51 protein-coding genes and 2 tRNA genes (2 of these 53 cut by a window edge) are annotated in these 56625 nt (G+C 69.8%); 35 read left to right on the plus strand and 18 right to left on the minus strand.

Translation table 11 applies throughout. The features are described from left to right. The 5 genes from ABD944_RS18275 to ABD944_RS18295 all read left to right on the plus strand — a co-directional run. On the plus strand, positions 1-474 hold the 3' end of the coding sequence (locus ABD944_RS18275; protein WP_345178001.1) for a PRC and DUF2382 domain-containing protein. The gene continues 561 nt to the left of window position 1, outside the view; only the last 474 of its 1035 coding nucleotides appear in the window; the start codon falls outside the window, past its left edge; it ends in the stop codon at positions 472-474. A gap of 489 nt (positions 475-963) precedes the next feature. Beyond that, on the plus strand, positions 964-2892 hold the full coding sequence (locus ABD944_RS18280; RefSeq protein ID WP_345178005.1) for a glycoside hydrolase family 3 protein: 1929 nt from the start codon (positions 964-966) through the stop codon (positions 2890-2892). 174 nt (positions 2893-3066) lie between these two features. After that, complete coding sequence (locus ABD944_RS18285; RefSeq protein WP_345178007.1) at positions 3067-3903, plus strand: patatin-like phospholipase family protein; 837 nt, start codon at positions 3067-3069, stop codon at positions 3901-3903. 1 nt (position 3904) lies between these two features. Next, positions 3905-4894 carry a 1-acyl-sn-glycerol-3-phosphate acyltransferase gene (locus ABD944_RS18290; RefSeq protein WP_345178009.1) on the plus strand — a complete coding sequence of 330 codons (990 nt, stop codon included), beginning with the start codon at positions 3905-3907 and terminating at the stop codon, positions 4892-4894. A gap of 12 nt (positions 4895-4906) precedes the next feature. Further along, positions 4907-5311: an RNA-binding S4 domain-containing protein gene (locus ABD944_RS18295; protein WP_345178010.1), complete on the plus strand. Its 405-nt coding sequence runs from the start codon at positions 4907-4909 to the stop codon at positions 5309-5311. On the opposite strand, the gene ABD944_RS18300 is transcribed toward ABD944_RS18295, so the two are convergent. Together ABD944_RS18300 and ABD944_RS18305 are read right to left on the minus strand one after the other, a co-directional pair. Further along, the gene (locus ABD944_RS18300; protein WP_345178012.1) at positions 5308-6690 is read right to left on the minus strand and encodes an MFS transporter; all 1383 of its coding nucleotides are present in this window, start codon (positions 6688-6690) and stop codon (positions 5308-5310) included. The two genes, ABD944_RS18295 and ABD944_RS18300, sit on opposite strands and share 4 nt — an antisense overlap. A gap of 122 nt (positions 6691-6812) precedes the next feature. Further along, on the minus strand, positions 6813-7241 hold the full coding sequence (locus tag ABD944_RS18305; RefSeq protein WP_345178014.1) for a DUF7144 family membrane protein: 429 nt from the start codon (positions 7239-7241) through the stop codon (positions 6813-6815). Between the two features lie 215 nt (positions 7242-7456). Here ABD944_RS18305 and ABD944_RS18310 point away from each other — a divergent pair, with 215 nt between their 5' ends. Beyond that, the gene (locus ABD944_RS18310) at positions 7457-8032 is read left to right on the plus strand and encodes an ArsR/SmtB family transcription factor (protein ID WP_345178015.1); all 576 of its coding nucleotides are present in this window, start codon (positions 7457-7459) and stop codon (positions 8030-8032) included. Then, a complete protein-coding gene (locus ABD944_RS18315; protein WP_345178017.1) occupies positions 8029-9291 on the plus strand; it encodes an MFS transporter in 1263 nt (420 codons plus the stop codon). The genes ABD944_RS18310 and ABD944_RS18315 overlap by 4 nt, the downstream gene beginning before the upstream one ends. An 8-nt stretch (positions 9292-9299) precedes the next feature. Here the strand turns inward: ABD944_RS18315 and ABD944_RS18320 are convergent, their stop codons facing one another. The 4 genes from ABD944_RS18320 to ABD944_RS18335 all read right to left on the minus strand — a co-directional run bounded on the left by ABD944_RS18320 (position 9300) and on the right by ABD944_RS18335 (position 13488). Then, positions 9300-9989, minus strand: coding sequence for a class I SAM-dependent methyltransferase (locus ABD944_RS18320; protein WP_345178018.1), 690 nt, complete (start codon positions 9987-9989; stop codon positions 9300-9302). A gap of 168 nt (positions 9990-10157) precedes the next feature. Continuing rightward, positions 10158-10865 carry a sugar transferase gene (locus ABD944_RS18325; RefSeq protein WP_345178178.1) on the minus strand — a complete coding sequence of 236 codons (708 nt, stop codon included), beginning with the start codon at positions 10863-10865 and terminating at the stop codon, positions 10158-10160. A gap of 243 nt (positions 10866-11108) precedes the next feature. Next, the gene (locus ABD944_RS18330) at positions 11109-12605 is read right to left on the minus strand and encodes an alpha/beta fold hydrolase (RefSeq protein WP_345178020.1); all 1497 of its coding nucleotides are present in this window, start codon (positions 12603-12605) and stop codon (positions 11109-11111) included. A gap of 139 nt (positions 12606-12744) precedes the next feature. After that, entirely contained in the window at positions 12745-13488 is a 744-nt protein-coding gene (locus ABD944_RS18335; protein ID WP_345178022.1) for a class I SAM-dependent methyltransferase, read from the minus strand. Between the two features lie 125 nt (positions 13489-13613). Between ABD944_RS18335 and ABD944_RS18340 the strand changes: the two genes are divergently transcribed. Continuing rightward, positions 13614-14549 carry a helix-turn-helix domain-containing protein gene (locus ABD944_RS18340; protein WP_345178024.1) on the plus strand — a complete coding sequence of 312 codons (936 nt, stop codon included), beginning with the start codon at positions 13614-13616 and terminating at the stop codon, positions 14547-14549. A gap of 111 nt (positions 14550-14660) precedes the next feature. Beyond that, entirely contained in the window at positions 14661-15014 is a 354-nt protein-coding gene (locus tag ABD944_RS18345; RefSeq protein WP_345178026.1) for a DUF4190 domain-containing protein, read from the plus strand. Between the two features lie 49 nt (positions 15015-15063). Here the strand turns inward: ABD944_RS18345 and ABD944_RS18350 are convergent, their stop codons facing one another. After that, entirely contained in the window at positions 15064-15309 is a 246-nt protein-coding gene (locus tag ABD944_RS18350) for a hypothetical protein (RefSeq protein ID WP_345178027.1), read from the minus strand. Between the two features lie 266 nt (positions 15310-15575). Between ABD944_RS18350 and ABD944_RS18355 the strand changes: the two genes are divergently transcribed. From ABD944_RS18355 to ABD944_RS18375, 5 genes are all read left to right on the plus strand, one after another. Next, positions 15576-16067, plus strand: a complete 492-nt coding sequence (locus ABD944_RS18355) for a hypothetical protein (protein WP_345178029.1) — start codon at positions 15576-15578, stop codon at positions 16065-16067. A 124-nt stretch (positions 16068-16191) separates the two neighbouring features. Then, entirely contained in the window at positions 16192-16836 is a 645-nt protein-coding gene (locus tag ABD944_RS18360) for a DUF6461 domain-containing protein (RefSeq protein WP_345178031.1), read from the plus strand. 83 nt (positions 16837-16919) lie between these two features. Next, on the plus strand, positions 16920-17513 hold the full coding sequence (locus tag ABD944_RS18365; RefSeq protein ID WP_345178032.1) for an SUKH-4 family immunity protein: 594 nt from the start codon (positions 16920-16922) through the stop codon (positions 17511-17513). Positions 17514-17625: 112 nt separating this feature from the next. Further along, complete coding sequence (locus ABD944_RS18370) at positions 17626-18675, plus strand: right-handed parallel beta-helix repeat-containing protein (protein WP_345178034.1); 1050 nt, start codon at positions 17626-17628, stop codon at positions 18673-18675. 38 nt (positions 18676-18713) lie between these two features. Continuing rightward, positions 18714-19166 (plus strand): NUDIX hydrolase, encoded by a 453-nt coding sequence (locus tag ABD944_RS18375; protein WP_345178036.1) that lies wholly within the window; start codon positions 18714-18716, stop codon positions 19164-19166. Between the two features lie 251 nt (positions 19167-19417). Here ABD944_RS18375 and ABD944_RS18380 read toward each other — a convergent pair whose 3' ends face one another. Continuing rightward, positions 19418-20497, minus strand: coding sequence for a TIGR03118 family protein (locus tag ABD944_RS18380; protein ID WP_345178038.1), 1080 nt, complete (start codon positions 20495-20497; stop codon positions 19418-19420). Positions 20498-21986: 1489 nt separating this feature from the next. Between ABD944_RS18380 and ABD944_RS18385 the strand changes: the two genes are divergently transcribed. After that, complete coding sequence (locus tag ABD944_RS18385; protein ID WP_345178040.1) at positions 21987-22976, plus strand: TRADD-N-associated membrane domain-containing protein; 990 nt, start codon at positions 21987-21989, stop codon at positions 22974-22976. A gap of 1443 nt (positions 22977-24419) precedes the next feature. Here ABD944_RS18385 and ABD944_RS42440 read toward each other — a convergent pair. From ABD944_RS42440 to ABD944_RS18400, 4 genes are all read right to left on the minus strand, one after another. Then, positions 24420-24950 carry an SLATT domain-containing protein gene (locus tag ABD944_RS42440; RefSeq protein WP_378190798.1) on the minus strand — a complete coding sequence of 177 codons (531 nt, stop codon included), beginning with the start codon at positions 24948-24950 and terminating at the stop codon, positions 24420-24422. Beyond that, positions 24925-25797 carry an SMODS domain-containing nucleotidyltransferase gene (locus ABD944_RS18390; RefSeq protein WP_345178042.1) on the minus strand — a complete coding sequence of 291 codons (873 nt, stop codon included), beginning with the start codon at positions 25795-25797 and terminating at the stop codon, positions 24925-24927. The genes ABD944_RS42440 and ABD944_RS18390 overlap by 26 nt, the downstream gene beginning before the upstream one ends. A gap of 212 nt (positions 25798-26009) precedes the next feature. Further along, positions 26010-27170: a type III PLP-dependent enzyme gene (locus ABD944_RS18395; protein WP_345178043.1), complete on the minus strand. Its 1161-nt coding sequence runs from the start codon at positions 27168-27170 to the stop codon at positions 26010-26012. Between the two features lie 18 nt (positions 27171-27188). Then, on the minus strand, positions 27189-27956 hold the full coding sequence (locus ABD944_RS18400; RefSeq protein ID WP_345178045.1) for a GntR family transcriptional regulator: 768 nt from the start codon (positions 27954-27956) through the stop codon (positions 27189-27191). A gap of 167 nt (positions 27957-28123) precedes the next feature. Between ABD944_RS18400 and ABD944_RS18405 the strand changes: the two genes are divergently transcribed. From ABD944_RS18405 to ABD944_RS18465, 13 genes are all read left to right on the plus strand, one after another. Continuing rightward, on the plus strand, positions 28124-28270 hold the full coding sequence (locus ABD944_RS18405; RefSeq protein ID WP_179279241.1) for a hypothetical protein: 147 nt from the start codon (positions 28124-28126) through the stop codon (positions 28268-28270). Between the two features lie 6 nt (positions 28271-28276). After that, complete coding sequence (locus ABD944_RS18410; RefSeq protein WP_345178049.1) at positions 28277-28714, plus strand: WhiB family transcriptional regulator; 438 nt, start codon at positions 28277-28279, stop codon at positions 28712-28714. Positions 28715-28716: 2 nt separating this feature from the next. Further along, positions 28717-29130 carry a RapZ C-terminal domain-containing protein gene (locus ABD944_RS18415; RefSeq protein WP_345178051.1) on the plus strand — a complete coding sequence of 138 codons (414 nt, stop codon included), beginning with the start codon at positions 28717-28719 and terminating at the stop codon, positions 29128-29130. Further along, positions 29127-29390 carry a hypothetical protein gene (locus ABD944_RS18420; RefSeq protein ID WP_345178052.1) on the plus strand — a complete coding sequence of 88 codons (264 nt, stop codon included), beginning with the start codon at positions 29127-29129 and terminating at the stop codon, positions 29388-29390. The genes ABD944_RS18415 and ABD944_RS18420 overlap by 4 nt, the downstream gene beginning before the upstream one ends. Beyond that, entirely contained in the window at positions 29387-29803 is a 417-nt protein-coding gene (locus ABD944_RS18425; RefSeq protein ID WP_345178054.1) for an RRQRL motif-containing zinc-binding protein, read from the plus strand. The genes ABD944_RS18420 and ABD944_RS18425 overlap by 4 nt, the downstream gene beginning before the upstream one ends. Continuing rightward, the gene (locus tag ABD944_RS18430) at positions 29800-31059 is read left to right on the plus strand and encodes a DUF2637 domain-containing protein (protein WP_345178057.1); all 1260 of its coding nucleotides are present in this window, start codon (positions 29800-29802) and stop codon (positions 31057-31059) included. Before ABD944_RS18425 ends, ABD944_RS18430 begins: the two co-directional genes overlap by 4 nt. After that, a complete protein-coding gene (locus ABD944_RS18435; RefSeq protein WP_345178058.1) occupies positions 31056-33347 on the plus strand; it encodes a cell division protein FtsK in 2292 nt (763 codons plus the stop codon). The genes ABD944_RS18430 and ABD944_RS18435 overlap by 4 nt, the downstream gene beginning before the upstream one ends. A 157-nt stretch (positions 33348-33504) precedes the next feature. Further along, positions 33505-33774 (plus strand): hypothetical protein, encoded by a 270-nt coding sequence (locus ABD944_RS18440; RefSeq protein ID WP_345178060.1) that lies wholly within the window; start codon positions 33505-33507, stop codon positions 33772-33774. A 128-nt stretch (positions 33775-33902) separates the two neighbouring features. Then, positions 33903-35033: a DNA cytosine methyltransferase gene (locus ABD944_RS18445; protein WP_345178063.1), complete on the plus strand. Its 1131-nt coding sequence runs from the start codon at positions 33903-33905 to the stop codon at positions 35031-35033. Further along, complete coding sequence (locus tag ABD944_RS18450; RefSeq protein ID WP_345178066.1) at positions 35030-35917, plus strand: bifunctional DNA primase/polymerase; 888 nt, start codon at positions 35030-35032, stop codon at positions 35915-35917. The genes ABD944_RS18445 and ABD944_RS18450 overlap by 4 nt, the downstream gene beginning before the upstream one ends. After that, positions 35914-37503, plus strand: a complete 1590-nt coding sequence (locus ABD944_RS18455; RefSeq protein ID WP_345178069.1) for a YfjI family protein — start codon at positions 35914-35916, stop codon at positions 37501-37503. Before ABD944_RS18450 ends, ABD944_RS18455 begins: the two co-directional genes overlap by 4 nt. Positions 37504-37566: 63 nt before the next feature. Further along, positions 37567-37737: a helix-turn-helix transcriptional regulator gene (locus tag ABD944_RS18460; RefSeq protein WP_345178072.1), complete on the plus strand. Its 171-nt coding sequence runs from the start codon at positions 37567-37569 to the stop codon at positions 37735-37737. After that, positions 37737-39158: a tyrosine-type recombinase/integrase gene (locus ABD944_RS18465; protein WP_345178075.1), complete on the plus strand. Its 1422-nt coding sequence runs from the start codon at positions 37737-37739 to the stop codon at positions 39156-39158. The genes ABD944_RS18460 and ABD944_RS18465 overlap by 1 nt, the downstream gene beginning before the upstream one ends. Positions 39159-39226: 68 nt before the next feature. Here the strand turns inward: ABD944_RS18465 and ABD944_RS18470 are convergent, their stop codons facing one another. The 3 genes from ABD944_RS18470 to ABD944_RS18480 all read right to left on the minus strand — a co-directional run bounded on the left by ABD944_RS18470 (position 39227) and on the right by ABD944_RS18480 (position 41251). Next, a complete protein-coding gene (locus ABD944_RS18470; RefSeq protein WP_345178077.1) occupies positions 39227-40144 on the minus strand; it encodes an HNH endonuclease in 918 nt (305 codons plus the stop codon). Positions 40145-41078: 934 nt separating this feature from the next. Next, positions 41079-41152: transfer RNA gene (locus ABD944_RS18475), tRNA-Phe, on the minus strand. Between the two features lie 21 nt (positions 41153-41173). Further along, positions 41174-41251: transfer RNA gene (locus ABD944_RS18480), tRNA-Asp, on the minus strand. Positions 41252-41523: 272 nt separating this feature from the next. Here ABD944_RS18480 and ABD944_RS18485 point away from each other — a divergent pair. The 3 genes from ABD944_RS18485 (at position 41524) to ABD944_RS18495 (ending at position 45789) form a co-directional block, all read left to right on the plus strand. Beyond that, the gene (locus tag ABD944_RS18485; RefSeq protein ID WP_345178079.1) at positions 41524-42945 is read left to right on the plus strand and encodes an amino acid permease; all 1422 of its coding nucleotides are present in this window, start codon (positions 41524-41526) and stop codon (positions 42943-42945) included. A gap of 84 nt (positions 42946-43029) precedes the next feature. Then, complete coding sequence (locus ABD944_RS18490) at positions 43030-44721, plus strand: adenylate/guanylate cyclase domain-containing protein (RefSeq protein ID WP_345178180.1); 1692 nt, start codon at positions 43030-43032, stop codon at positions 44719-44721. Between the two features lie 117 nt (positions 44722-44838). Then, positions 44839-45789, plus strand: a complete 951-nt coding sequence (locus ABD944_RS18495) for a glycerophosphodiester phosphodiesterase (RefSeq protein WP_345178080.1) — start codon at positions 44839-44841, stop codon at positions 45787-45789. Here ABD944_RS18495 and ABD944_RS18500 read toward each other — a convergent pair whose 3' ends face one another. Further along, positions 45790-46671 (minus strand): LysR family transcriptional regulator, encoded by an 882-nt coding sequence (locus ABD944_RS18500; protein ID WP_345178082.1) that lies wholly within the window; start codon positions 46669-46671, stop codon positions 45790-45792. It abuts the gene before it with no gap. A gap of 192 nt (positions 46672-46863) precedes the next feature. Between ABD944_RS18500 and ABD944_RS18505 the strand changes: the two genes are divergently transcribed. Continuing rightward, positions 46864-48189 carry a sensor histidine kinase gene (locus ABD944_RS18505; protein WP_345178083.1) on the plus strand — a complete coding sequence of 442 codons (1326 nt, stop codon included), beginning with the start codon at positions 46864-46866 and terminating at the stop codon, positions 48187-48189. A gap of 96 nt (positions 48190-48285) precedes the next feature. On the opposite strand, the gene ABD944_RS18510 is transcribed toward ABD944_RS18505, so the two are convergent. Further along, entirely contained in the window at positions 48286-49803 is a 1518-nt protein-coding gene (locus tag ABD944_RS18510; RefSeq protein ID WP_345178085.1) for a Crp/Fnr family transcriptional regulator, read from the minus strand. An 873-nt stretch (positions 49804-50676) separates the two neighbouring features. Here ABD944_RS18510 and ABD944_RS18515 point away from each other — a divergent pair. The 3 genes from ABD944_RS18515 to ABD944_RS18525 all read left to right on the plus strand — a co-directional run bounded on the left by ABD944_RS18515 (position 50677) and on the right by ABD944_RS18525 (position 53796). Further along, positions 50677-51549 carry a helix-turn-helix domain-containing protein gene (locus ABD944_RS18515; RefSeq protein WP_345178086.1) on the plus strand — a complete coding sequence of 291 codons (873 nt, stop codon included), beginning with the start codon at positions 50677-50679 and terminating at the stop codon, positions 51547-51549. 287 nt (positions 51550-51836) lie between these two features. Further along, positions 51837-52019: a DUF397 domain-containing protein gene (locus tag ABD944_RS18520; RefSeq protein WP_345178088.1), complete on the plus strand. Its 183-nt coding sequence runs from the start codon at positions 51837-51839 to the stop codon at positions 52017-52019. Between the two features lie 277 nt (positions 52020-52296). After that, positions 52297-53796, plus strand: a complete 1500-nt coding sequence (locus ABD944_RS18525) for an alpha/beta hydrolase (RefSeq protein ID WP_345178089.1) — start codon at positions 52297-52299, stop codon at positions 53794-53796. A gap of 67 nt (positions 53797-53863) precedes the next feature. On the opposite strand, the gene ABD944_RS18530 is transcribed toward ABD944_RS18525, so the two are convergent. Beyond that, positions 53864-56625 carry the 3' portion of an AAA family ATPase gene (locus tag ABD944_RS18530; protein WP_345178091.1) on the minus strand. Its footprint extends 175 nt past the window's final position, so 2762 of the gene's 2937 nt are visible here — the last part of the coding sequence; its start codon lies off the right edge, out of view; its stop codon occupies positions 53864-53866.

The raw sequence follows: 56625 nt of genomic DNA on the forward strand, positions 1-56625 counted from the left end.
GCGGGCGAGCGGGCCGGCGGGCGGGCCATGCCGCCCCAGTCGGCGCGCGAGGGCGCCGAGGCGCCGATGACCGAGATCACCCGGTCGGAGGAGCAGCTGCGCATCGGCACCGAGCGGCACGAGGCGGGCCGCGTCCGGGTGCGCAAGTGGATCGAGACCGAGACGGTCGAGCAGACGATCCCGGTCTCGCACGAGGAGATCCGGATCGACCGCGAGCCCATCGCCGGCGGCCGCCCGGACCCGGAGGTGACGATCTCCGAGGCGGACCAGGAGATCATCCTCTACGAGGAGCGCCCGGTCATCTCCAAGGAGACCGTGCCGGTCGAGCGCGTCCGGCTCCGCACCGAGCAGGTGCAGGACGAGCAGACCGTCCGTGGCGAGCTCCGCAAGGAGCGCATCGAGGTCACGCGCGACGACGGCGCCCGCGGCCCCCGTCCCGAGGGGCGCGGGGAGGGCGGCGAGCCCTCGGCGTGAACGCCTTCCGCGTGACCTGACACCGACCACCCCGGATGGCGGAGCGTCCCGCCGGTCGATACTCACCCGCCGGCCGGCGGGGCACCCGCTCCGGCGCTTCGCGGCGGCCGGTCTCCGCACCGGCGCCTGGTGGCCAGGTGTGGCCGACGGGGCCGGAGTTGCGGCATGTTCCGGCGGACGCGCGCGTCCCGGAAGCACGGCGGCCGGACGGGTGGGGCCTGTGCGCCCTCCACCTGTCCGGCCTGCTTTGTTCGGTCCATGATTCAACGTGTGAACTTAGTTCCCGTCAAGCCCTCTTCCATGTTTTCCACAAGGCCGCGGCCGGGCCGATGAAGATCCGTTGACAGCCGCCCGGCGGCGGGGGAGGTTCCAGATGACGTCGCCGGCGCAGGGGTCACGGCCGTCCGGGCGAGCCGTGACCCCTGCGTCCGGCCGTGCGCGGTCCGCCGGGCCGCGCGGCGTCCTTCGGAGCGACCCAGGAGGGACGAGTTGCCACACTCCCGCAGACGTGCCGTCGCCACCCGGATCGGGCGATCACTGGTCGCGCTCGCGACCGTCGCCGCCCTTCCGCCGGCCCTCGCGGCGCGGCCCGCCACGGCCGACGCCCCCCGGCAGGCCCCGTACCTGAACCCGCGGCTGCCCGCGGCGGACCGGGTGAAGGACCTGCTCGGCCGCATGACCCTGGAAGAGAAGGTCGGCCAGATGGCGCAGGCCGAGCGCGGCGCGATCGACGGCGACCGCGACCAGATCACGAAGCTGGCCCTCGGGTCGGTGCTGTCCGGCGGCGGATCGACGCCCGCCGGCAACACCCCCGCGGGCTGGGCGGACATGGTCGACGCCTACCAGTCCAAGGCCCTGGCGACCCGCCTGAGGATCCCGCTCCTGTACGGGGTCGACTCGGTGCACGGCCACAACAACCTCGTCGGCGCCACCGTCTTCCCGCACAACATCGCGATGGGCGCGACCCGCGACCCCGGCCTCGTCCGCCGGGAGGAGCAGATCACGGCCGTCGAGACGAAGGCGACCGGCCCGCAGTGGGTGTTCGCGCCCTGCGTCTGCGTCACCCGCGACCTGCGGTGGGGGCGCGCCTACGAGAGCTTCGGCGAGGACCCGCGCCTCGTGATCCAGATGGAGACCGGCCTGGAGGGCTTCGAGGGACGGCGCGAGAGCGACCTCGCCACGAACCGCCACGTCCTGGCGACGGCCAAGCACTTCGCCGGCGACGGCGACACGGTGTTCGGCTCCTCCACCAGCGGCACGTACACCATCGACCAGGGCGTCACCGTCACCGACCGGAAGCACTTCGAGGCGGTCGACCTCGCGCCCTACGTCGTGGCGGTCAGGAAGTACGGCGTCGGCAGCATCATGCCCTCGTTCTCCAGCGTGGACTGGAAGGAGGACGGCGTCGGCGACCCGGTCAAGATGAGCGCGCACAAGGAGCTGCTGACCGACGTCCTGAAGAAGAAGATCGGGTTCGACGGCTTCCTCATCAGCGACTGGGAGGCCATCCACCAGATCCCGGGCGACTACGCCACGCAGGTCCGCACGTCGGTGAACGCCGGCATGGACATGTTCATGGAGCCCTACAGCACGCCGCAGTTCGTCCAGACGCTGCTGGCGGAGGTGCGGGCGGGCCGCGTGGCGACGTCGCGGATCGACGACGCGGTGAGCCGCATCCTGAAGGCGAAGTTCGAGCTCGGCCTGTTCGAGCACCCGTACACCGACCGCTCCAACGCCGGGACGATCGGGTCGCCCGAGCACCGCGCGGTCGCCCGTGAGGCCGTCGCCAAGTCGCAGGTCCTGCTGAAGAACTCCGGGAACGCGCTGCCGCTGCGCAAGGACCGGCGCATCTACGTGGCCGGGGCCAACGCCGACGACATCGGCAACCAGGCCGGCGGCTGGACGGTCACCTGGCAGGGCTCGTCCGGCCCCATCATCCCGGGCACGACGATCCTGGACGGCATCAGGCAGAACTCGTCCCATGTCACCTACAGCCGGGACGCGTCGGCGCCGACCGCCGGCAGCGACGTCGGGATCGTGGTGGTCGGCGAGAAGCCGTACGCGGAGGGCGTCGGCGACGTCGGCAACGGCCACACGCTGAACCTGTCCGACGCCGACCGGGCCGCGGTCGACAAGGTCTGCTCCGCGATCAGAACCTGCGTCGTCCTGGACGTCGCGGGGCGCCCGCAGATCGTCACCGACCAGCTGGCGAAGACGGACGCGTTCGTCATGTCCTGGCTGCCCGGCAGCGAGGGCGCGGGCGTCGCGGACGTCCTGTTCGGCAGGCGCCCGTTCACCGGCAGGCTCCCGGTGACCTGGCCGCGCAGCGAGGCCCAGGAGCCGATCAACGTCGGCGACCGCGACTACCGGCCCCTGTTCCCCTACGGATACGGCCTGAGGACCCGCGTCCGACCCTGACCGGCGTCCGGCGGCGGGACCGGTCGCCTTCGGGCGGCCGGCCCTGCCTTCATGGCCCCGCAGGTCATCGGCCCGCCCGCCCAAAGCCCGGTTTATCCCGCTTCCGATGGGTGAGGCTGCCTCCAGCGCCCGACGGGCGGTGCACGCTGCTGGATCGGCACAAGGGGAGACCGGGTGGAACGGGAGCCGCGGACGGCGTTCGTCCTCGGGGGCGGGGGCGTGCTCGGCGCGCACGAGGTCGGCATGCTCCGGGCGCTGCGGGAGACCGGCGTCCGCCCCGACCTCGTCGTCGGAACCTCGATCGGCGCGCTCAACGGCGTGTTCGTCGCGGCCGGGCCGGACGCGGCGGTCGAGCGGCTCACCAGCCTGTGGTCGGACGAGTCCGTCCGCGACGTGTTCGGCTCGCCCGTCCTCGCCCGGCTGTGGAGGCTCGCCCGGTCCGGCACGCACCTGCACTCCAACGAGCCGCTGCGCCGCATGCTGGACGAGCTGCTCCCCGTCCCGTCGTTCGAGGACCTGGAGATCCCGTTCCAGTGCGTCGCCGCCGGGATCGAGACCGCGATGGCGCACTGGTTCACCGGGGGCCCGCTGATCCCGGCCGTGCTCGCGTCGTCGGCCGCGCCGGGGCTGCTGCCGCCCGTCCGGGTGGGGGAGCGGCACTACTACGACGGCGGCCTCGTCCACAGCATCCCGGTCAGCCGGGCCGTGATGCTCGGCGCCACCGACATCTACGTCCTGCACGTCGGCCGGATCGAGCGGGACCTCGCGCCCCCGCGCCGGCCCTGGGAGGTCGGCCTCGTCGCGTTCGAGATCGCGCGCCGGCACCGGTTCTTCGAGGAGATGGCGAACCTCCCGGAGGGCCTGACGGTCCACGTCCTGCCCGCCGGGGCCAGGCCGCAGAAGGCGGGGGTCGACCTCACCCAGGTCCGCTACAGGAACGCGTCAGGAATCCAGGCTCACATCGAACGCGCCTATCAGGCATCTTTGAATTACCTGAAAGAGCGAGCGTGAGATGCTGCCACCCCGATTCGTGCGCCGCCTGGTGTGCACGCCCCTGCTGTTCGTCCTGACCCTTCTGGTCGTGGTGCTGTTCCCGGTCGCCTTCGCGGTGACGTCCCTGGCCGGGCGCGAGCGCAAGCGGGCCCAGCGCCTGCTCTGGTTCAGCCTCACGTGGGGGACGCGGGAGACGGCGGCCGTCCTGGAGTGCGGGTGGCTGTGGCTCCGGCGCCGCACCCACGACGACCGGCACTACGACATCATCCGCCGCTATGTCGGCGCCCTCTACGCGTCCGCGCAGCGGCGGCTCGGCCTGCGCGTCGAGGTGGACGGCACCTGGGACGGCACTGGTGACGGCCCTGGGGACGGCTCGGCCGCCGACCGGCCCCTGATCGTGCTCAGCCGGCACGCCGGGCCGGGCGACGCGCTCCTGATCGTCCACCACCTGCTGTCCGAGTACCGGCGCCGCCCCCGGGTGGTCATGAAGGCGCTGCTCCAGCTCGACCCCTGCATCGACATCGCCGCCAACCGGATCCCGAACGTGTTCGTCACCCCGGGCGGCGCCGCGGACGCCGTCGGCGAGCTCGCCGAGGGACTCGGCCCCGGCGAGGCGCTGCTGATCTTCCCCGAGGGCGGCAACTTCTCCCCGGAGCGCCGCCGCCGCGCGATCCGCCGGCTGGCCCGGATGCGCCGCGCGGACGAGGCGGCCCGCGCCGCCGCGATGCGCAACGTGATGCCGCCGCGGCCCGGCGGAGTGCTGGCCGCGCTCGACTCCGCCCCGTCCGCCGACGTGGTGTTCGTCGCGCACTGCGGGCTCGACCACATGGCCACGGCCGGGGACGTCTGGCGGCGCGTGCCGCTGACCGGACCCGTCCGGGCCCGCTGGTGGCGCGTGCCCGCCGAGGACGTTCCCGGCGACCGCGACGCCCGCGTCAGCTGGCTCTACGAGAACTGGGAGCGCGCGGACGCGTGGATCAGCGCGCAGCGGGCGCCCGCGCCGAAGTGACATCATGGACGCATGGGCGATGAGGGGTCCGTGCGGGTCGATCTGTGGATCTGGTCCGTGCGGCTGCTGAAGACCCGCTCGATGGCGTCGACCGCGTGCCGGGCGGGCCACGTCCGGGTGAACGACGAGCGCGCCAAACCGTCCACCTCGGTCAAGCCGGGCGACGTCGTCAGGCTCCGCCACGACGGGCGGGAGCGCGTCGTCGTCGTGCAGAAGACCATCCGCAAGCGGGTGTCCGCGCCCGTCGCGCAGGAGTGCCTGATCGACAGGAGCCCGCCCCCGCCGCCGCGCGAGGCGCTCATCCCCATCGGCCGCCGGGAGCGCGGCGCGGGCCGTCCCACCAAGCGCGACCGCCGCGAGCTCGAACGCGTCCTCGACCGCTACCGCATCCTGAACGAGCCCCCGAAGGACGACTAGGAGCCGGTGGCGTAGCGGCGTTCGGACTCCAGCGCCGACGCCACGTCCCGCGGGTAGGCGCGCCGCGCCCTGAGCAGCAGCAGACCGTTGCCCAGCAGCGGTATCAGCGCCAGCAGGAACACCCGGTCCAGGCCGACGCCCGCCGCCCGGCCCGCCCCGAGGACCCCCGACAGCCAGCCGAACAGCACCGGCGCGGCCGCCTCCCCGGACATGCGGACGATCGTCCGGATGGCCTCCGCGCGCCCCCACAGCCGGAAGTGGACGACGTCCAGCCGCACCGCGTCCAGCGGCGGGTTCGCCGCGGCCAGCGCGGCGGAGGCGAGCGTGAACAGCGGCAGCGCGACCAGCGCCCGGTCGGTGAGCAGCGCGGGCAGGAACAGCAGCGCCGACGCGGCGAACGCCACGCCCGGCACACCGACCCGCGAGGTCACCCGCCCGCCGCGCAGGAGCCGGTCGGCCAGCCGCCCCCCGACCAGCACCCCGGCCAGCGCCGCCGCCCCGGCGACCGGCAGGAACGCCGACAGCCCGCCCTGCCCGACCGCGTACCGCTCCATCACGAAGACCAGCGCGAACGTGCGCATCCCGGCGAAGAAGAAGTAGCCGACCGCGGACGCCAGGATGATGATCACGTTCGTGCGGATGGCGAGCACGTACCGGGCGGCCTGCGCCAGCGTCATCCGCTCGGGGTCCTGCGCCAGGACGTTGCGCGGGTCCGGGCGCACGCCCGCCCGGTCCACCTGCCGCTGCGCGAGCTCCTCCCCGCCCCGCCCGCCGGAGGTCCCCTGCGCGCCGCGCGCCGGCTCGGGCAGCATCCTCCACAGCAGCACGGCCAGCACGAACCCCAGGCCCGCGACGAACCAGAACGAGACCCGCCAGCTCGCGAACGCGGCGATGTTGCCGCCCGCCAGCAGCCCGAACCCGACCCCGACCAGCTCTCCGGCGAGGATCCGCCCGTACGTCGCGGCCCGCTCCTCGGGCGGGAACAGGTCCCCGATCAGGGACGCCACCGTGGGTCCCGCCGTCGCCGTCACCGCGCCCAGCGCCACCCGCGACGCCAGCAGCCACTCGTACGACTCCGCCAGCCCCCCGAGGACCATCGCGGCGCTCCACAGCACCACGCTGCCCGCCAGCAGCGGCACCCGCCGCACCCGGTCGGTGAGCTGCCCCACCGGCACCGTCGCTATCGCGCCGACCGCCGCCGGCGCGGCCGTCAGCACCCCGACCTGCGTGTTGCCGATGTGCAGGGAGCTGCGCAGCTGGTGGACGATCGCCCCGATGACCCCGGTGTCCGCCGCGTTCAGCGCGAGGACGCAGGCCATCAGCACCACGACGCGCGCCCGGCGCCTCCCGCCCAGCCGGTCCGCCAGCGCGGTGCTCATCCGCCTCCACGGCCGCGGGGCCGACGCCGGTGCCATTGCGCTCTAGTGCCCCCGCGCGGCCGGGGTATGTCCCGGCCGCGACCGTGATGACCTGGGGTTCCGCTGTCCGCCCTGCCCCGGCGTCAGTCTCCGCGCGCCCCGGCGGGCGGGGCGATGAGCGCGTACATCAGCAAAATGCACAGCGCGATCGTCAGCACCGACCAGATCGGGAACGCGGCCAGGAACGCCAGGTGCCCGAGGGCGGCGAGGAAGGCGAACACGACCCCGACCACCCGCGCCCACATCTTCCCGGTCAGGATCCCGACGCCGACGACGACCTGCAGGGCGCCGAGGACGAGCCAGTACCAGCCCCACGCGGTGAAGTTGAAGACCAGGATTTGGTTGGAGTTCACGACGTAGTAGCTGTCCTTGAACAAGGCCACCACCCCGTCGATGACGTTGAACGCGCCCACCACCATGGAGAGCACTCCCGCGAAGGTGAGCCATCCGGAGAGCTGGTAGCTCTGGCCCGTCGATACCGATCGGCCCCCGTGGGTCATCCTCGTCGTCATGAGACCTCCCGATCGAGCTGCATGTTCATGTCGAGAAGTCCCCTTTATTGCATATTAGGCAAACCATGCCGCCCAGTTATTTGACGTCCCTTTGAGGCAAATGTGGCGGCGGTGTGCCCCCACCGCCCGCTCCGCCCGCCGGGCTCCGCGGCCCGGCCTCCCAGATTGTGCAATAAGTCTTGCGCAATAGTTCTTGTGCATGTGACGATGGCCGCATGACCGAGCCGAACGACGTGCCCAAGGTGACCGACTCGCGAGTGCTGGCCGCGATGTCGCACCCGCTCCGGCGGCGCCTCCTGGACGTCCTCAAGGTCCACGGCCCGTCCACCGCCAGCACTCTCGCCGACCGGACCGATCAGGCCGTGGCCAACATCAGCCACCACCTGAAGGTGCTCGCCGCCGCCGGCCTGACCGTCGAGGCGCCGGAACTCGCCAGGGACCGCCGCGAACGCTGGTGGCGGCTCGCCGCGCCGGAACTCCGCTGGGTCACCGGCGACTTCGACGACGACCCCGCCCGCCAGGCCGTGGCCGGCGCGGCCGTCTCGCTCGCCCTCGACCGGCAGATCGGCCTGGTCCGCGCCTGGCACGCCGTCCGGGAGCAGCGGGGGGCATGGAACGGCGCGGCCTTCTCCGCCGACACGTGGCTGCACCTCACGCCCGCCGAACTGGGCGAGCTGGAACAGGAACTCCTCGCGCTGCTCGCCCGGTGGGAGCGGCGGGACGTCCCCGACGACGGGCAGCCCCGCGAGCCGGTCTTCCTGTTCGCCCACGGCGTCCCGGCCGAACCGTGACCACCGCCCCGACCGCCGCCGCCCCCGCGCGCGGCGGCCTCGGCGGGCACCGCGACTTCCGCCTGCTCTGGATCGGCCAGGCCACCGGCAAGCTGGGAAGCAGCGTCACCGGCGTGGCCCTTCCGCTGGCCGCGGTCGCCGTCCTCGACGCGAGCACCTTCCAGGTGGCGCTGCTCTCGGCCGCGGCCTGGGCGCCCTGGCTGCTCCTGGGCCTCCCGGCGGGCGCCTGGGTCGACCGCCTGCCGCGCCGCCCGGTGATGCTCGCCTGCGACCTCTCGGCCCTGCTGCTCTTCCTCAGCGTCCCGGCCGCCGCCTGGCTCGACCGGCTGACCGTCGCCCACCTGGCGGCCGTCGCGCTGGGCGCCGGCTGCGCGGGCGTGTTCTTCCAGACGGCCTACCAGGTCTACCTGCCGTCCCTGCTGGACCGCGGCGACCTGGCCGCGGGCAACGCCAGGGTGCAGGCGACCGAGGCCGCCGCCCAGGTCGGCGGCCCTGGGCTGGCGGGGCTGGTCATCCATCTCGCGGGAGCGGTGAACGCCGTCCTTCTCGACGCGGCGAGTTACCTCGTCTCGGCCGCCTGCCTGCTGGCGATCCGGACCCGCGAGGCCCGCCCCGCCCGCGACCGGCGCGGGACGCTGCGGCAGGAGATCTCCGAGGGCCTTCGCTTCGTGGCCCGCGACCCCTACCTGCGGGTGCTGACCCTGTTCTCCGCCGCCAGCAACATCTGCCTGTTCGGGTACCAGTCGATCCTGGTGGTGTTCCTCGTCCGCGAGGTCGGCGTCAGCCCGGCCACGGTCGGCGTCCTCGCCGCCGCGACCAGCCTGGGCGCCGTCCTCGGCGCGGCCGCGGCCTCCGTCCCGTCCCGCCGCTTCGGCTCGGCCCGCACCCTGCTCGCCGCCGAGATGGGCGCCGCGCCGTTCGGCCTGCTGGTCCCGCTCGCCGCACCGGGCGCGGGGCTGCTCCCGGCCTTCGCGGGAGGGTTCGTCATCGCCGCGGGCGTCGCCGCGGGCAACGTCCTCAAAGGGACCTTCCGGCAGACCTACAGCCCCCGCCCGCTGCTCGGCCGGATCACCGTGAGCATGCAGCTGGTCAGCTACGGCACCATTCCGCTCGGCGCCCTGCTGGGCGGCGCACTGGGTACGGCCCTGGGCGTCCGTCCCGCCATGTGGATCACTACGGGCGCGCTGGCGCTCTCAGGGCTGACGCTCCTGGCAGGCCCCCTCCGCCACGACCGAGACCTCCCGTCGAGTCCCGGCTGAGCGCGGGTTCAGCCCGGCGATCCAGGCTTGCGCGCCAGCACGAGCCGTCCCCGCGGACTGCCGTCCGCACGCGTCCCCAAGGCCGCCAACGGGACGGTCGTCACCCCGAACCCGGCCGCTGCCAGATCGCTCCGGAGCGCGTTCAGCGGACAGGTCCGGTAGTACATGACGAACGGGGGACGCCACACCGCGTTCCGGACCCGCATGACCAGATCGAACCCGAGCAGCGCCCAGTACAGGCGGGACATGATGGGCGGCGGCGCCCCCACGGGGAAGGCGAAGAGCCCGCCGGGCCGCAGCGCCCGGTACACCCCGCCGAAGAGCGCGGGCCGCTCCGCGGGCAGCAGGTGCCCGAGCGCCCCGAAGGTGACCGCCAGGTCGAAGGCTCCGTCGAAGGGCAGGGCCCGGACATCGGCCCGCACCCATCCGGCCTCCGGATGAGCCCGCCGCGCCTGTTCGAGCATGCCCGCGCTGAAGTCGACGCCCGCACTGCGCGCATCGCACACCCGTCCGAGCACCCGCATGCCCGCGCCCGTGCCGCAGCACACGTCCAGGCCCTCACCGAACGGCCCGTACGGCAGCAGCGCCTCGGCGGTCGCGTCGAGGACTCTGTCGGGCGTCCGGAAGGGCGTCTCGTCGAACTTCGGAGCCAGCAGGTCGTACCCGCGCTCGACCGACGACAGCGCCTGAACCGCCAACTCCCGCAAGGAAGGGCCCCGAGCCGAGAACACGCCCCAACCCTACTTCCAGGGAGCCGGAAGCCCGCGCCTCACTCCTCGGCGCCGCGCTCGGCGCCCGGGCCAGGTGATCGGAGGGTGAGGAGGGCGCGGTCGGTGACCGCGCCCTCCCTGTCGACGCCCGGTGACCTACGAGGCGCGGCTGAGGAAGGACCAGCCGATCTTCGCCGTGTCACCGAGGATTCTCAGGTCCCGCTCCAGGCTGGCGCAGTGCGCGTCCTCGATGTCGTCCTCCGACCGCCGAAGCAGGAACCCTTCACTCTGCGGTTCCAGGCCAATGCTCCTGTTCCCGAACGTGCTGTACATGCCGGGCCGGCCGATGGTCGTCGCCCAGTCCCACTCCCTGTACACGGAAGAGGGCAGGACTTCTTTCATCAGCTGCCGGTCGAAGCGCAGCAGGGGACGCGGGTTGGCCATCGACATGTGCCCGCGGAGCACGTGGTACACCTCCAGGAACTGGTCGAAGGTGCCCTTGCGCAGAACTTTCCCGCGGCGGGTCGCCCGAGGGTCGTCGGAGCCGCGGCTCGCGTCCGTCCCCCGGGTGTCCCGCATCGTCCGGACGTGGACGAGCCTGAACGGGACGCCGTCCTTGCCGATCCGCCACTGGCGGAAGAGCGGCGCACGGCCGTCCTCCAGGAACATCAGCGAAGCTCCGACGGCGGCCGTTGGCACGAACACCGGGGAGATCGCTGTGGCGATCAGCAGGTCGAGCGCCCTTTTCTCAGCGCTGAGAGTCCAGGCGGGTCCGGTCAGATTCGCTCCAGGGAGATCCGAGATCGTTTCCCGGATCGCCCCGAGCCTCTGCTGCAGTGCATGCAGCGGTTCTTGTTCTTTCATTTCGTTTGCGGGCACAGGATCAAGGTGCCCCCTCCTTCAGCCCTACTCTGTCGGCGGGACGAGGGGGAAGCCACCTATTCCGGTCCGTCACTGCATGAGTCTCCGGACGACCGCACACTGCGACGCCGACCGAAATATCGAGGCGACCGCTCAGAATGGCTTGGGCCGGAATCGCGGATCGTTCCCGAACCGGGTCTTCCTACGAAGGCCGAAGCCGCGCTGCCGGTTCGGGTTCCGAGCCGGTCAGGGCCGTACGGGGGCGGGTGGGATGCCGGCCAGGCAGGAGGTGCCGGGGACCCGCAGGTCGCGGATGAAGCCCGTCTGGATCGCGGCCACGCAGCCGCTGGGTTCCTGTTCGGCCACGTGACCGACGTTGGGCACCTCCACCACCGCGGCGCGGCGGAACTGGCGCGCGGCCTGCCGGCCCACGGCCGTCGGGGTGTTGGCGTCCAGGTCACCGGACACGACCAGCACCGGGACGTCGGGGAACGGCCCGCCGGTCGGCTGCACAGGGCCGCGGCGGTCCGGCCAGCGGACGCATGCGTCGCCCTGGTCGTAGCTCATGCTGGTCCAGGCCGTCTTGCCGAACGGCCAGTAGGCCCGCTCGGGCAGTGCCGCGCGCCCGGCGGAGAACTGCCGGAGGCGGGCGGCGACCGGCGCCCGGCGGTTCCACAGCGTCGGGTAGTCGTTGCACATCACGGCCGCGGCCAGTTCGGGATTGAAGGGCTGCTGCTCCTCTCGGTGGAGCGCCGACCCGCTCAGCGGTGCCACCCGCCGGGCGGCGTCGACCAGCGCCGTGGTGTCGCCGCGCAGGGCGTCGCGGACCATCGCGGGAACGTCGCCGATCCCGGCGGGGGCCGATTTGGCCGAGTCGTAGACGATCGCGGCCAGTGCGGTGTCGTCCAGCAGCCGCTGCGGGCCGTCCAGCGTGTAGGGGACCGGGCGTGCGCGCAGCCGCTGGGCGAGCCGCGCGACGTCGCGCAGGACCCGGTCGCCGTCGCAGGCGCCGGCGCTGCGCCCGCACACCAGCCGCAGCGACCGGCGGGCGGCGCTCGCGTTGGGGCGCGCCCACATGTCGAAGTCGAGCGGGTAGGCGCTGGAGAGCACCACCGAGCGCACGCGGCCCGGATGCCGCTGGGCGTAGACGGTCATCAGGTAGGTGCCGTAGGACTCTCCGAGCAGGTCCAGCCGCTCGATCCGCAGCTTGGCACGGACGGCGTCGATGTCGTCGGCGGTCTCGGCCGAGGTGTAGCCGCGCCCGCGAGCCCCGAGGGTCCGGCCGCACTCGCCGATCGCCCGGACGAAGCCGTCACGGGTGGCGGGCAGCGAACCGAGGGCCCCGCAGGCGACCGGGTCGGAGCGGTTCACCCCGCGCGGATCGACCAGGAGAAGGTCGTGGTCCTCCAGCAGGCCGCGGTACATCTGCGCGTACTGGGAGGCGGACGCGATCGCGGAGTTGCCGGGACCGCCGGGGTTGATGGTCACCGTCCCCTTGACGGGCCGGGAGGTGTCGCGGTGCTCGATCAGCGCATAGGCCACGGTGGTGCCGCCGAGTTCGGGACGCGCCCGTACCAGCGGCACCCGCACCGTCCCGCACACCGCACGTGCCACCGGCACGCACTCGGCCGGCCCGCTCCGCGGCGTCCCGGCCGCCCCTGCCTGCCCGGCGGCCATGCCGCCGGACGCGATCACGGCGGTCGCGGCTGCCAGCATGCCCGCCGTCCTGAAGATCAGTCGCATGCGGGGAGCATGATCGCTCGCTGGCCGACCGCGCATCGTCCCGAAAGGGGAACCCGCCGCCGATACCCGAGAGGGACTCGGCCTCGGTGCGCGCCGAGGCCGGGATGCGCGGGCGTCCGCCGCGAGTCGCCCGCCCGTTTCAGCGCGAGGGGCGGGTCGCCCGCACGAAGGCGACCCGGCCGAACCTCAGGTCGGCGTGCGCGACCTCCCGGGCGTCGTCGAACCCGGCCTCGGCGAGCAGCGCGATGACGCCGTCGCCGTGGTCACGGGACGCGACCGGGCCGTGCGCTCCCTGGGAACGCTTCGACCAGGGCAGGTGCCGGAGCGCATGGGCGAGGCCACGGCCGTGGCCGTGCTCGTGGTGGCCCTCGTCCCCGGCGTCGGAGGAGGGCCCGCCGAAGTCGGCGACGGTGACCGTTCCTCCCGGACGAAGTGCGCGCAGCGCGGCGCGCGCGAACGCGCTCCGGCCGTCGTCGTCGAGGTGGTGCAGGGCCAACGCCGAGACCACATGGTCGAGCGAGGCGTCCTCGGCGGGGAGGCGGTCGGCGTACCCCTGCACGAGCGTGAGGTCGACGCCGCGGCGCCGAGCCTTGCGGGCGGCCCTGCGAAGGGCGTCCGCGTCGGGATCGAGACCGGTCACTCGCGCGGCGGGCTGGGCGGCGAGCACGGCGAACGACAGGTTGCCCGTCCCGCAGCCGACGTCGACCACCGTCTGGCCCGGTCCGATGCCGGCGAGCCGGGCGGCGCGCTCGTGCAGGGCGCGGACCCCGACCACCCTGGAGAAGACGTCATAGAACGGGAGGAGCCAGGTCTTGCCCGCTCCAGGCAGGAACGGGCGGTCCCGCTCCTCCGGGGTTCGCTGGTCGAGGATGCGTACGTCCATGGGTGGGTGCCCCTTTGCGCGTCCGGTGGCGGGTCTGCCGCGAGAAGCCGGTGGCAGACTTGGGTGCCGTCACCGTCAAGTCTTGGACATTTCGCGGCCGACCAGCAGGACATACCTTTGGAGTCATGGGACATTCTTCGGTCGGCACCTCGCTGGGCCCCCCGTCGAGGCTGCGCACGACACGGTTCGACGGGACGCCCGTCTACCGCTACCAGCAGCGCCCCGGGCTGCCTCCCGTCACGGTGACCCGCTTCGACGCCGAGACCGCCCACGCCGACCTGCCGCCGGACCACCGGCACGCCCACGACTTCCTCGTCCTCGTCTACGTCGAGGAAGGCGCGGGCTCGGTCGCCATCGGAGGCGTCGAGCGACCGCTGCGCACCGGGGAGGTCCATGCCGTGTCGCCGGGGCAGGTCATCGGCGTCACGGAGGTCGCCGAACTCGCCCACAGCCGCGCGTGGTCGGTGGCGTTCACACCGGACGCCGTTCCCGCCCTGGCCTCGGTCTCCCCGCTGACCTGGACGCACCACCCCCTGCTGGCCCTCTTCGCCCCTGGCGCGGGGCACGCTCGGGTCGCCGAATCCCACCGACCAGGATGGTCGGCGCTCCTGGCGGACCTGGCCGGGGAACTCGCCGACCCGAGCCGTCTCGGGGCGCGCGAGGCCGTCTCCGCCACGCTCACCCGGCTCCTGGTCGCGGCCGCGCGGCTGGCGCCCGCCGCCCCGGGCGGCCCGGACCCCCTCGTCGAGCGGGTCTTCGCCGAGATCGAGGCGACGTTCCGCGAACCGGTCTCCGCCGCGGACGTCGCCCGCGCGCTCGGCTACACCCCCGGACACCTCACGACCGTGCTCCGCAGGCGTACCGGCCGCCCCCTCCTCGAATGGATCACCGAACGGCGCATGATCGAGGTCCGGCGGATGCTGCGCGAGACCGATCTGCCGCTCGACGCCGTGGCCGCCCGGACGGGACTGCGCGACGCCGCCTATCTCGTCCGCCGCTTCCGCAACCGCTACGGCGTCACCCCGCAGCGCTGGCGCCGCGCCGAGCGGGCCTGGCCATGACGACGCGGTGCCGTCGGCGTCCAGCCTCGTCGACGGCGCGTCAGGGCGTCGGCGCGTCCTGCCGGTGAGGGTTGCCGCTGGTAGGGTGCCCAGCGATCCGAGGGGGCGATCATGAGCTGTGCCGCGGAGCGGCGAACCGGACCGAGCGGCAACCGGCCGGCGAAGGTGAGCCTGTTCTTCGCCGGCTTCGGCGTCGCGGCTCTGGCGAGCTTCGCCACGGGCATCGCCTGGATCAATCCGGCGGTGTTCGTCGGTCTGGCGATGCTGTCCGCACTGGCGGCGATCATCGCCGGGCATGTCGGCCGCTTCCGGGGCCGCCGCCTCGACGGGGACGGGCGCGGAATGGCGCTGCTGGGGATCGTCCTGGGCTGGCTGCTGATCCTCGTCTGCGTGCTGGCGGTCGTCGTGGTGCTGGGGCTCATCACCGGCCTGGCCGTGCTCTCCGATGCCGCCGGCAGTGGATGACGCCGGCTCGCCGACTCTCACGTCGCCGGTCGCCGGGCCTTGACGTCGTTCATCCGTCGTAGGGGCTCGACAGAAACGCTTCGCAGTCGGATTCCCGGGAGCTGTCGTCCTGCATGGCGCAGGCCTTCATCCAGTTGCGGCCCCGCACGAGATCCAGGTAGCTCACCAGGGCCGCGCGAGCTCGTGCCTCGTCTCGTTCCTTCGCGGCGTGACCCTTGGAGACGAAGGACCACACCCCGATGAGGCAGCAGATCAGGAGGACAGCGAGCCAAGCTGACCGGCGCGGGCGTGCCATGGCGGTGAGGCTACGCGATGCGTCCCCGACGAGATACGACGATCACGGATCGCCGTCGACGGCAGCGCCATGTCACGACAGCGTGCAATCGTCTCCGCTTCAACGGCCTTCGCTCGCCAACAGCAATGAAAACGATTAGCGCCTTGAAACGATCTTCCGTATCGCTTGGGTCACGCTCCTGTGAGCGACTGGAAGATCGGGTCAGAATCCGGACGTTTTCGGTTACGTTTACGGCCATATCGGGCCCCCTCGCAAGGAGTACCCCCATGCGCACGAAGACGCGCCGTCTGGCCACCACCGTGGCCGCCTCTGCCCTGCTCGCAGGCGGTCTCGGCTACCTGGCCACCCCGGCCATGGCCTACACCGAGAAGTGCACCAGCTCGCAGGACACCACGATCGGCACTCCCGGCACCAACGTCAGCGTCCACATCAAGCTGTGCATCGTCGACAGCGGCGGCTACCACCAGGCGGTCGCCAACGGGACCTTCAGCGGTGGAGGCGGCACGACCGACAAGTTCGACAACTTCGACCTCAAGGTCCGGGTGGAGCGGTACGACTCCGTCTACGACACCTACACCTGCGACTTCACCAACCTGATCAACAACAACAGCAGCAGCGCCTTCTCGTGCGGCTGGGCCGTCTCCGGATCCTCCCTGAACTACGGATGGAGCGCCGACGGGGCGGTGAACTACGACATCAACCTCGACGGCCTGGGCGGCAAGACCTGGAACCTGACGGGCACCCCGACCATCTACTGAGCGGAAAACACGCGAGGCGTCCCTCCACCCGGATGGACGCCTCCCCGCACGCCGGGGGCCTGGAGCCGCCCCCGAAGCGACGGGCGCCGCCAGCCCAACCCTCGACGGTACGGTCAAGCGATCAGTGGCCGTATCGGAGGGCATCATGGCGGGTCCTGCACCTGGGAAGATCGAGCACTATGTGCAGATGTTCAAGCGATTGAGCGACCTCTCGGAGTACTTCTCCATCGAGGAGAACCTGTCGTGGACGGTGGTGCGCCCTCACAGGGCGCAGCTGACCGTGGAAGAAGTCGTACGCCGATTGCACGGCGAACCGGACGCCATCACGACGGACCGGCCCGCCGATTGCGTCTCCAACCTCGAATACGACGACCTGGCTGACACGGTTTTCCTTGAGCAGCGCGGCGACGCGGTCATCATCGTGGGATTCGGCACCGACACCGCCGAGGAAGAGACGCTGCGGCGGCTCAGCCAGAGCGCCACCGTTCACACGGTGTTCTGGGCTATCAACAACTTCAACAGGCTCTCCTACATCGTCGACGGCGCGGTGGTCACCGAACTGGACACCCTGTGCCCCCTGGACCGGTGGGGTACCGACCCGGAGGCACTGACCGACCACCTCGATGCGTTGCTCGACCTCCACGAGCGTTCCGACCCGGGCCCGGACTGGGAGACCGCGATGGCCACCCTGGAGTCGTTGACCGGCCAGCGCCTCGACGCCGACTGGTTCACCCGTCCACAACTGCTCGCAAAGGTGAACCGCCGTTAGCCGCGCCACTCTGTTGTCATGACCGCGTTCCTCAATTGAGAGGCCGACGGCGACATGCCGCCGCCAAGTTCGGAGTTTCGGCAATGCTTTTCGACGTCGCCCGCAGCGAACACGTCACCTTCTTCGGCGAGGAACGGCTCGCGACCCTGCCCGCCACCGCTTTCCCGCCATCCGCCGCGGGAACTGAGGGCGCCCGTCTCCTGCAGACCGTCGGCGTACCCACCGGGACGTTCTGGTTGCGTGAACCCGACGAGGAATCCGGTCGGCTGGCCCTCGTCCATGAGGTTGTCAATACCGAGGACTTCGAGGAAGCGGGCGAATGGCCCGTCATTGGCTGGCTCCTCAACGCCCATCTCGCCCTCGACCCCGGTTCCGGCAAGGTGCACGCCTTCGATCCCGACGAGGAGACCGCGCAAGAACTCCACACGGACGTCTCCTCTCTCGTCCAGGTCACCTTCCGTTTCCAACGCCTGCTCGACGAGTTCACCTTCAGCGGCGACGAGGAAGCCGAGTTCGAGCGCCTGGAGCGCGAGGTCGCGCGTATCTGTCAGGAGACGAGCAGCATCGACCCGCTCCCCTTCCAGGACGACGAGACCGTCTGGTCGGTGGTAGGCGACGAAATCGCCGCGGGCCAGCGCTTCAAAGGCGACAGCCCGGGAGCCCGCTCGCATCGCTGATTGGGGCCGTCGAGTCGATTTTCGGGGCCCTAAGGCCCTAGGGGTCGGGCATCGCGCTCCGTAGCGTTCCTGCTGATCAGTCGGGGGACCGATTAAGCAAGGAGCAGCATCCATGCGCCAGACCGCAATCCTGATCGGCCTTTCCGCCGCCGTTGTGACGGCCGGAGGGCTGATCTCGGCGACGACGCTGGGCCCCACGCCTCTGAAGGCGACGTCGATAGGTGCCCAGGAGGCCGAGGAGTTCGTCGTCCACGTGACTCCGGGAGGGAAGGCGGGGACGTCCGCCAAGCGGGGGAACACCGCCTCGTCCATGGCCGAGGCGGAGAAGATCCTGGAGGACAAGGGGGCGTCCAAGGCCACGGTGCTCGTCAAGGGCGGCACCTACAAGGACGAGGAATTCGAGTGGGACTACGCCCCGGCGGGCGGGGAGTTCACCGTCCGGCCCGAGTCGGGGACGGGTCGCGTGGTCTTCGACGGCGGCGGCCGCGACGGATACTGGGCCACCGTGCGCCCCGGCGCAGCGAAGATCCACTTCAGCGGCATGACCATCCAGAACTACACCGCGGGCGGCATCCTGTTCAGGGGCGACAAGGCCACCCGCAAGAAGATCAGCGGCGGTTCCGTCCGGGACATGACCTTCCGCAGGATCGGGACCAAATACGGTTCCGGCACTGAGGGGTACGGCGCCGTCCACATGTACTACTCGTGGAACATGAAAATCGAGAGGAACAACTTCTGGAACCTGGAGAACGACACGGTGCTCAGCCGCATCCACGGCGTCTACTTCTCCAACGGCTCTGGAAAGAACTCCGTTTCGGGCAACGCCTTCTACAAGGTCAGCGGTGACCCGGTGCGGGCCAGCGACGGTGCGAGCGGAAACCGGGTGACCGGCAACAAGTTCCAGACGACCGGCTGGTACGGCCTCTTCTCCTACTTCAAGTTCGACCGCGACCCGGTGTGCGGGAAGGACAACTACTTCGCCGGCAACACCTACGGGAAGGTGTACCCCCGCCCCGGCCGCAAGAAGAGCTTCAAGAACCAGCCCGTCGATTGGGACAAGCGAGGAAAGCGCGGCGCCTGCAAGCCCGACCCGATCAAGGTCGGTCCGGGCAACCGGTACCGCCCCAACCTGCGCATCAGCATGGTAGGCACCGCCGGATGACCCTCACGGCCGACCGCGTCTAGACGCACAATGCCCGCGTGACCCGTCCCAGAATCCGCGTGGCCGCCTACGTGATCAGACATCGCGACGCACCCGAACTCCTCGTCTTCGACCACGTGGGCATGCCCCAAGCCGGCACCCAGATCCCCGCCGGCGGCGTCCACCCCGGCGAGGATCTGGAACAAGCCGTCCTGCGCGAGGTCTACGAAGAGACCGGCCTGCGCACCGTCACGGTCGTCAACCAAATCGCCGTGGAAAACAAACCCCACCCCAACACCAACCAGCCGCGCAGGACCACGTACTTTCACCTTCAAGCGCCCGCAACCACCGCAGACGCATGGAACCACACGGTAAGCAGCGATGGAGACGACGCCGACCTGACCTTCGCCTGCCGTTTCCACCCGCTACCGCTGACCCAGCCCCTGGCAGATAACCAAGACACCTGGCTGAACAGCATCAACCCCCAATGGGCCACCACGACCAACAACTGACACTAAACCGCCGTACCAGGGGTGGTGCCCACCGGCAGTCAGCGAACATCGGTTAAGGACAAGCGCACGGCGCCGTCCTCTGTCCAAAGGAACGAGTCGAGGGCGTTGACGTTAGTGGAGTGCGGGATCCAGTTCGTCCCGGCAGAGCTCCAGGAGTCCGAGACGCGCAGGCGGGGCGTCGGTTGGCAGGACAGGCCCCTCGAAATCGGAGGCGGACCAGCGGCCGACCCGGCCGCTGGTCACGCTCGTGTTCAGTGCAGGCGGGCCTTGCGTAGCAGGCCGACGAGGCCGTGCTTCTCGTCGTTCGGGCCGGCCGAGAACCAGACGGCGTCGGTGCCACCGGTCGTCGGCGTCCCGCGCAGGAGCGACCACAGGCCGTCGATCTCGATCGGGCGGCCGTCTGGCCGGCGCAGCGCGCCCCGCCAACGGCCATGCCGGGTGAAGGCGTTGATCCGGCCGTCGCCGAAGTTGCCGACGAGGACGTCTCCGGCGAAGCCGCCGAATGATCGGGGCGCGATCACCAGCCCCCACGGCGCGTTCAGCGGACCGCGGGAGGCGAAGCGGTGATGGAAGCGACCGAACCGCCGGTACTCCACGACGAAGCCGAGCCCGGGGCCGGGGACGTCGTCCTCGGCGTCCGCATCCTGCTTGGCGTAGGTGACGAACACGGAGCGGCCGAGGACGGCGACGTTGAACGGCGCGAAGCCTCGTGGGATCGACGGGTCATTGAAGCGCTTGCCGGGCAGCCTGAGCCGCCGGAACCTACCGTCGAAGACGTCGATGCGCCCGTTGTGGAAGTCGGTCGCCAGCAGGAAGGCCCCATGGCGGGTGTGCAGCAGCGCCAGTCCCTTGTAGATAGCGCCTCGCGCGCCCGCCACGCGGACTGCGGTGGTCCCCGTGTTGCGGTTCCATGCGGTGATCGCGCCGCTCTCGCTGCTGAAGATGAAGGTGGCCGGCGCGCCCTTCACCGCGAACTCGGCGGTGTTGTTGAACACCTCTCCGGTGGGCGCGCCGCCCTCGATGGTGACTTCCAGCGCCTGCTTCTTCACGCCTTTCGCACCGCCCGCGTACACGGTGGCGACGCCGGTGCCGTTGTTGGCGGCCCACAGCGGCCCGGTCGGGCTGAGCGCCAGGCCCCATGGGTTGACGAGCTTGGGGTCCTGAAGAGGCGCCCGGCCTGGGATGTCGGAGACCAGGTCGGTCTCGGTGAACCGGGTGTGCCGGCCCAATCCGTCGGCGCGGCCCGGGGATTCGGCGGACGCGGGACGGGTCGGGGCCATTCCTGCCAGCAGGGCCAGGGCGGCCATGAGCATACCTAGAGTTCTTCGCATTCAGATCTCCCTGAATCGATCAGCGGGTCCGGTCGGACCGCGGCGATAATTACCCCGGGCAGGTTCGGCGAATCCGGCCGCCGCACCACGCGACGGAATCCTGACCAACAACGATGGCCGCTTTACGTTTTGGGGCGATCAGGGCGCCGCCCCGTAAACCCGAGCCCGAGGAACCAACCTCATGAGCTGGAAACCACCAACTCGGCCCGCCCGGACACCCAACTTGCGGCCTGAGCTGCAGGAAGGCAGGGCGAGGGGCCATCCACGGTCAGAGCGCCAGAAGCCCCGCGGCAACGATCGCCCCGCTTTCGCGCACCCAACCACGCAAGGCGATCGTCCCGGACCTCAGCCATGGGATCGCGCGCGAGTCAGGAGATTGACGCCCTCACACCAAGCCTCGGTAGCGGCGTCAGATGCCTACACCTTTGCAGTAATCACTCTTACTAGATTGGTCGGCCACTGGAGACCACGATCTGCTCCGCCCTATTTCTCGCGGGGGAAATTTCGCGAGTTAGATCAACACCATATATTCAAGGGACCTGGCCTCGTTCAGCTAAAAGTCGGCGTGGCGTCAGGGTGTCCTTGTCCAGGAAGGTCAGCCCGAAATGTCACCGAGAAGGCGCGCGAACCCGGCCTCGCCCGGTCCGGCGTACCCGCCGACCAGGACGAGTGGCGGCGCGGCTGGCCTGCGCCGGTTGCTGTCAAAATGAGACGCCCCGGGCCGTGTGGCTCCGGGGCGTTTTCGCTGGTCTTTGAGGTGGGCAGGGGCGGGGTCGAACCGCCGACCTTCCGCTTTTCAGTGAACGACACTTCGACCCACGCACACCCCAGGTGACCTGCTAGGGCTCTGCTAGCAGGCGGCGGATAGACGGCGACTTGCGCACAAGTTCCGCACGATCAGGCGGGAACGCCCCTCTGCCGAGATCGCCAGCCGCCCCCTCCCGCCAGTCTCGCCGTACTTTGGTCGGTGTTCAGAGGACGGCTCAGAGGCTCGAACGCTGTGGTTGATCACACGCCCCCGGAGTCCGCTGCGTGCTCGACGGGAGGGCATGGGACCCGCGCGGCCCCCCACCGCAGATTCCGCAGATTCCGCAGAAAGCCGTATCGAGGCTGCCGAGGGAGGTACGCCCAGGTCACGAGATGTCCGCGGCTGTCCCCGCGCTGCCGCAGAAGCGCCGTCGCTCCGGCAGCCCTGCGGGCATCCGTGCAGGTCAAAGGATTATGCGGATCTCTGCGGCAATACGCGGCATGCGACCCCCGAAGGCAGCAGCCCGGCCGGCCAGCGGCCCGGGAGGTTCTGTGGATTCTGCGGATTCTGCGATGCGGTGCGTCAGACCCTGGCGACGTCCGTGAGGCGTCGCCACGCGCTCACGCGGTCAGGCACGGTGCCGACGTGCCGCGCCAGCTCGACCACGCGGTTCTGGACCTGTGACGGTGCGCGTCCAACGCTACGGCAGGTGTCGGGGCATGTTGAGCCTAGCTACATGGGATGAGCAACGTTCGACTGACTAGCAACGATGTAGATGTTGTGCAGCTTCCGAGATTCGTGATCGCCGCCGTGTTTATTGTAATCGGCGCCCTGATTTCCATACCCTTCCTTCCGGATAACGTCAACGAGTTGCCGTGGTGGGCAAAAACTCTAATGGTATTTGTGATCACGCCCGTTCTTGTAACGGTGATCTCCGGAGAACTGCGGAAGTCCAAACGGCCTGAACGTGATATCGAAGCAGAGCGACTTAGGCGTGCTGCGGGATTGCCCTCCGCTCGCGGCGATGATGAGTCGATAACCAGGCGACAAGAAAGGGAGCTGCGCAAGGAGATTAAAAATCTGGAAAAGACTTTGGTGCGCATTGAGAAAGAGAAATATGAAAAAGGCGATGCAGTCAAAGAGATAGTAACTATAAAGGATGAGTTGTCGAGTATACGAGAAAGGCTCGACAAGAGTCAGTCGAGAGAAGAGCCGCGCTCGGATGACCACCGTCCAGGTTGGGCAACCCTGGTCGAGGTCTACATACAAGCCACGAAGCATCTAGGGAGTAGCTACCGAATAGGCCAGTCCTTCGCTGTTGCTGGCGGCCTGCTTTTCTTGCTCGGAATCGGACTTGCTCTGTTTCGGCCGCATGGCAATCAGACGGCCGCGATTCTAGCGGCTATAGGGGGATCGATAACCAACGTAACCTCTGGAGTATTCTTTTCTCAAACGAACAGGGCGCGCGAATATCTTGAACGACAGGCGAAATCTCTACGCGAAGATATTCTGATACGTGAGTTTGTGAAACAATCCGAGGAAGTGATCGCAAAGGTTGACGATGGAGCACGCCGAGATGAGTTGAGGGCGCAGGTAGTGCTACGCATACTAGGTGGCGCTAATGCGGAGCTGATCGCTGTTGATGAACTTCCCGAAACGCGCCGGCCATGGACCACGCGGTTTCGGCTCCCTTTCCGTGATCATTCGCGGGGTTCTGCCATTCGCGAATGATCTTATGTGGTCGGGGTCGATCCTTCGCTGTCCAGTCCCAGCCACCAGCGGCGTAGTACTTCTCCGGTGACGTACGTAAAAGTGTGCAGATACATTGGCAGCCGGTGTGCTGGCCAAGTTGCCCCTCCAGAAGAAGCGCTTCGCGCTGGTAGATGTTCCATTGCAATGCCATTTTTGTCCAAGAATGGAGGTACGCAAAGAGGGAGTGGAAAAGGAATCCCGCCATGTAGATCGCGAGATCTGTGGTCGTAGAGTACGTGCAGAAAATCCTCCATTCTGGGCCAATCAACTCGCCCTACGTCCGGGCGTGTGAGGGGTGGTTTCGGAAGATGTTCTATGATGAAGTCGATCATCTTGCTTTCTGCGCCCAGTATGCGGGACAGGGATTTCGCGACAACTGGCAAAGCATCGGAATTTCTTTTGACGAGCTTGTTATGCAAGCCTCTGTGGCGGCGTCTGAGCTGGGCCACAGGGTCCGGGTGAACCGTTGTGTCCCAACGGTCGGCTGCTGCCTCTAGTGCCCCGAACAGTTTTATCCAGGATACGCGCGGATCAAGGTCCGCCCACCAGAGTGCATCTCCATATTGGCGAGCAGCACGCATAACCGCGACTGCATCGAGCGAAGAGGCGTTGGCGTATGCAGTTAGATAGTGTTCGCTATCTATTATCGACGCCCTATCTTCGATTGATGGAAGGATTTGCCGCCTCAGGGGTCGACCCAACTGCGGAGGGTGATGTTCGGCGAAGTTTGGATGGCCTAGTTGGTCACCTTCGAAGCATTGTCGCAGTACGCCTCCAGAGCGAAACCTTCTGGCTGTTGCGAGGGCTAGAAGAGAAGAAATCTGATCGCCGATGTCGCCGCCAACGTAAGCTGTAGTTTCCTGATCCTCTAGCAGGGAAGTTGTGGGCTCCGGATCTGACAAGTGATCGCGGACGCGTAGTACGAGCGACAGCCTTGAGTCACCGGCAGTCGGCCGGTTCGTGGGATAAGCATGGAGTAGTTCGTAGGGACCGAAACTTAGCTCACCGACAATCTCTGCATCGGAGTAGACGCCAAATTCCTCCCAAATGGGCGAGATCATCGGCGTTTGTGTGCGAGAAGTTGATCGCGCTGGATTCCCGAGACGTTGCGCCTGCCAGTTAAGCCAGGAGTGCGGACCCCTTAGAGAGGTGTCACCAGTGCTCTTGCCTCCTGAGAATTCGTTCATGCTTGGGTCTGTGGGAAAGAGTTCGTGATCTGTCATGGTGCAACAGTAGACGAGCGGCGACGGCCTTTAAAGTCGTTTACAGGAATCCGAGGTGGGCAGCCCACTGTAAGTCTCACCGCAGTGGAGTAAGCAGGCCTGGGCCATGAAGTACCCGGACCAGTACTTGCGGGGCGTGGGACATAGTCCCGCGACCCTGACATCTTATCTTGCGAGAACCTTGATATTGTTGCTGGCGTTAGCTGCTTGCCCTCTGATCCACCTTGTACGTCTGACTACCACTATCGACGTTTCTTCGGCTTCGCCGATATGCTCGCTTCGAAGATAGAGGGGCGGACTTATGAACCTCTTGCAGGCGAGCTATTAGTTCGCTGAGCGCTTGTCGTGCCTCCTCATATTCAAGCTTGTGGAGGTCTATCTCACAGTAAACACGGGCGTCCTGCTGTACGGCGAGGTATGCGTTCGCTGCCGTGTGTGCCTCGTCGGTTCGACGTGCCAGATTGAGCAGTGTAAGTACAGCGCTAAGGCTGGCCGCTGCCAGAGCCGCCAAAGCAGCCCATGCACGTCCTAGTGCTGTCATCAAAGCGACAGCGCCCGCGATTGCGGCGAGTCCTGTTGCGGGTATGCCAATGATGTAGTTCAGGCCGCGCCATATTTTCGCCTGCTCGAACTGATTTTGCCCACTCCACATGGCTGACTCTTCGACACGCCGTCCCTCGGAAAGTAGGCGTTTGAAGTCCGCATCATCCATAGGATGGGAACCTCCCATTGAACACCTTGTTCCAGTGCTCGAAGGCGGTTCTTGTTTTTCCCTCGTCCTCTGCCTCGCGAGCCTGGTTTGCGCGATTGAGAGCTGTGGTGAGCTTGGAGAGTGCATCTTGGCGATACGCGTCTGTTGAGGCTGCGCTTACGTAGCCCGAAATGCCCATGGGATCCACCATCTGTGCCAGTCGGCAAGATATGAGGTGGCGCAACGCGTTCGTAACGTCGTACGAGTATATAATGGGCTTCTGACTCGAAGCCCATTTCGCTGTTCGCAGCTCCAGGTAGAATGATGAGATCGGAATATTGTTATAGTATTTTATCGCCTTCATGAGTCTGATCAGATTTTTGAGCCTCTTGTCGAGATCATTATTGACATAGGATACGTAGGCGTTGTGAACTCTAGGACTCGATTTGAGCCAGCCCCCGCTCCCGTCGGGAATCTTATAAATGCTTGCACTCTGCGCGGTTTGGTTCGTGTAGTACGCGGGAGTGATCTCCATTTTTTCGGAGGCGTCCGTTCCGAAGTCGCAGACAACTGCCGGGGTGCGGACATAGATATTCGTGGCAGGGAAGCGTTCTTTGAGTACATCCCTGACGACGACGAGCATCCTTGCTGAATTATCTCGTTGATTCTGTAGAGGAATGCTAGCGAAATAGTCGACGTCGCTATAATTTCGCACGTCTGTGCCGTTGCTGGATGATCCAGTGCCGAAGAAGTTTGTGACTGCGAGGGAGGTTTTTAGTTTCGCGGACACACTCTCGCGGTGACCGGATAGAGCGTTCTTCTGGGCTGGAGTCGGGATGAGCCAGCTTGAAAGCGTAGCGAATCCACTCTCGATGGTCGTTACCATCAACACCCCGCTTAACTCGTGGGCTCTTCACCTCGGTGGCTCTGTCTGCTGACCGAGAAAGCTCCAGCTTAGAAGCGTAGGCCTGCCTTGACCTGGTGTGCTGCGAAACGGCCGGATTCGGCCGCCGATTCGGGTACAAGTGCGGACACGAGAAGCTTCGGCCGATCGGGATCGGCCGAAGCTTCTCGGTGAACTGGAAGGGTGTCGCCTTGTTAGCGGCCCAGATAGTGGAACGTGGGCTTTGGGTGCATGAGGAAGTCGTGGTGAGAGATGTTCCATGCGTACGCGCCGGCCATGGAGAAGGCAACCAGGTCGCCAACTGCGATGCGGTTCGCGGGGACGTCGCGTGCGAAGACGTCCTTTGGTGTGCAGAGTTGGCCGACGAGAGTCACCGGCTCATTGGCGACCGCAGGCCCATCGCTGTCGAGGGCGAGGACGTCGGACGGGTGGTTGTGCTGCTTGGTGACCGGCGTCCGGATGTGCATGGTTCCGCCGCGTAGGACGGCATACCACTGGCCGTATGCCTTCTTTACGTCGAGGACCTCGGTTACGTACCAGCCGGCATAGACGCTGATGGAGCGGCCCGGCTCGATGCGCAGTGTCTCGCCAGGCTGGGCGAGGGCGGCGACCTCGGCACCGTACTGCTTCCAGTCGAATCGGGTGTCGGGTGTGCTGTAGTCGACCGCCATGCCGCCGCCGAGGTTGAACTCACGCGGCCCGGTGTGACCGATCCCGTCGAGCCATGCACGGCCCCACGCGAGGATCTCCGCGGACTGGGCCGTCATGGCGGCCGCGTCCAGGCCGGAAGCTAGGTGTGCGTGGATTCCGCGTAGGCGCACGCGCGGAGAGGCGGTCAGAATGTCGGTACAGGAGTCCATGAGTTCGGGGTCCATGCCGAACGGGCCGCTCATGGCCAGTGCGACGCCGCTGCGGTCGCCGGCGAGGTTGACCCGTAGAAGGATGTCGACCTCACGTCCCGCCGTCTCGGCGATGCGTGCGAGGCGAGACAGCTCGTACGGGCTCTCGACGTGGATCCGCTCGACGCCGAGGTTGAGCGCCAGTTCGAGTTCGTCATCGGTCTTGCCGGGGCCGCCGAACGCCAACCGAGCGTCCGGCAAGGCCTCGCGCACGTGCGCCAGCTCGCCGCCGGACGCGACCTCGATGCCATCGACGTACGGGGCGAGCGCACGCAGGATCGGGGCGTCCGGATTGGCTTTGGCGGCATAGAAGATCTCCGGCGCGCCCGGTGCCGAGAGTGCCGCTTTGACCTCGGCTGCGTGGCCCCGGAGTGCGGCCAGGTCGTAGACGAACGCGGGTAGGTGCGCGTCTGCGGCGAGCGTCCGGGCGTGGTCTTCGACGAGTCGCGTGATCATGGGTGTGGTCTCCGGGTGTCAGGCGAGCGGGAACTCGTACTGGGCCGTGAGGTAGTGAGCGGGGGCGACAGAGATCGTGACCTCGACGGCGCGGCCCTCGGCGGTCATGCCCACGTGGGTTATCTCCACCACGGTACGTTCCGGGCTGATTTCCAGCGCGCGCGCTTCGGTGTCGGTGGGCAGCCGACTGGGCGTGATCTCCTCGCGTGCCGTGACCTGCGGGTAGCCGAGTTCGCCGAGAGCGCTCTTGACCCCGCCCACGATGACCGGCCCCTCCTCCTCCAGGACTGTCCCGCCGGCGATTTCCAGCGGGAACCAACTGGCGTTCAGCCGGACGGGGATGCCGCTGGCCAGCAGGCGCCGGCGCCGGACAAGACAGTTCACCTCGCCGGCGGGGAGGTCGAGCAGCTCGGCGACGCGCGCCGGCGGTTCGGCGTGCTCGGTGGTGATCTCGTGTTGAGGCTCCAGGCCGCGCGCTCGCACTTCGGCGTCGAACGCGCCGCGGGCGCCGTTGTTCTCGCGCTGCGCGCGGTCGTACCGCGCCGGCGAGTGAAGCATGGGCGGTAGCCACGTGACCATGGTTCCGCGTCCCTGACGGGGCCGCACGATGCCCTCGGCCGCGAGCATCTGCATGGCCCGGTTCACCAAGCTGCGGGAGGCGCCGTAGCGGTCCGCCAGCTCTGGTTCGGCGGGGAGGACGGACCCCGTCGGGTACGTCCCCTCGGTGATCTCTTCGCGGATTTTCGCGGCGATCTCGCGGAAGCCGTGGCGCTCTGAGTTGGGCATCTACCTGCCCCTTTCTGCTGTCTGGGTGCTGCTTAGATCCACCTAACCAGACGAAACGCCAAACGCCAAACGACTGGCGTGTCTTGACAGTCGTGCCGTTCTGGGCGCACTCTGGCTCACGTCAAACGACAAACGTTTGACGTATCTTCAACGTCAGGAGTCGTCTCGTGATTCCGCAGAAGTCCAGCAGCATCCCGCAGTGGCTCGCCGGCATCGCGGTCGCGATCTTCGCGATCAACAACCCCGAGAAGGCCGCCGAACTGGTCAACCAGGTGATCCACGCGATCACCACCTTCTCCGGATCGCTGGGCTAACCAGCGATGACCGCTTACCGCTCGCATGCGCTCGCCCTCGGCGCACAAGCCACCAAGCCCGCCGCCGAGGGCCGCGCCATCAAACCGATCACTCACTCGAACGAGGTGCCCGTGTCCCGTCATCTGTCCCCCTTCACTGCGCTGGCCGGTCTCGACCTGCGCGGAATGCCCATCACCGGCGCACAGTGCCGGTTCGACCCCGAGTTGCACACCGGCCCGAACGCCGAGGAGACGCCCGACGAGCGCGCGGCCCGTGAGCTGGTCGCCGCCGAGGTGTGCCAGACCTGCCCGCTGCAGAGCGCGTGCTTGGAGCTGGCGATCCGGAACCGCCCCGAGTCCGGAGTGTGGGCCGGTTTCACCGCGGCTGAACTCGCCATCCTTGCCGACCTGATCGACGCCACCGACTCCGACCTGTCCGACCTCGACCTGAACGAGGTGGCCTGACCGTGACGACCACCACGCCCGCCGAGACGGGACGCGCCGAGGTGCAGGTCACCACGTTCGGGTACCTGCACGGGGACCCGCCCGCCGGCGCGCACATCGTCCTCGACCTGCGCCACCACTTTCGTGACCCGCACGCCGTGCGCGGCCTGCGCGACCTGACCGCCCGCGACGCCGAGGTCCGCGCCGCGGTGCTGGCCACGGCCGGTATCCGGCCGCTGATCGACGCGACCGGCGCTGCGGTGTTGGCCTACTTGTCCGGCCCGTCCGCCGGTCCGGTCATGGTCGCTGTCGGCTGCGCCGGCGGCCGCCACCGCGCCGCCACTGTGGGCAGCGTTCTCGCCGCGATGCTGGCCGACCTCGACGTCCCGGTGACGCTCGCGCACCGCGACATCGCCAAAGCGGTGGTGCAGCGATGACCGCCGTGATTCTCCTGCTGGCCGTACTCGCCATGGCGGGGTGGCTGTGCCTGTCCCCGGTCCGCCTCGCCGTCGCCGGCGCGGTGCTGCTGGTCGCGCACCCCGTGCCGACGTTCGTCCTCACCGCGGTGGCGGTGCTCGGGGTGACGGTGGTCGGCGTGCGGCTGGCCTACCGGTCGCTGAGCGAGGGCGGTTGGTATCTCGTCACGGTGCAGCGACCCGCCTACGCCACGAGTCGTGCGGGGGGTGTGGCGTCATGACCCGCCGCCGTAGCTTCGCGCGGTTCTTCGACCCGACCGGCGCCCGTTTCGGGATCCCCACGTGGCCGTGGCGCATGGCGCCGCCGCACCTGCTGACCTTCCGCCAGCTCGCCGCGCGTGGGCTGCGTCCGGGCGGTCAGCCGGTCGTCGGACAGGTGCTGTGGAACTCCCGCCGCTACCGGAAGGGGGTGCGCGCCGCGTATCTGTACGACGTGCGTCTGGCGCTGCACAAGCGCGTTCCGACCGACCGGCAGCGCGAGGCCCTCGGCAAGGCGCTGGCCGCCCGACGGCGCTGCCCCGACTGCGGGCGTGACGCCGGTTACGTCCTGCCCCGCCACCTCGGCACCTGTCTGGACTGTGCCGACGGAGTGACCTCGACCCGTACCCCCCTGGAAGGGAGGCACGCAGCATGACCGCTTCGCCGCTCCACATTGCGGCGGCCCTCGGCGCACAGGCCACCAACCCGCACGCCGCCGAGTCGACCGCCCTGCTCCGACCGATCACGAACCCCAACGACACCTCGCTCAGCACGCCGAGGACCACGCCCGACCGCGCCGAGGACGCAGCTTCGCAGGGACGTGCGCTCTCCAGCAACGAGTTCACCGCGGTCGCAGTGGTCGCCGCGCTGGTGGGCGTGCTCGGACTGCTCGGATTCGTCAACAGCTTCGCCGCGGTCGCCGACGCCGCCCGCCCGTCGTTCGGGGGCTTGGCGTGGTCGGTGCCGCTCGGCATCGACCTGGGCATTGGCATCTTCGCCGCGCTCGACATCGTCCTTGCCCGGCTGGACATGCGGGTTCGGTGGCTGCGGTTCATCCCGTGGGCGCTGACCGCCGCGACGGTCTATCTGAACGTGGCCGAGGAGTCGACGGTGTTCGGCCGCATCGCGCACGCGGTGCTGCCGGCGCTGTGGGTGTGCGCGGTGGAGATCGCCGCGCACGTGATCCGGATCCGCGCCGGCATCGCCGCCGGAACCCGCATGGACGGGATCCGCGCCTCGCGGTGGATCCTCGCCCCCTGGCCCACCATGAAGCTGTGGCGCCGGATGGTGCTGTGGGAGATCCGCTCCTACCCCGATGCCCTGAGCCGTGAGCGCGCCCGCGTGCTCGCCCTGACCGACCTACAGGACACCTACGGCCGGTGGGCATGGCGCCGCCGCGCACCCCGCCGCGTCCGCGCCCTGTACCGACTCGGCGACCTCGCCCCCGCCCCCGAGACGGGTGGACCGGCCGCCGAGGTGACCGCCGCCCCGTCCGCTCGCCAGGTGGTGGACCGTCTGGGCGTCGCCGAGGTGGACCGTCCGGCGCTGGAGTCCGAACCGCGCACCCCGCCGACCGCCGGACCGTCCAACGCGCCGTCCACGCCGCGCAAGCGGACCGGCGCGGCCCGGTCCACCACCGGAAAGGGTGGACGGTCCCGCGCCCGTAAGGCCGCCAAGACCCCGCCGCCGGACGTGGACGACCTCATGCCGCTGGGCTGGCGCATCGCCGCCGACCTCGACGCCGCTGACGAACCCCTGACCCGCAACACCCTGGCTGCTCGACTGCGCGCCGCCGGACAGACCGCCGGCAATGCCCGCGTCGGCGCCCTGCTGGCCCGCCTCAAGACCGAAGCCCCCACCGACAGTCCGCCCGCCGCGGCGCCGTCCGCCGAGGGAGAGAACGCATCATGAGCTTCGCCAAGGCCATGGGCGAGGTCGTCCGCCTGCCCGTCCAGCACGCCGACCACACCGCCGACCTGGCGCCCGCCCTCGACACCCCGCCCACCGCGCCCGGCGGCACCGGCGCCGGTCTCCCGCCGACCGACCCGCCGCGCCCCTTGCCGTTCGGCGACCCCGGCGACGGGAACGGGGACGGGGACGGGGACGACGGCGAGGCGATTGAGGGCCGCGTCCTTGTCGACAGCCCGGACACCTACCGCCCGGACGCGCGCGCCCGCCGGCTGGCCGGCGAGAGCGCCAAGCGTCGCCCGATCATCGCGCCGTGGCTGCGTGACCGTGGCGAGGCTGAGGCGACGATCCGGTGGGCGGTCGGGTACGCCGGTCACATCACCGGTTACCACGCCGCCCGGATCCCGCTGTACTCGCTGCGGCTGGCGCTGCGGTCACCGCGAGGGCTGTACCGAGTGGCCGCGGGAACGTGGCGGTGGACCTACGACATCGAGTCGCGCCCGCTGCGCACGCACGCCATCGACCGCAACAAGGACGAGATGTTCTTGAAGCTGATGAGCGAGCGTAACGACCGCGTCCGGTCTCGGTTGTTCGTCACCGGCGCTGGTCTGGCCGGTACGGGGTTGGCCGCCGCCGCGGTATCGGCCGCCGGTGGGCTGACGCAAACCGTGGTGCTGGCCGCGCTGGTGGCGGTGCTGGGGTGGATTGGTACCCCCAAGGACAAGCGCATCCTCGACACCGCGGTGACCGCGAACAAGGCGCCCAAGCTCACGAGCGAGGTGGTGGTGCGGGCGCTGGCGTCGCTGGGCATCGCCGAGATCAACCGTGCGATCGGCAAGGGCGGCGAGGGCATCGCCTTCCCGGCACCGATCACCCGCGACGGCCCCGGCTGGCGCTCCGACATCGACCTTCCGCACGGTGTCACCGCCGACGCCATCATGGAGAAGCGCAAGGAACTGGCGTCTGGGCTGCGGCGCCCGATCGGGTGCGTGTGGCCGGAAGCCGGCGAGGAGGAAGAGCACGCCGGCCGCCTGGTGCTGTGGGTCGGTGACCGACCCATGGCCAAGGCCAAGCAACCCGCGTGGCCGCTGGCCAATGCCGGCAAGGTCGACCTGTTCGCCCCCGCCCCGTTTGGCACCGACCAGCGCGGCCGGTTCATGGACGTCACCCTGATGTTCGTCTCGGTGATCATTGGTGCGATCCCGCGTATGGGCAAGACGTTCATCCTGCGTCTGCTGGCCCTGATCGCTGCCCTTGACGTACGCGCCGAACTGCACCTGTACGACCTGAAGGGCACCGGTGACCTGTCGGCCCTGGAACCGGTCGCGCACGCCTACCGCGCCGGCGACGACGACGAAGACATCACCTATGCGCTGACCGACATGCGCGGGTTGCGCAAGGAGATGCGGCGCCGCACCAAGGTCATTCGGGAGCTGCCCAAGGACCGCTGCCCGGAAAACAAGGTCACCACCGAACTGGCGTCGGACAAGTCACTTGGGCTGCACCCGATCGTCATCGCGGTGGACGAGTGCCAAGTGTGGTTCGAGCACAAGAAGCACGGCGCCGAGTTCGAGGAGATCTGCACCGACCTGGCCAAGCGCGGCCCGGCGACCGGCATCGTGCTGATCCTGGCCACCCAGCGGCCCGACAAGGCCGCCATCCCCACCCCCATCTCCGGCGTTGCTGGCATGAGGATCTGTCTGAAGGTCATGGACCACACCGCCAACGACCTGATCCTGGGCACCTCGGCGCACAAGACGGGGTTGAAGGCCACCATGTTCAGCCTCAACGACAAGGGCATCTGCTACCTACGCGGCGAGGGCGACGCCGCCCGCATCGTCCGGTCGATGTACATCGACGCGCCCGCCGCCGAGACCATCGCGCTTCGCGCCCGCGCGATGCGCGCCGCGACCGGCTACCTGACCGGCTACGCCGCCGGCGTCGACCTCGACACCGCCGACACCAGTGACGACGGCGCCACTCTGCTGACCGACATCGCCAGTGTCACCACCGACGCCGAAGACAAGATCTGGTCCCACGTCATCGTGGATCGCCTCGCCGAGCTGCGTCCTGCGGCGTACGGCCCGTGGGCCGCCCGGCCCGAGGGTGCCAGCGACGCCGAACACAAGACCGCCAAGGCCACCACGCTGGCCGCCGCGCTCAAGCCGCACGGCATCCGCACCGTCCAAGTGAATCGGACAGCATCAAACGGCGAGCGTGAGAACAGCCGCGGCATCGTCCGCGCACACATCCTCGACGCCCTCGACAACGCCGCCGACCCCGGCCGCTGACCGCCCGCCGGCGCCGCCGAACCTGGTCTACGGGTAGCCGGTCACCCCGCTACCCGTAGACCCCCCTTGTAGACCCTCAAACCGATCATGACCAGCGCCGTAGCGCGTAGACCCCGCACGCCCTAAACCCGCAGCACAGTGCCCTAGGAGGGCTGTCGTGCCCCTGCTGACCGCCGCTGCTACCCACACCGCCAACCCGTCCGGCATGTGGCTGCTGCTCGCCATCCTCGCCGCCGTCGGCTACCTGCTCCACTGCGTGATCTGGCCGTATCGGGCGTGCCGCAAATGCGACGGCGCCGGCCGGTTCCGCTCCCCGTCCGGCCGCGCCTGGCGCTACTGCAACCGCTGCGGAGGCCGCGGTGCGCAACTACGCGCCGGCCGCCGTATCTGGACCCACCTCAAGAACATCGACCGCAAGCGCCGATAGTCAGCCAGCTCATCAGGAGGGCGCAAAAGCGGCCCCCGGCGCACAAGCCACCAAGCACGCCGCCGAGGGCCGCCCCCTCCGACCGATCACGGACCTCAACGAGGCCCCTAGAAGGAGGTACACCCATCATGACGCACCCCGCCCGCAGCGTCCCGGCCACGGCCGGATGCGGCACCCGGTTGCCCCTTGGGTCGCTGTGCTCGGGCTACGGCGGGTTGGACCTGGCCGTCGCCGAGGTGCTCGACGTGGCACCGGTGTGGGTCGCCGACCCCGCGCCCGGCGCCGCCGCTGTGCTCGCCCACCGGTTCCCCGGTGTGCCCAACCTCGGCGACCTGGCCGCCGTCGACTTCGGCCAGGTGCCGCGCGTCGACGTGCTGTGCGCCGGGTTCCCCTGCCAAGACCTGTCCTACGCCGGCCGTGGTGCCGGTATCCGCGAAGGGACCCGTAGTGGACTCTGGCACGTCATCGCCGACGCCGTGGGCGTCCTACGACCCCGCTACCTCGTCCTGGAGAACGTCGCAGCCATCGTTGCCAGGCGTCCCGGACTCGACGTCGTCCTGTCCGACCTTGCCACCCTCGGGCTCACTGCGGAATGGACGTGTCTACGCGCGTCCGACGTCGGCGCACCGCACGCCCGCAACCGCTGGATCCTGCTCGCCACCGACCCCGCGGCCAGCCCCGCCGGCGCTGTCGCCGACCCCGCGCGCCGCCGACACCAACGCCCCCGGAACCCACGGGAGGAGCGGCCCGGACCTGGGAACCGCTGTGATGCTGCTGCCGACCCCCCGCGCGACGGACGGCACCAAGGGCGGCCCGAACCAGCGGGGCAGCAAGGGCGACCTGATGCTCCCATCGGCCGTGATGCTGCTGCCGACGCCGACCGCGCAGGCGGCGAAGCACGCGGCCGACGACCGGGGACCGGGGACGCTGGACGACGCGAACCTGTGGTCAGTGGCGGCACGCATTGGGGCTGCTACGCCCCCGCAATCGCCCGGTGGGAGTACCTCATCGGCCGAACAGCTCCTCATCCCACTGAACCCACCGGACGTCACGGCGCCGACCGCCTGAGCCCTGGCTTCGTCGAATGGCTCATGGGCCTCCCGGACGGATGGGTCACCGACGTCCCCGGACTGTCCCGCAACCAACAGCTCACCCTGCTCGGCAACGGCGTCGTCCCCGCCCAAGGTGCCGCCGCCCTGGCCGACCTGTTCGCCCGCCTGACCGCCGACCGCACGCCGAACGAGGGGAAGGCGGCATGACCGACGGCCCCGGACTTATGGTGACCGCGCTCGCCCACGCCGGCCGCGGCTGGCACGTGTTCCCGCTGCGGCCCGGCGATAAGCGGCCCGCGCTGCGCAACGACTGGGAAGGCCGCGCTACCTCGACCGACCGAGCACGCATCTGGCAGTGCTGGCATCACGCGCCCTACAACATCGGGATCGCCTGTGGCCCGTCGAATCTGGTCGTGGTCGATCTCGACCAGCCCAAGCCCGGCGAGATCCCGCCGCTCGATTGGGACATGCCAGGGATCAACGACGGCGCCGATGTTCTCGCCGCGCTCTGCGAGCGGCACGGCCAACCCTTCCCATGGGAGACGCACACGGTGCGTACCGCGTCCGGCGGGATGCACCTGTACTTCACCGCCCCGCCCGGCGTCCGGCTGCGCAACACCGCCGGCCGGTTGGGATGGCTGGTCGACACCCGGGCGCACGGTGGCTACGTGGTGGCCGCGGGCAGCACCCTCGCCACCGGCGGCGCTTACGTGACGGTGTACGACACCGCGCCGGCGCCGCTCCCCGGATGGCTGGCCGACGTGCTCACCACACCCGACCACCCTGCCGCGCCGGCGCCGATGATGCCCGACCTCGACCAGCGGCACGCCGCCGGATACGCCGGCGCTGCTCTGCGCGCCGAGGTGCAACACGTCCTCGACTCCCGCCCCGGCGCTCGCAACCACACGCTTAACGCCGCCGCGTTCGCCCTCGGCCAGCTCGCCGCCGGCGGGATGCTGCCCGCCGCGCTCGTGGTCGACTGCCTCACCGCCGCCGGTCTCACAATCGGACTCACCCCGCGCGAATGCGAGGCGACGATCGCCAGCGGGATGCGCGCCGGCGCCCGCACACCCCGCGGGAGGGCCGCGTGACCGCTGCTGACAACATCCTCGCCGCTGTGGGCGCCGGCGCCCGGCTGGCCGAACTTCACGGCCAGCCCGCCGCGCCCACGTGGGAGCCGCCGGTGCCCCTCGGCGCCCGGCAACGCTTGCCCGCCTTCCCCGCTGACGCGCTTCCCGGCTGGGTCGGTGCGCAGGTGACCGCGGTCGCCGAGTTCACCCAAACCCCCCTCGACCTCGCCGGCTGTCTCGCGCTGGCCGCGCTGTCGACCGCCGCCGGTGGCCGCGCCATCGTCAACGTCCGCGGCACATGGGTCGAGCCGGTGAACATCTTCACCGTGGTGGCGATGCCGCCCGGATCCCGTAAATCTGCGGTGTTCCGCGCCATGACCCAACCCCTGCTCAACGCCGAACGCCACCTGGCCGAACGCACTCAACCCCGCATCGTCGAGGCCGAGTTGGCGCGGCGCGTGGCCAAGGCCGCCGCCGAGAAGGCCGCCGGCATCGCCGCCGGATCCGGCACGCCCGGCGGCGACCCTGACAAGCTCGCCGACGCCACCGACGCTGCCATGGCAGTAGAGGCCATCAAGGTGCCGGTCCTGCCGCGACTGGTCGCCGACGACATCACCCCAGAGAAGGCCGCATCCCTGCTGGCTGAACAAGGCGGACGGCTGGCCGTGCTGTCCGCCGAGGGCGGCATCTTCGCTACCGTCGCCGGCCGCTACTCCTCAACCCCCAACATGGAGGTGTTCCTCAAAGGCCACGCCGGCGACATGCTGCGTGTTGACCGGCAAGGCCGCCCTACCGAACACGTCGAACACGCCGCCCTCACCCTCGGACTGGCCATCCAGCCCGAGGTCATCACCGACATCGCCAAGATGCCGGGATTCCGCGGCAAGGGGTTGCTCGGACGACTGCTGTACGCCCTCCCGGAAAGCAACATCGGCCGCCGCCGCATCAATCCGCCGGCCCCGGCCGCCGAAGTCGTCTCCCGCTACGACACCGAGCTACAGAACCTCGTTAACGCCCTGTACGACTGGGACGACCCCGCCCGGCTACAACTCACCCCGGACGCGCACGCCGAGTTCCTCGCCCTCGAAACCCGCACTGAACCCCGACTGCATCCCGAAACTGGCGACCTCGGCCACCTCGGCGACTGGGCCGGCAAGTACGTCGGCGCGGTAGCCCGCATCGCCGGACTGCTCCACCTCGCCGCACACGTTGACGACGGATGGCGCATCCCGATCGAGGCCGACACCATGCGCGCCGCCATTCGGCTGGGGGAGTACTTCACCGCCCATGCTGTCGCCACATTCGACGCCATGGGCAGCGACCCCGACCAGCACGCCGCCCGTGCCATTTACGCGTGGATCGAACGCACTAAGCCCGACCGGTTCACCGTCCGCCAACTGTTCAGCAAACTGCCGCGCACCAAGTTCCCCAAAGTCGCCGACCTGGAGACGCCCCTAGACCTGTTGGAGCAACACGGCTGGATCCGCCGCCTACCCGACCCCGAACGCACCGGCCCCGGCCGCCGACCCTCACCCACCTACCTCGTACACCCCGACCTCTGTGGGACCGCCGCACAGCCACCAAGCACGCCGCCGGAAACCCGCTGACCACCCGACCGATCAACCCAAGTAGCGAGGTCGCCTGTGAAAACGGCAATCCGTCCAAAGGAGATGCTCACCCTCGCCGAGGTGTGCGCTGAGATCAAGATTTCACGATCCACCTTCTACGACTGGCGCGCCAAGGGGCTCGCGCCGGATTGCTCCAAAATCCCGAATGGCGAACTGCGAGTCAGTCGTGAGGACCTCAACGCGTGGTGGGAAGCTAGGAAGGTGGCCGCCTGATGCAGAACATCACCTACGACGTCCGTATCTACAAGACCGAGGTCTACAAGGGGAAGAACGTCACCACCTACACCGCCCGGTGGAAGGTCGGTCCCCAGGTCTGGCGCGAATCCTTCCGCGTCAAGGCTCAGGTCGACAGCTTCCGGGCGGAACTACGCTCCGCCGCCCGCAAGGGTGAGGCGTTCGACCTCGCCACCGGCCACCCGGTGAGTTGGGGACGCGCCAGGAAAGATATGTCCTGGTACGCGTTCTGCCTCGCCTACGTGGACATGAAATGGAAGGGCATCTCCGCCAAGCACCGCGCAAACACGGCATGGGCACTCGTCACCGTCACACCCGTGATGCTCGCCACCGACCGCGGCAAGCCGAAAGACCAGCACATCCGGACCGCGCTTCGCCGGTGGGCGTTCAACACCAAGAACCGCCCCTCGTGCCCGCCGGACGCAGCCGATGTCCTGCGCTGGGTCGAGAACAACACCAAGCCCATGTCCGTGCTGAACGACCCCGCCGCCGTCCGGGAACTCCTCAACGCCGCCGCCACGCTCCTGGACGGCAAGCCGGCCGCGCCGTCCACCGTTCAGCGAAACCGCGCGATCCTGCACCACGCCTGCGAGTACGCCGTTGAAATCGGCGTGCTGCCCAACAATCCGATCAAGACGACGAAATGGAAGGCACGGAGCAAGAGTTCCGCCGAGGTCGACCGCCGTTCTGTGGTCAATCACGCTCAAGCGCGTCGACTCTTCGAAGCGGTCCGCCGGCAGAGGCCAAGCGGGGAACGCCTCATGGCGTTCTTCGCCGTCATCTACTACGCTGCGCTTCGCCCCGAAGAGGCCGTGAACCTCCGAGTCGAGAACGTCACGCTTCCCGCCCTGGTCTGGGACGACGACGCACGGAAGTGGCAGGAACCCGCCGACGGCTGGGGAGAACTGCACTTCAACACCGCCAGTCCCGAAGTCGGAACCGACTGGACCGACGATGGCGCCAACCGGGAACGGCGCCAGCTCAAGGGCCGTGCCGAGGGCGCATGGCGCCGCGTGCCGACCCCACCGCCGCTTACCCGCATCCTGCGCGCCCACCTGCGGGAAATTGGTCCCGGCCCCGGCGGGCGCCTGTTCTGGGGGATCCGCGGCGGCGAGCTGGCCAGCATCACCTACCGCCGCGCGTGGGACGCGGCCCGCCAAGCGGCACTCAGTGACGCGGAGTACGCCTCACCGCTCGCCAAGAGGGTTTACGACCTTCGGCACGCCTGCGTGTCCACCTGGCTCAATGGGGGAGTGCCGCCGGCCGACATCGCTGAGTGGGCCGGCCACAGTGTCGAGGTGCTGCTACGCGTCTACGCCAAGTGCATCGAAGGACAGAACGAGGCTGCAAAACGGCGCATTGAAAAGGCACTACAGGACGCTGACGATGACCGTCCATAGCCTCCACGGCTGAGAGCGGCTCTTGACCACGGATCCGTGGTCAAGAGCCGCTCTCTTCAGCAGCGCCGTTAGGAGTGATGTCGATATAGAGCGCGATGCATGTTCCAATGTTTGGTTAGCCACTTCAGGTGCTCGTTGTTAGCAGTAATCGCGAGAGGTCTGCCGTTAAGTTGAGTGTAGAAGGGGTAGCTGGTCAGGTCGGGTGCTACGACGATGGTTTCAGCGTCGGGATCGAAGGCGATTAGTCCCAGATCAAAGAGACGGTGGATGTCGCGGCGCAGTAGGAATCCACCACCTTTGTGGTGCTTGCCAGTGGCTGCGTAGCTGTACAAGTGGGCGGCTTCCAGAGCTTGGGCGGGAGCGGGACCCGTGAAAGCGCAAGTTTCTCCAAAGGTTGCGAGCATTGCCTCCCGAAAGGCGGGCTGCCCAACCCGCACCCGCACTGAGGCCTTGCGATGTCCGCCGGCGATGACCTCCCGCGTCTCATCTAGAATCTTTAGAGGAGTGCGGTTCTTGCCCGTCTCTATCCGGTCACGAAAGTCTTCCCATCGCAGCGGGCGCAAGCTCAATTGTGATTTTGGCTTCTCGCACAGCTGGCGAAGCTCAGCGGCGGAGACAGTGCCGCGCAGATCGATCCAGCCAGCTTCGTGACGGCTGCGGTAGGTCTTCACCTCCACTTCGCGTATGAGTGGCTGGTCGAAATCGTCTCCACACTTCCAGCATTTGTATTCGGGGGACATCGTCTTGCGTGGGGCAACGTCGGCTCTGCCACAAGCTGGACAGGCCCGCAGTTCCTTTCTTCCCAGGCCCTCCTCGATGGCCTCGATGACCGACAGGCCGAGGAGAGTGTGGGTGTCCCACAGAGCGATCACGTCACCAACCGCGACCGCAGTGGCGTTCGGCACCCGCTCGTCCCAGCTGTAGTGGCGAGAAGGGTCGTCGTCGTACCCGTCACCCGCGCGCTTGCGCTCGTCCACCGCGATCATCAACCAGGCCCTCATGACCTGCCTCTCTGTCGATGGCACTGCCTCCCGATCAACCTAGCCACTGCTTCTGACAGCCAGAGTCGTTCCTGACAGTTGGAACGCCTCTGCGAGGGAGGACGGAGGCAGTGTGAGGGGACTGCATAGCCCGTAGGCGATTGGTTAGGACTAGGCGGCGAGGAAGAGGTGGATCCCGGCGCGAATGATCGACAAGGGGCTGGAAACGGCTAGTCAGGGGCGAAGTCGGGATCGGCCATGTATGCTGGCGCGGATCGGCATGAGAACGACGACTAGCCCAGGTGTTCGCGCACCCGGGCTAGTCGTTCGTCGCAGGACCTCGCACATGCGCTAACGAACGCGCGAGTCCCAGAATGTACCTTGACTAAACTAGTTACAACGTACAGGTACTTAGTGCGAGACGGCAACTGCACCTGGCGACGTCATGCCATAGGAGGTGCACGTGTTCGCGCTTATAGCCGCCCAGGTCGGGCCAGCCTTCGCCCTGGAAGCGGTCCCGCCCGTCCCAGCCCCGCTTGGTTGGGCAGCGGTCACCCTAACCTTCGCTCCTCACGCAGCGCGCGGCTGCAAGCGCATTGCGGGGAGGCTCCGGCGATGGCTCGTCGGCGTCGGCGCGGAGGTACTCCAGGGCAAGGAGGGCCAGGAGCCGAAGGGCAGCGGCCCGGCTGAGCCCTAGCAACGGTTGGGCAAGTCGGCAGGGCGACGATGGCGCCCCGTGCACGACGCGCGGGGCGCCAAGTTTTCCGGCTAGGTGACGCGACCGGGGGAAGTGAGCCGGTGTTGCGGGGGCTGAGTTCCGCACGTATTCCGCACGACCAGTCGCAAGCCACCGGTGGCAGCCGGACGCGGCCGGACAGACGAGAACGGCCCCTGACCGCGTATGCGCTGATCAGGGGCCGTTCTTTGCTGCTTGTGAGTGTGGGCAGGGGCGGGGTCGAACCGCCGACCTTCCGCTTTTCAGGCGGACGCTCGTACCGACTGAGCTACCTGCCCAGGACGCGTGTTGCGTGCGTCTGGCGGTCCTGACGGGATTTGAACCCGCGGCCTCCACCTTGACAGGGTGGCGAGCACTCCTAACTGCTCCACAGGACCTTGCGTCTCCGAGCCTATCGGCTCTGGAGGGGTGTCTTGGCCGGTGTTCCCGGCGCTTGGCGACGTCCGAGAGCATACGCGATGGCCGAGGGGGTCGCCAACTCGGTTACGCCGGGCGGGTGAGGGGACGATCCGGGCGGGGAGAAACCGGGCGGACAAGAGTGTTTCGTGTTTGTGCTTGGGGCTCCTACTCTGTCCGAGTTGCGCAACGGTGCGTGATCGGAGGGTGGCGCTGTTCCCCCTTGCGGGGGCGGCTGTAGAGAGGAGGCCGCGTGGTCGCGAAGCTCCCAGACCAGAGCGCGGAGGACTACCAACGCGGGCTTGGGACCCGCCAGATCCAGATGCTGGCCATCGGCGGGACGATCGGCACCGGGCTGTTCCTGGGCGCCGGGGAGAACATCGCCAAGGCCGGGCCCAGCCTGATCCTGACGTACGCGGTGGCGGGGCTGGCGCTGTTCTTCGTCATGCGGGCGCTCGGCGAGCTGCTGACGTACCGGCGGGCGGAGGGCGGGTTCGCCGGGTATGCCCGGGAGTTCCTTGGGCCGTTCTGGGGTTACGCCACGACCTGGACCTACTGGATCATCTGGGTGACGACCGGGATGGCGGAGCTGACCGCGGCCGGCAAGTACATCCAGAAGTGGTGGCCGGGCGTCGAGCAGTGGCAGACGGCGCTGGTGGCGCTGGTGGTGCTGTTCACGGTGAACCTGATCTCGGTGAAGCTCTTCGGCGAGCTGGAGTTCTGGTTCGCGATGATCAAGGTCGCGGCGATCGTGATGATGATCCTGGTCGGGCTCGGGGTGCTGGTGTTCGGGTTCAGCGACGCCGGGGACACCGCGCGGGTCGGGAACCTGTGGGACCACGGGGGCGTGTTCCCCGAGGGGGCCGGGGCCACGATCATGACGCTGCAGATGGTGATGTTCGCCTACCTGGGCGTCGAGCTGGTGGGCGTGACGGCGAGCGAGGCCAAGGACCCGGAGAAGAACATCCCGCGGGCGATCAACGCGCTGCCGGTGCGGTTCGCGCTGTTCTACCTGGGGTCGCTGCTGGTGATCCTCGCGGTGGTGCCGTGGACGGCGTTCAAGGGCGGGGCGAGCCCGTTCGTGCTGGCGTTCGACCGGATCGGCATTCCGGGCGGGGCGGACATCGTCAACTTCGTGGTGCTGACGGCGGCGCTGTCGTCGTGCAACGCGGGCGGGCTCTACTCGACGTCCCGGATGCTGCGGACGGCCGGTGTGAACGGGGACGGGCCGAAGGTGCTCGGACGGCTCAACGGGCGCGGTGTGCCCGTGCTGACCGTCGTCATCTCCGCGCTGGTCATGGGGATCGGCGTGGTGGTCAACGCGGTCGTGCCGGAGAAGGCGTTCGAGTACATCACTTCGGTCTCCACCGGTGGGGCCCTGCTGGTGTGGACGGTCATCCTGCTCGCGCACATGGCCTACCGGCGGCGGTCGGCGGCCGGGGAGCTGCCCAAGGCGCCGTACCGGATGCCGTGGGCGCCGTACACGAACTGGGCCGTGCTGGCGTTCTTCGCCTTCGTCACCGTGACGATCGCGTGGGAGGCCGACACGCGGATCGCGCTGTACGTGATGGCCGCCTGGGCGGCGCTGGTCGTGATCGGCTGGCCGTTCGTCCGGCGCGGCTCGCAGGAGGCGCGGGTCCCCGTCCCGCTCGCGGAGGAGAGCACGAGCGCCTGATAAGGGCATCCCACGGCGGGGAGGCGCCCGCCGTGGGATGATCCCTCATGGCGGTTCCTTCCTCCGGAGGCGCGCGTGACCAGCATGCTTGAGATCCGGGTGCGGTGGGTCCTGCTGGTCGTGGTGGGCGTGGCGAACGTCATCGGTTCGCTGGTGGTGCTGCTGTTCGCGACGTTCGTGGTGCCCGATCCTCCGTTGGACGACCGCGACTACGTGCATCTGGTCAACGCGGTGGCGTTCTTCAGCTATCCGGTGGTCGCGGCGCCGGCGGCGCTCCTGTGCGGTCTGTGGCTGTGGCGGCCCGTGGTCACGTTCGTCCGGGACGGGGGAGAGCCCGACCGGCGGCAGCGCCGGGCCGTGCTGCTCGGGCCGCTGCGGCTGACGCTGCTCGTCGGGGCGCTGTGGGCGGTCGGCGCGCTCGGCTGGGCGGCGCTCGACCTGATGCTGTTCACCGGGCGGCTGGCGGTGAAGACGGGGCTGACGTGCCTGCTGGGCGCGGGCACGACCTGCACGATCGTCTACCTGCTGTCGGAGCGGCTGCTGCGTCCGGCGGCGGCGCTGGTGCTGGGAGCGGAACGTCCGAAGAGGCTCCGGCTGCCCGGGGTGACGACGCGGGTGATGCTCGCCTGGGCGCTCGGGACGGCGATCCCGGTGTTCGGGCTGATCTGCGTCGCGATCGCCGCGCTGGCCTCGCCGGACATCAACGTCACCCAGCTCGCGATCACGATCCTCGGCCTCGGCGGCGCCGCGCTGCTCGCGGGGGTTTGCGTGATCTACATGGCGACGCGGGCGATCGCCGACCCGATCAAGGCGGTGCGCAGCGGGATGGCGCAGGTCGAGCGGGGGGACCTCGGCGCCGAGGTGGACGTGTACGACGCGAGCGAGGTCGGGCAGCTGCAGGCCGGTTTCAACCACATGGTCGCGGGGCTGCGCGAGATCGAGTGGCTGCGCGACCTGTTCGGGCGGCATGTCGGCGAGGAGGTCGCCGACCTGGCGCTGGAGCGCGGCGTCGTCACGCTCGGCGGCGAGACGCGCGAGGTGGCCGTGCTGTTCGTGGACCTGACCGGGTCGACCCGGCTGGCCGACACGCGCAGCCCGGACGAGGTGGTGGGGCTGCTCAACCGGTTCTTCGGCGTGGTGGTGTCGGCGGTGGCGAAGCACGGCGGCTGGATCAACAAGTTCGAGGGGGACGCGGCGCTGGCGATCTTCGGGGCGCCGACGCAGGTGGAGGACTCGGCCGGCGGGGCGCTCGGCGCGGCCCGGGAGCTGGCGGTGCGGCTGCGCGCCGAGGTGCCGATGCTGGACGCGGGGATCGGCGTGTCCGCGGGCCCGGTCGTCGCGGGGTACATCGGGGCGGAGGAGCGGTTCGAGTACACGGTGATCGGCGATCCGGTGAACGAGGCGGCCCGGCTCAGCGACCTCGCGAAGGACGAGGAGGGGCGGGTGCTCGCCTCGGCGACCGTGCTGGAGCTCGCGCACCTCGCCGAGTCCGACGAGTGGGACCTCGGGCGGTCGGTGACGCTGCGGGGGCGGAGCCGTCCGACGCGGCTGGGCACGCCCCGGCGCCCCGCGCGTCCCCTCGTCCCCGCGCCGCGGCGGCCCGGGCCGGAGACGGGACGGGCGAGGTTCCCGCGCCCGCTCAGGCGCAGCAGGAGGCTGCTGTTCGGGGCGCTGGTGCTGGCGAAGGCGGCCAAGAGCGCGCGGGCCGCGGGGCCGGGCGGCGCGGAGGAGCCCGGAGGGGATTCCGGCGGTCCGGCCGTGTCTGACTCGTCCTGACGGGACCCGCTGCGTATCGTCACCTTCGGTACACAGTCTGCTACCGATCCGTAACTCCGGCGTCACCGGACGGTCCGAGGGTTGGGGCGGACAGCCCCGGCTCCCGAGAGGTGACTGATGCACCGGCGGAATCGTCTCGCGCTCATCGCCGTCCTGGCCACCGCGGCCGTCGCCGTCCCGGCGGCGCCCGCCGGCGCCCGGCCAGGCCCCGACCCGCTCCTGTCCGTGCTGCCGGGCGCCCCGGAACCGCGGCCGCGCACCGCCCCGGTCCGGGCTCCGGATCCGGACTCCGGCGTCCTGGACGTCGCGCACCGCGGCGCGTCCGCGTACGCGCCGGAGAACACGCTGGCGGCGTTCCGGCTCGCCCGGGCGAGGAAGGCGGACATGTTCGAGCTGGACGTCCAGGAGACGAAGGACCACCAGCTCGTGATCATGCACGACACGACCCTCGCCCGGACGACGAACGCCGAGGAGGTCTACCCGGGCCGCGGGCCGTGGAAGGTCGCCGACTTCACCCTCGCCGAGATCGGGAGGCTGGACGCCGGCGGCTGGTTCGCGAGGAGGTACGCGGGCGAGCGCGTCCCGACGCTCGGCCAGGTGCTGGCCGCGATGCGCGGGCAGGGCCTCGGCCTGCTGCTGGAGATCAAGAGCCCGGAGCTCTACCCGGGCGTCGAGCGGCGCATCGCGGCGGAGCTGAAGCGGTCCCCGTCCTGGCTGCGGTACGACCCGCGGGGGCGGCGCCTCGTCGTCCAGTCGTTCGACTGGGCTTCGGTGCGCCGGTTCCACGCCGTCCTGCCGAAGGTGCCGACCGGCCTGCTGGGCACTCCGAAGGCCGCGGACCTGCCGAAGCTCGCGAAGTGCGCGGACCAGGTCAATCCGCCCTTCGGAGGCCTGACCGGGTCCTACGTCGACGCGGTGCACGACGCCGGGATGGACGTGCTCACCTGGACGGTCGACGACCCCGGCGCCATGGAGCGGGCGATCGACCTCGACGCGGACGGGATCATCACCAACCGGCCGGACGTCCTGCGCGGCGTGGTGGACGACTCCGGCGAGCGGGCGGCCTGATCAGGCGGGCCACCGGCGCGCGCGGGCGATCAGCGCCCGCGCCGCCGGGCCGCGCGGTCCCTCGGCGCGCCAGGCCAGGGCGATCCGCCCGGTCAGCCGCGGCCGGACGACCGGGAGCGCGCGCAGGTCGTCCGGGCGGCCGAGGGCGGCGGACTCGGGCAGCACGGCGACGCCGAGGCCGTGCGCGGCGATCTCCGCGAGCACCGGCGGCTCGCCCGCCTCGAACGCCACGCGGGGGCGCAGTCCGGCGTCCGCGAAGGCCGCGTCCAGGACGGACCGCAGCCCGGTGCCCTTCGGCAGGCAGATCAGGCTCTCCTCGGCGAGCGCCCGCAGGGTGATCGTGGACCTGCGCGCCAGCGGGTGGGTGCGGGCGACGGCGGCGACGAGGTCCTGCTCGATGACGACCCGCGTCGCGACGCCCTCGGGCGGGCCGGCGCCGAGGCTGAGGTACGCCAGGTCGATCCGTCCGGTGCGGAGCCCCTCGGTCAGCGCGGCGGAGTCCTCCTGGACGACGGTGATCTCGATGTCCGGGTGGTCGCGGTGGAATTCGGCCAGCATGCCCGGAAGGTCCAGCGACCGGATCCAGTCGATCGTGCCGATCGTGACGTGCCCGCGGAGCAGGCCCGTCAGCTCGTCCACGGCCAGCCGGGCGCCCTCGACCGCCGCGAGCGCGGCCCGCGCGTAGGGCAGGACGGCGGCGCCGACCTCGGTCAGGCGGACCGTGCGGCCGGAGCGGTCGAACAGCGGCTGCCCCAGCTCCCGCTCCAGCTGCCGGATCTGGGCGCTCACGCCCGGCTGGGCCACGTGCAGCCTTGCCGCGGCCTTGGTGAAGCCGGCCTCTTCCGTGACCGCCACAAAGTACTCAAGCTGGCGCAGCTCCATAACCGGACATGCTAGTCGCGGCGCTTCCCAGTGCCCGGGCTTCTGGGTGACCGGTCGGTCCGGCAACCATTTCTTTTGCCGGTCTTGGCCGCATCGCTGCTGTTCAGAGGACTGATCCGGGCGTGTGCGGTGATTACCTCACCTGCGGGAGGTCGGGTGTTCGAACGGCGCACATGGTCCATACGGGTGCGGATGACCGTTATTGCCGGGACGGTCACCGCCGTGATCTGCGCCATCGTGACGACGCTGATCCTCGTGGAGGCGCGGGGATCGGAGACCGACTCCGCCCGCGGCGAGGCGACCGCGGCCGCGCTCCGGCTGTCGTACGCGTTGCGGCGCGAGCCCGTGGAGGGGCGGATCGACGGGGTGCCGGGCGTCCTGCTGCAGGTCATGGACGAGAGGCGGACGGTGATCGCGGGGTCGCCGGGCCGGGCGCTGGCCCGCCGGCCGCTCGCCCGCTTCGTCCCGTCGCAGGAGCGCGTCTACACCTCGCGGAAGGTGTGCTCGCCGGTGCGGCGGCACCGGTGCCTGTGGGTGATCGGCTTCCGCGTCTTCAAGCCCGGCGGCGACTGGCTGATCTACGCCGCCGTCCCGATCGTCCCCTGGTACGTGAGCCCCGGCCTGATCATGTTCCTGGCCAGCGTCTCGCTGCTGGTGATCCTGCTGGGCTGCCTGCGCGCCTGGGCGACGGTGGACCAGACCCTCGCGCCGGTGGAGGCGATCCGGGCCGAGCTGGCGGAGATCACCGCGCACCGGTCGGGCCGCCGGGTGACGGTGCCGGAGGGCCGGGACGAGATCAGGCGGCTCGCGGAGGCCGCGAACGCGACCCTGGACCGGCTGGACAGCGCCCTCGAACGGCAGCGCAGCTTCACCTCCGACGCGTCCCACGACCTGCGCAGCCCCATCGCGGCCGCGCGCACCCAGATCGAGGAGGCGCTGCTGTTCCCCGACGACGTCGACTGGCCGCGGACGGCGCGCGGCGTCCTGCAGAGCCTGGAGCGGCTCCAGGCGATCGTGACGGACCTGCTGCAGCTCGCCCGGCTGGACGCCGCCGCCTGGCAGGAGGTCGAGACGATCGACCTCGGCGCGCTGGTCACCATCGAGGTGGCGAGGTCGGAGCGGACGAAGCGGATCGTCCCGCACCTCCAGGAGGGCGTGACGGTGCGCGGGGACCGGCTCCGGCTCGTCCGCCTGCTGACGAACCTGCTGGACAACGCCGAGCGGCACGCCGAGTCGCGCGTCGACATCACGGTGGCGCGGGAGGACGGCACGGCCGTGCTGGAGGTCGTCGACGACGGCGCGGGCGTCGCCGAGAAGGACCGGGACCTCGTGTTCCAGCGCTTCGCCCGCCTGGAGGACAGCAAGGCCCGCGACCCCGGGGGCACCGGTCTCGGCCTGCCGATCGCCCGGGAGATCGCGCAGTTGCACGGCGGCACCCTCACCATCGAGGACAGCGAGCGCGGCGCCCGGTTCGTCCTGCGGTTACCGCGCAACCACGACGGGAGGCCGGCCGGCTAGCGGGGGGCGGGAAGCGGAGAACCCCGCGGCGCGGTGCGCGCGGGGTCGTGGCGGGCCGGGGCGGCCCGTGCGGGGGACGGGCCGGCGGGCGGCAGGTCAGGCCGCCGGATGGGCGGCCAGGCCGCGCAGGTGGATCCAGCCTTCGAGGTGCGACTCCTTCACCCGGCAGGTGATCCGCTCGTACTCGGCGGCGGTCACGTGGCCGGGGCTCGGGACGATCACGGAGTCGTAGACGAAGCGGGACGCGATGACGCCGAGGTCGGCGCCGGTCGCGGCGAGCCGGTCCTTGAGCGGGCCGGCGTCGAGGAGCCGGGCCGTCGTGATGATGGACGAGCCGGACACGCCGGGCGGGTCGGGCATCACGGGGCCGACGTTCACGGCGACCCTGAGCTGGACGCGGACGGCCCCGGTCGCGCGGTGGTTGTGGCGGCGCAGCCGCCGGCCGAGCGAGACCAGCATGGGGTCGATCACGGTGGCCGTCGGGACCTGCGGCGGGATGACGATGAGCGCGCCGTCGCCGCGGTCCTCGACGTGGCAGGCGTCCCAGGGGACGCCCGACTCCTCGAACGCCTCGCGGAGGGCCCGGTACATGGCGCGGCGCACGCCGATCCGGTCGGCGTCGTTGCGGTCGGGCGAGCTGAACCCGGCCACGTCGGTGTACACGATGGTGCAGTTCTGGCCGGCCCAGGACGGGGCGCCGACATCCGGGAGGACCATGGGCTGCGTCGGCCGTTCCCAGGACGTCTCGACGGCGGCCTCCAGGACCGGCTGGACGGAGCGGGCGGGCGGCAGCGAGTTGGCGGGCGGCAGGGAGTTCCCGGGCAGGGAGTTGGCGGGGACGGTGCGGCACGGGACGGTCGGGGCCGCCCCGGACGCGGCGCCCGCGCCGTTGATCGCGGCTGCGGGCTCCACGACGCAGGTCGCGCCGCCCGCCCGCGGGTCGGGCGCGGCGTAGGGGGCCGTCACCACGAACGGCCCGGCCATCGCGTACGGGTAGTTCGGGACCACCGGCATCTGCGCCACGGCGTACGGCTGCGGCGCCCCGTACTGCGCCGCGGGTCCGTACGGGTGGGCCGCGCCGCCGGGGTGGTGGGCCCGCCGCGGCGGCCGGCCCGGGCCCTGCTCGGTCATCCGGTCGTACATCTCGCGTTCGAGGACGGCGACCACGTGCGGGTGGTCGCTCAGGTAGGCGACGAACTCCTGCGTGGTCAGGCACAGGACGTGGAGCGCGTCCATGGCGACGACGGTCGCCGAGCGGCGGCGCAGCAGGAGGGCGGCGCGCTCGCCGATGATGTCGCCGGGCCCGCGGAAGGCGACGAAGCGCTCGCGGCCGTCCCGCTCCACGGAGATCCGCACCGAGCCGGACTTGATCACGAGGGTGTGGTCGGCGTCCTGGCCCTCGGTCCACAGGACGGCGCCGACCGGGTGGACGACCTCCCGCGCCTGCGCCAGGAACGCGGCGCGCTCGGCGGTGGTGAGCCCGTGCCAGAACCCGGGCCGCCGGACGGTCTCGGCCCGCCGCTGGACGGTCCGCTGCCGCGGGACGAGCTCGTTGGGGACAAGCTCGTCGGGGACGAGCTTGTCCGGGTCGTGGTGGCGGGCGTGCTCGTTCATCGGCTCACCCGCCCGACGCCCGGCCGGGCGGGCGGCGACGAGCCCGCCGGACTCGTGGGGTGGACGGCGGAGGTGGGGGACGGTACGTGCTGTCTGGACATGTCAGGGACCCCATGCCTCGAATCGCGGCTCCGGAATCCGCGCGGGCGCCGGGTAGGTCCGGTATGGCCCGCGGGTGACCGGAGTCACATCACCTATGGTCCGCACCGCGTGGTCGCGGTTAGACTAGATGAGTCCGCAGAGACGTTTTGGCAGGTCAGCGCGGATCTTTCTGCGTCTTCGCAGAGGATGGGCGCGGTCGGCCGATCGTCTCGTGCGGCCCCGGGAGTCGCTCTCCGCTCTCCCTCCGATCGTCGTGGCTGCCAAACCGTTGATCGGCGGGAAGCGGCGGGCGACTCTGTTGCCTTCGCTGGCAGTGCCTTCTCGTGTTCCTCGCCCGGTGCCGCCCTCAGGCGTCGCCGGAGTCTCCTGTCCCCTTGCGGCCTCCCCGTGTGGCGCGTTCGGCCCTCTTCGTCGTACCCCGCTCGCGGCCGGCCCGTCTCCGCCTGCGGTCGGTCCCGGCCCGGCTGCGCCGTTCCCCGCCGGGACCTCACCCTGTGTTCAACCTCATCCGCGCTCGGATGCGGCATCCCGTCTTGTTGCATGACGTCGTCTGCTAATCTGCTATGTAGCACATTACAACAGAGTCCGACGGTATGCAGCACTCTGGAAGCTACCGACGCGAGTTTTGGGCGATATGGCGGGGTCTGGTGGGCGGAGCGAAGATCAGATGTCTGGGACATGTAGCGTCGTGTCGGGGAGTGGGATGCCAGGTCCCCGATTGCCATGTAGCATCCAGTTGGGTGGCATGCACTACTCAGAGTGAGCGAACCAATGGTCAGTGACCAGGGCCCCGTAGTCCAGAGTGCGCTGCTGCGCACCGAGCTCGTCCGCCTGCGCAAAGAGAAGAAGCTGACGCAGGAGCAGGTGGCGCGGCAGCTGGAGTGGTCTCCGTCCAAGCTCATCCGGGTGGAGGGCGGCAAGAACGCCATCACCCGCACCGATCTGCAGGCATTGCTCGCGGTTTACGACGTCACCTCGGAGGGGCGCCAGGAGCGGTTGCAGGCGCTCGCCCGCGGCGCGCGGGAACCCGCCTGGTGGAACGCCTACCGCGGAGATCTGGACCCGAGCTTCCTCTCCTATGTCGGGTACTCCGCCGGCGCCGCGTTCATCCGGCAGTTCCACGGGACCGTCATCCCGGGGCTGATCCAGACGGCCGAGTACGCCGAGGTGCTGTCCACCGGCAAGATCTCCGAGCAGGCGCGGGTGCTGGCGGCGAAGTTGCGCATCCAGCGCCAGCAGGAGTTCGCCAAGCGGCAGAACCCGCCGCGCCAGCACTACATCATCGACGAGGCCGTCATCCGCCGGCACGTCGGCATCAAGAGCGACCCGGCGATCATGCCCGCCCAGCTCAACCACATCGCGGACGCGTGCGAGCGCGACGACCTGCTCACCGTGCGGATCATCCCGTTCAAGGCGGGCGCGCACCTCGGGCTCGACGGGCCGTTCAGCCTCCTGGAGTTCGACGGCGACCTCGACGACGTCCTCTGGCTGGAGGCGCGGCCGGGCGCCAGCGTGATGATCACCGGCGAGGACGAACGGATCACCGAGTACCGCGACACCTTCGAGCTCCTGCTGGAGCAGGCGCTGTCGGCGGACGAGTCGATCGCGCTGCTGCGGCAGGCCGCCGAAGACCTCATGGCCTGATTCCCCGACCGCAACCCGAACCACGCGACGGAGGTGACAGCCGCATCGGACACCGACAAGGCGAGTGGCCGTCATAACACGCAGGGTGATCTTGTGTTCCCTTGTAGGCGGGATAACTAGAACCGTTTACACTCGTGATCGGGAAATTTTCCACAAGGTCGTGGTTTGTCGTGCCCTGCTGGCGCTCGCCTGGCGGGTGTTCTTGTCCGATCGGTTGGCGAGACGGCACCCGCCGGCAATGGATGGAGGGTTGCTGGATGGTGTACCGGTCGGATCGGGGAGCGGCGGTGAGCTGGCGGAAGAGCAGCGCCAGCGGCGGCGGTCAGGAATGCGTCGAGGTGGCGGCGGCCGGCCCCGCCGTGCTGGTCCGAGATTCGCGAGACACCTCCGCAGGCTTCCTCACGCTCCACCCCGCCCAGTGGAAAGCCCTCCTGGCCGCCATCCGGAACGGAGAGCTCGAAGGGCGCTGAGTCACACGACTCGTTTTCTGCCTCTTGAATTGTCGATTAGTGCGGTTTCTGTTGGTATTTAAGGGCGATTTCTGACAACGAGCGGAGCGCTTGCGCCGGACCGGCCCGGACCCTGAGTGGACCCTGAAACCACCCTGAATCGCCCCTGATCACCCTGTTCCGGTGCGGGGGACCGCCCTAACTTGATCGTCAGCGGTCCCCGGTCACGGCCGGGCCGGGGACCGTCGCCCGCCTCCGAGGACGCGGGCCTCTGACGTCCCCCACCGGAAGGACCTTCATGCTGCGCGGAAACAGGCTCGCCCTCCTGGGCGCGGCCGCGGCAGGAGCCGTGGCGCTGACCGGCGTCGCGGCGCCCGCCACCGCCTCGCCCGCCTCGCCCGCGCCGGCCGCGCCGCGCTCGCCGTCGGCCCCCGACTGGCGCGCCTGCGGCGACGACGGCAAGGCCGAGTGCGCGACCCTGCGCCTGCCGATCGACTGGTCCCGGCCGGACGGCCCCGCGTTCGGCCTCGCCATCGCGCGCCGGAAGGCCCTCGACCCGGACGCGCGCGTCGGCACGCTCGTGTTCGGTCCCGGCGGTCCCGGCGACTCCGGCGTCCAGCGCGTCACCAGGCTCGCGGGCGGGATCGACCGGTTCAGCGACGAACTGCGCCGGCGCTTCGACATCGTCAGCTTCGACCCGCGCGGCATCGGCGCCAGCCATCCGGTGACGTGCTCGGCCGACCTGCTCCGGGCCGCCCCCTCTCCGGTCATCGAAAACGCGGCGCAGTTCCGGGCGACCCTCGACCACAACGCGCGCCTGCGTGCCGACTGCCGCGCCCGCACCGGCCCGCTGTACGACCACGCCGACACGCTCAGCACCGTCCGGGACGTGGACGCGATCCGCGCCGCCCTGGGCGAGCCGAAGCTGACCTTCCACGGCAGCTCCTACGGCACGCTGCTGGGCGAGATGTACGCCGAGACGTTCCCGCGGCGCGTCCGGGCGATGGTGCTGGAGAGCGTGGACGACCACAGCGTCCCCGACGCCCGGCGCTTCCTGACGTCCGAACTGGCCGCCGCCCAAGACTCCTTCGACCAGTTCGTCGCCTGGTGCGAGCGCAGCCAGGACTGCGCCCTGCACGGCAAGGACGTCCGGGCCGTCTGGCGTGACCTGCGCGCCCGCGCCGCCCGCGGGGAACTGCCCGACCCCTCGTCCCCGGGCGCCGCGCTGCCGGAGTTCGGCCTCGTGCTGATGGCCTACAAGAGCTTCTACGGCCCCGACTGGGCGGAACTGGCGTCGAAGCTGGCCGCGCTGGACGCGGCCCCGCCCCTCAGGGCCGGTTCCCGTCCGGCGGCCGCGCCGAAGGCGGAGGAGACCGCCACCGACCCCTTCACCGCGCAGTTCTGCTCCGACTGGAGCCTGCCCGTCCGCGACTACGGCGAGTACGCGAGGCTCATGCGGCGCACGGAGAAGGTCGCCCCCGACATGACGTTCGCGCGTCCCGTCATGGCGATCTCCGCCTGCCTCGGCTGGCCGCAGCCCGTCCGCAACCCTCAGCACCGCCTGCGCGTCCGCGGCAGCGCGCCGATCCTGCTGGCCAACGCCGTCCACGACCCCGCCACGCCCTACTCCTGGGCCCAGAACGTCGCGCGGCAGCTCGGCCCCGCAGGACGCCTGCTCACCTACGCGGGCGCGGGCCACGGCAGCTACGGCCGCGGCCCCTGCATGCAGAACACGATCGACGCCTACCTGACCACCCTCACCCTCCCCCCGCCCGGCACCACCTGCCCGGCGCAGTAGAGGCCGGGATCAGGCGAAGGCGGTGGCGTGCGCCTCGGCCCATCGGCGGAAGGGCCGGGGCGGGACGCTACAGGGTGATGTCCTCGGGGAGGAGGGTGGCGAGTTGTTCGGTGGTGAGTTCGATCCCGTTGTTGGCGAGTTGTTCGGTGCGGCGGGCGTGCGCGGTGATGGCCGACCGGACGAGTTTGTCGACTTCGCGGCCGTTTCCTTCGCGGAACCGGTCCCGGTGGGTGTTCAGGTAGACGGTGAGTGCTTGGCGGGTGGGTTCGGGGACGCGGTAGTCGGCGCCTTCGGCCTTCTTGACGAAGATGGAGGCGAGGCCGTCGACGGGGTAGGGCTGGAAGGTCAGCGTGCGCGCGAACCGGGACGCCAGGCCGGGGTTGGTGGCCAGGAACCCTTCCATTTCGTTGGTGTATCCGGCGGCGATCACGATGACCTCGTCGCGGTGGTCCTCCATCAGCTTGACCAGCGTGTCGATGGCCTCCTGCCCGAAGTCGTGGCCTGATCCTCCCGGGCGGGACAGGGTGTACGCCTCGTCGATGAACAGGACCCCGCCGCGGGCGCGCTGGAACACCTCGGTGGTCTTTTGGGCGGTGTGCCCCACGTACTGCCCGACCAGGTCGACGCGTGCCGCCTCCACCACCTGGCCTTGGGCAAGGACGCCCAGAGCGGTGAGGAGTTCTCCGTACAGGCGTGCGACGGTCGTCTTGCCCGTGCCCGGCGGACCCGCGAAGATCAGATGCCCGGTGAACGGTTCGGCCTCCAGTCCAGCGGCGCGGCGTCGCCGCGCCGAGGCCAGCAGGTCGAGCAGGTCCTTGATCTCCCGCTTGACCTCCTCCAGGCCGGTCATCGCCGCCAACCGGGCGAGGACATCGGTCACCTGACCGGCGTCGCGCGCTTCGCCGAACCGGGCGGCCAGACCTGTGTCGACGTCGAGATCTTCGGCGACGAGCAGGCTCAACTCCTCACCTGAGGGGAGTTCGGGCAGGTCGGCGAGGCGTTGCGCCTGGCGTTCGACCGCGGCCTCGAACACCTGCCGTGCCGCTCGCCCGTTCCCGAAGGTCGCGTCGCGGCGCTGCCCCGCGAAGTGCGCCAGGATCGCCGCGCGCGCGTCGTCGGCCAGCCGGTACCCGTCCCTGGTCGCGTGCGATTCGGCGATCTGGACGAGTTCGGCGGGGCTGTAGTTCTCGAACTCCACCGTGCGGGAGAACCGCGACTTCAGCCCTGGGTTGGCGGCCAGGAAGTCGCGCATCTCCGCCGAGTATCCGGCGGCGATCACCACGACCTCGTCGCGGTGGTCCTCCATCAGCTTGACCAGGGTGTCGATGGCCTCCTGCCCGAAATCGGTCCCCGTCGCCTTACGCGACAGCGTGTAGGCCTCATCGATGAACAACACCCCGCCCAGCGCCCGCTGGAACACCTCCGACGTCTGCAACGCCGTCCCGCCGACGTTCTCCGACACCAGATCGGCCCGGCTGACCTCCACCACCTGGCCCTTCTCCACCACACCCAGCGCCGCGAGAATCCCGCCGTAAAGCCGCGCAACCGTCGTCTTGCCCGTCCCCGGCGGACCCGCGAACACCATGTGCCGACCGATCGCCGGACCGGGCGGCAAGCCCGCAAGCCGCCGCTGCTCGGCCACCTTCTGAAGATTCGTCACCTTCCGGATCTCACGCTTCACCCCCGCCAGACCCACCATCGCCTCCAACCGGCCCAACAGCACGTCGGCGGACGGCCCGCCGGCTCCTTCTCCGGTCGTCGGCGCGGTCGCGGGTTCCTGCTTCGGCTGGGGCTCGTCGGCCACCGCCGGCTCGACGACCTGCGCGGTCGTCGTGCCGTTCGCGTTCGGGTCGAGCCTGTCCGGCTTCTGGTTGCGCTCGCTGGTGAGGCCGCTCACGTCCAGGTGCGCGCCCCGGTCGGCGACCACGCCCGCGCCGCGGGTGTCCACCACCGTGCAGTCGCGGAGGGTGAGCCGGCCGCCCGAGTCCACGCTCACGCCGGCGAGCCCGCTGCCGCTGATCGTCATCCCGTCCAGTACGGCGCGCGCGCCGGAGCCGAGCCCCGCGCCGACCTTCCCCGCGCCGGTGATCCGGCCCCGGACGACCGTGACGTCCGCGTGCGCGACGAACGACAGGCCGTTGGTGCTCGCCCCCGTGACCTCGCAGTCCTCCAGCAGCGCGACGCCCTTCTCGACGACCACGCCGGTCCGCCGCGGCGACTCCATCTTGATCCGCCGCGCGGTGAGCGAGCCGCCGGTCGCCACCCACAGCCCGTCCAGGTGCGGGTCCTCGATCAGGCAGTCCTCCGCGACCGCCTTGCCCTTCTCCAGGACGATCAGGGACGACCCGCGCGAGCCGTGGAACGCGCAGTTGCGGACCGCCGCGTCCGCGTGGTCGTCCACCCGGATCCCGGCGCCCTCCGGCCCGCTGATCGTGCACTGCTCGATCAGCGGGCGCGACCCCTCGGTCACCCAGATGCCGTGCCCGCCCGCCTCGTTGACCTGGCACGACCGCAGGGTCACCGTGCTGCCGCTGCGGATCGCCACCGCGTTGCCCTCGGTCCCGCTGACGCTGGTGCTCTCCATGACCCCGGACGCGGCGGCGTACACGACCGCGCCGTCCAGCACCCGGCACCCCATCAGCGCCATCTGCGCGCCGCTGGCCGCGCGCACGGCCACGTCGGAGCGGGTCATGAACTCGCAGTGCTCCGCCAGGACGCTGCCTTCCGCGGCGTCCAGCGCGAGGCCGTCGTCGCTCCAGTTGCGGACGGTCAGCCCCTGGAGGGTCACCCTTCCGGTGACCTCGACCGTCGCGTTCGTGGCGCCGTCCA

Source organism: Actinomadura verrucosospora (assembly GCF_039540335.1).
GTDB lineage: Bacteria > Actinomycetota > Actinomycetes > Streptosporangiales > Streptosporangiaceae > Spirillospora > Spirillospora verrucosospora.

Bases quoted from the DNA above. Each gene is read 5' to 3' on its own strand.
- ABD944_RS18345 (WP_345178026.1), top strand. From the start codon at position 14,661: ATGAGCTGTGCCGCGGAGCGGCGAACCGGACCGAGCGGCAACCGGCCG.
- ABD944_RS18335 (WP_345178022.1), bottom strand. From the start codon at position 13,488: ATGGACGTACGCATCCTCGACCAGCGAACCCCGGAGGAGCGGGACCGC.
- ABD944_RS18370 (WP_345178034.1), top strand. From the start codon at position 17,626: ATGCGCCAGACCGCAATCCTGATCGGCCTTTCCGCCGCCGTTGTGACG.
- ABD944_RS18290 (WP_345178009.1), top strand. From the start codon at position 3,905: ATGCTGCCACCCCGATTCGTGCGCCGCCTGGTGTGCACGCCCCTGCTG.
- ABD944_RS18355 (WP_345178029.1), top strand. From the start codon at position 15,576: ATGCGCACGAAGACGCGCCGTCTGGCCACCACCGTGGCCGCCTCTGCC.
- ABD944_RS18325 (WP_345178178.1), bottom strand. From the start codon at position 10,865: ATGAAAGAACAAGAACCGCTGCATGCACTGCAGCAGAGGCTCGGGGCG.
- ABD944_RS18340 (WP_345178024.1), top strand. From the start codon at position 13,614: ATGGGACATTCTTCGGTCGGCACCTCGCTGGGCCCCCCGTCGAGGCTG.
- ABD944_RS42440 (WP_378190798.1), bottom strand. From the start codon at position 24,950: ATGGGAGGTTCCCATCCTATGGATGATGCGGACTTCAAACGCCTACTT.
- ABD944_RS18380 (WP_345178038.1), bottom strand. From the start codon at position 20,497: ATGCGAAGAACTCTAGGTATGCTCATGGCCGCCCTGGCCCTGCTGGCA.
- ABD944_RS18430 (WP_345178057.1), top strand. From the start codon at position 29,800: ATGACCGCTTCGCCGCTCCACATTGCGGCGGCCCTCGGCGCACAGGCC.
- ABD944_RS18310 (WP_345178015.1), top strand. From the start codon at position 7,457: ATGACCGAGCCGAACGACGTGCCCAAGGTGACCGACTCGCGAGTGCTG.
- ABD944_RS18395 (WP_345178043.1), bottom strand. From the start codon at position 27,170: ATGATCACGCGACTCGTCGAAGACCACGCCCGGACGCTCGCCGCAGAC.
- ABD944_RS18515 (WP_345178086.1), top strand. From the start codon at position 50,677: ATGGTCAGTGACCAGGGCCCCGTAGTCCAGAGTGCGCTGCTGCGCACC.
- ABD944_RS18330 (WP_345178020.1), bottom strand. From the start codon at position 12,605: ATGCGACTGATCTTCAGGACGGCGGGCATGCTGGCAGCCGCGACCGCC.
- ABD944_RS18365 (WP_345178032.1), top strand. From the start codon at position 16,920: ATGCTTTTCGACGTCGCCCGCAGCGAACACGTCACCTTCTTCGGCGAG.
- ABD944_RS18450 (WP_345178066.1), top strand. From the start codon at position 35,030: ATGACCGACGGCCCCGGACTTATGGTGACCGCGCTCGCCCACGCCGGC.
- ABD944_RS18305 (WP_345178014.1), bottom strand. From the start codon at position 7,241: ATGACGACGAGGATGACCCACGGGGGCCGATCGGTATCGACGGGCCAG.
- ABD944_RS18435 (WP_345178058.1), top strand. From the start codon at position 31,056: ATGAGCTTCGCCAAGGCCATGGGCGAGGTCGTCCGCCTGCCCGTCCAG.
- ABD944_RS18425 (WP_345178054.1), top strand. From the start codon at position 29,387: ATGACCCGCCGCCGTAGCTTCGCGCGGTTCTTCGACCCGACCGGCGCC.
- ABD944_RS18410 (WP_345178049.1), top strand. From the start codon at position 28,277: ATGACCGCTTACCGCTCGCATGCGCTCGCCCTCGGCGCACAAGCCACC.
- ABD944_RS18445 (WP_345178063.1), top strand. From the start codon at position 33,903: ATGACGCACCCCGCCCGCAGCGTCCCGGCCACGGCCGGATGCGGCACC.
- ABD944_RS18490 (WP_345178180.1), top strand. From the start codon at position 43,030: ATGCTTGAGATCCGGGTGCGGTGGGTCCTGCTGGTCGTGGTGGGCGTG.
- ABD944_RS18470 (WP_345178077.1), bottom strand. From the start codon at position 40,144: ATGATCGCGGTGGACGAGCGCAAGCGCGCGGGTGACGGGTACGACGAC.
- ABD944_RS18385 (WP_345178040.1), top strand. From the start codon at position 21,987: ATGAGCAACGTTCGACTGACTAGCAACGATGTAGATGTTGTGCAGCTT.
- ABD944_RS18495 (WP_345178080.1), top strand. From the start codon at position 44,839: ATGCACCGGCGGAATCGTCTCGCGCTCATCGCCGTCCTGGCCACCGCG.
- ABD944_RS18505 (WP_345178083.1), top strand. From the start codon at position 46,864: ATGACCGTTATTGCCGGGACGGTCACCGCCGTGATCTGCGCCATCGTG.
- ABD944_RS18525 (WP_345178089.1), top strand. From the start codon at position 52,297: ATGCTGCGCGGAAACAGGCTCGCCCTCCTGGGCGCGGCCGCGGCAGGA.
- ABD944_RS18510 (WP_345178085.1), bottom strand. From the start codon at position 49,803: ATGAACGAGCACGCCCGCCACCACGACCCGGACAAGCTCGTCCCCGAC.
- ABD944_RS18500 (WP_345178082.1), bottom strand. From the start codon at position 46,671: ATGGAGCTGCGCCAGCTTGAGTACTTTGTGGCGGTCACGGAAGAGGCC.
- ABD944_RS18400 (WP_345178045.1), bottom strand. From the start codon at position 27,956: ATGCCCAACTCAGAGCGCCACGGCTTCCGCGAGATCGCCGCGAAAATC.
- ABD944_RS18300 (WP_345178012.1), bottom strand. From the start codon at position 6,690: ATGAGCACCGCGCTGGCGGACCGGCTGGGCGGGAGGCGCCGGGCGCGC.
- ABD944_RS18295 (WP_345178010.1), top strand. From the start codon at position 4,907: ATGGGCGATGAGGGGTCCGTGCGGGTCGATCTGTGGATCTGGTCCGTG.
- ABD944_RS18465 (WP_345178075.1), top strand. From the start codon at position 37,737: ATGCAGAACATCACCTACGACGTCCGTATCTACAAGACCGAGGTCTAC.
- ABD944_RS18390 (WP_345178042.1), bottom strand. From the start codon at position 25,797: ATGGTAACGACCATCGAGAGTGGATTCGCTACGCTTTCAAGCTGGCTC.
- ABD944_RS18350 (WP_345178027.1), bottom strand. From the start codon at position 15,309: ATGGCACGCCCGCGCCGGTCAGCTTGGCTCGCTGTCCTCCTGATCTGC.
- ABD944_RS18420 (WP_345178052.1), top strand. From the start codon at position 29,127: ATGACCGCCGTGATTCTCCTGCTGGCCGTACTCGCCATGGCGGGGTGG.
- ABD944_RS18460 (WP_345178072.1), top strand. From the start codon at position 37,567: ATGCTCACCCTCGCCGAGGTGTGCGCTGAGATCAAGATTTCACGATCC.